General features: G+C 64.5%; 53 protein-coding genes and 3 riboswitches (2 of these 56 only partly in view). Of the genes, 35 read left to right on the forward strand and 18 right to left on the reverse strand.

Going from position 1 to position 56,820, the window contains the following annotated elements:
* Window positions 1-619: the 3' end of an FAD-dependent oxidoreductase gene (locus QYC26_RS04415; RefSeq protein ID WP_317514184.1), read on the forward strand. It extends 1,067 nt beyond the left edge of the window; 619 of the gene's 1,686 nt are visible here — the last part of the coding sequence; its start codon lies off the left edge, out of view; it ends in the stop codon at window positions 617-619.
* 122 nt (window positions 620-741) lie between these two features.
* Here the strand turns inward: QYC26_RS04415 and QYC26_RS04420 are convergent, their stop codons facing one another.
* From QYC26_RS04420 to QYC26_RS04430, 3 genes are read right to left on the reverse strand one after another with little or no spacing between them, the layout of a single operon-like run.
* Window positions 742-1,944 carry a thiolase family protein gene (locus QYC26_RS04420; RefSeq protein WP_317514995.1) on the reverse strand — a complete coding sequence of 401 codons (1,203 nt, stop codon included), beginning with the start codon at window positions 1,942-1,944 and terminating at the stop codon, window positions 742-744.
* A gap of 8 nt (window positions 1,945-1,952) precedes the next feature.
* Window positions 1,953-2,327, reverse strand: coding sequence for a nuclear transport factor 2 family protein (locus tag QYC26_RS04425; RefSeq protein ID WP_317514185.1), 375 nt, complete (start codon window positions 2,325-2,327; stop codon window positions 1,953-1,955).
* Between the two features lie 33 nt (window positions 2,328-2,360).
* Window positions 2,361-3,248 carry a VOC family protein gene (locus tag QYC26_RS04430; protein ID WP_317514186.1) on the reverse strand — a complete coding sequence of 296 codons (888 nt, stop codon included), beginning with the start codon at window positions 3,246-3,248 and terminating at the stop codon, window positions 2,361-2,363.
* 474 nt (window positions 3,249-3,722) lie between these two features.
* Here QYC26_RS04430 and QYC26_RS04435 point away from each other — a divergent pair, with 474 nt between their 5' ends.
* The 6 genes from QYC26_RS04435 to QYC26_RS04460 all read left to right on the forward strand — a co-directional run bounded on the left by QYC26_RS04435 (window position 3,723) and on the right by QYC26_RS04460 (window position 10,085).
* Window positions 3,723-4,925, forward strand: a complete 1,203-nt coding sequence (locus QYC26_RS04435; protein ID WP_317514187.1) for an acyl-CoA dehydrogenase family protein — start codon at window positions 3,723-3,725, stop codon at window positions 4,923-4,925.
* Window positions 4,926-4,943: 18 nt separating this feature from the next.
* Complete coding sequence (locus tag QYC26_RS04440) at window positions 4,944-5,759, forward strand: alpha/beta hydrolase (protein WP_317514188.1); 816 nt, start codon at window positions 4,944-4,946, stop codon at window positions 5,757-5,759.
* Window positions 5,752-6,534 carry a fumarylacetoacetate hydrolase family protein gene (locus tag QYC26_RS04445; RefSeq protein ID WP_317514189.1) on the forward strand — a complete coding sequence of 261 codons (783 nt, stop codon included), beginning with the start codon at window positions 5,752-5,754 and terminating at the stop codon, window positions 6,532-6,534. The genes QYC26_RS04440 and QYC26_RS04445 overlap by 8 nt, the downstream gene beginning before the upstream one ends.
* Before the next feature lie 11 nt (window positions 6,535-6,545).
* On the forward strand, window positions 6,546-7,490 hold the full coding sequence (locus QYC26_RS04450) for an acetaldehyde dehydrogenase (acetylating) (RefSeq protein WP_317514190.1): 945 nt from the start codon (window positions 6,546-6,548) through the stop codon (window positions 7,488-7,490).
* Window positions 7,490-8,527 (forward strand): 4-hydroxy-2-oxovalerate aldolase, encoded by a 1,038-nt coding sequence (gene dmpG, locus QYC26_RS04455; protein ID WP_317514191.1) that lies wholly within the window; start codon window positions 7,490-7,492, stop codon window positions 8,525-8,527. Before QYC26_RS04450 ends, dmpG begins: the two co-directional genes overlap by 1 nt.
* Before the next feature lie 88 nt (window positions 8,528-8,615).
* Complete coding sequence (locus QYC26_RS04460; RefSeq protein WP_317514192.1) at window positions 8,616-10,085, forward strand: FAD-dependent oxidoreductase; 1,470 nt, start codon at window positions 8,616-8,618, stop codon at window positions 10,083-10,085.
* A 61-nt stretch (window positions 10,086-10,146) separates the two neighbouring features.
* Here the strand turns inward: QYC26_RS04460 and QYC26_RS04465 are convergent, their stop codons facing one another.
* Window positions 10,147-11,250 (reverse strand): helix-turn-helix transcriptional regulator, encoded by a 1,104-nt coding sequence (locus tag QYC26_RS04465; RefSeq protein ID WP_317514193.1) that lies wholly within the window; start codon window positions 11,248-11,250, stop codon window positions 10,147-10,149.
* A 101-nt stretch (window positions 11,251-11,351) separates the two neighbouring features.
* On the opposite strand from QYC26_RS04465, the gene cysD reads away from it, so the two are divergent.
* The 13 genes from cysD to QYC26_RS04530 all read left to right on the forward strand — a co-directional run bounded on the left by cysD (window position 11,352) and on the right by QYC26_RS04530 (window position 25,181).
* A complete protein-coding gene (gene cysD, locus QYC26_RS04470) occupies window positions 11,352-12,284 on the forward strand; it encodes a sulfate adenylyltransferase subunit CysD (protein WP_317514996.1) in 933 nt (310 codons plus the stop codon).
* 103 nt (window positions 12,285-12,387) lie between these two features.
* Window positions 12,388-14,289 (forward strand): sulfate adenylyltransferase subunit CysN, encoded by a 1,902-nt coding sequence (gene cysN, locus QYC26_RS04475; protein WP_317514194.1) that lies wholly within the window; start codon window positions 12,388-12,390, stop codon window positions 14,287-14,289.
* A complete protein-coding gene (locus tag QYC26_RS04480; protein ID WP_317514195.1) occupies window positions 14,286-15,026 on the forward strand; it encodes a 3'(2'),5'-bisphosphate nucleotidase CysQ in 741 nt (246 codons plus the stop codon). The genes cysN and QYC26_RS04480 overlap by 4 nt, the downstream gene beginning before the upstream one ends.
* Window positions 15,027-15,173: 147 nt before the next feature.
* The gene (locus tag QYC26_RS04485; protein ID WP_317514196.1) at window positions 15,174-15,938 is read left to right on the forward strand and encodes a Crp/Fnr family transcriptional regulator; all 765 of its coding nucleotides are present in this window, start codon (window positions 15,174-15,176) and stop codon (window positions 15,936-15,938) included.
* 67 nt (window positions 15,939-16,005) lie between these two features.
* Window positions 16,006-17,637, forward strand: coding sequence for a cytochrome-c oxidase, cbb3-type subunit I (gene ccoN / locus QYC26_RS04490; protein ID WP_411197628.1), 1,632 nt, complete (start codon window positions 16,006-16,008; stop codon window positions 17,635-17,637).
* An 11-nt stretch (window positions 17,638-17,648) separates the two neighbouring features.
* On the forward strand, window positions 17,649-18,383 hold the full coding sequence (ccoO, locus tag QYC26_RS04495; protein WP_317514198.1) for a cytochrome-c oxidase, cbb3-type subunit II: 735 nt from the start codon (window positions 17,649-17,651) through the stop codon (window positions 18,381-18,383).
* Window positions 18,380-18,541: a cbb3-type cytochrome c oxidase subunit 3 gene (locus QYC26_RS04500; protein WP_317514199.1), complete on the forward strand. Its 162-nt coding sequence runs from the start codon at window positions 18,380-18,382 to the stop codon at window positions 18,539-18,541. The genes ccoO and QYC26_RS04500 overlap by 4 nt, the downstream gene beginning before the upstream one ends.
* Window positions 18,534-19,481: a cytochrome-c oxidase, cbb3-type subunit III gene (gene ccoP, locus QYC26_RS04505; RefSeq protein ID WP_317514200.1), complete on the forward strand. Its 948-nt coding sequence runs from the start codon at window positions 18,534-18,536 to the stop codon at window positions 19,479-19,481. Before QYC26_RS04500 ends, ccoP begins: the two co-directional genes overlap by 8 nt.
* Window positions 19,468-20,922 (forward strand): cytochrome c oxidase accessory protein CcoG, encoded by a 1,455-nt coding sequence (gene ccoG / locus QYC26_RS04510; protein WP_317514201.1) that lies wholly within the window; start codon window positions 19,468-19,470, stop codon window positions 20,920-20,922. Before ccoP ends, ccoG begins: the two co-directional genes overlap by 14 nt.
* Entirely contained in the window at window positions 20,919-21,389 is a 471-nt protein-coding gene (locus tag QYC26_RS04515; RefSeq protein ID WP_317514202.1) for a FixH family protein, read from the forward strand. Before ccoG ends, QYC26_RS04515 begins: the two co-directional genes overlap by 4 nt.
* Window positions 21,386-23,512, forward strand: a complete 2,127-nt coding sequence (locus tag QYC26_RS04520) for a heavy metal translocating P-type ATPase (protein WP_317514203.1) — start codon at window positions 21,386-21,388, stop codon at window positions 23,510-23,512. The genes QYC26_RS04515 and QYC26_RS04520 overlap by 4 nt, the downstream gene beginning before the upstream one ends.
* Window positions 23,509-23,682, forward strand: a complete 174-nt coding sequence (gene ccoS, locus QYC26_RS04525; protein WP_317514204.1) for a cbb3-type cytochrome oxidase assembly protein CcoS — start codon at window positions 23,509-23,511, stop codon at window positions 23,680-23,682. Before QYC26_RS04520 ends, ccoS begins: the two co-directional genes overlap by 4 nt.
* A gap of 68 nt (window positions 23,683-23,750) precedes the next feature.
* Window positions 23,751-25,181, forward strand: a complete 1,431-nt coding sequence (locus QYC26_RS04530) for an alginate export family protein (RefSeq protein ID WP_317514205.1) — start codon at window positions 23,751-23,753, stop codon at window positions 25,179-25,181.
* A gap of 75 nt (window positions 25,182-25,256) precedes the next feature.
* Here QYC26_RS04530 and QYC26_RS04535 read toward each other — a convergent pair whose 3' ends face one another.
* Window positions 25,257-25,913, reverse strand: coding sequence for an OmpW/AlkL family protein (locus QYC26_RS04535; RefSeq protein ID WP_317514206.1), 657 nt, complete (start codon window positions 25,911-25,913; stop codon window positions 25,257-25,259).
* A 121-nt stretch (window positions 25,914-26,034) separates the two neighbouring features.
* Here QYC26_RS04535 and hemN point away from each other — a divergent pair, with 121 nt between their 5' ends.
* Window positions 26,035-27,369: an oxygen-independent coproporphyrinogen III oxidase gene (hemN, locus tag QYC26_RS04540; RefSeq protein ID WP_317514207.1), complete on the forward strand. Its 1,335-nt coding sequence runs from the start codon at window positions 26,035-26,037 to the stop codon at window positions 27,367-27,369.
* A 103-nt stretch (window positions 27,370-27,472) separates the two neighbouring features.
* Window positions 27,473-27,595 carry a hypothetical protein gene (locus QYC26_RS04545; protein WP_317514208.1) on the forward strand — a complete coding sequence of 41 codons (123 nt, stop codon included), beginning with the start codon at window positions 27,473-27,475 and terminating at the stop codon, window positions 27,593-27,595.
* 3 nt (window positions 27,596-27,598) lie between these two features.
* Here the strand turns inward: QYC26_RS04545 and QYC26_RS04550 are convergent, their stop codons facing one another.
* The 3 genes from QYC26_RS04550 to QYC26_RS04560 are packed head-to-tail and all read right to left on the reverse strand — an operon-like array spanning window position 27,599 to window position 30,192.
* Window positions 27,599-28,222: a response regulator transcription factor gene (locus QYC26_RS04550; RefSeq protein ID WP_317514209.1), complete on the reverse strand. Its 624-nt coding sequence runs from the start codon at window positions 28,220-28,222 to the stop codon at window positions 27,599-27,601.
* Entirely contained in the window at window positions 28,219-29,349 is a 1,131-nt protein-coding gene (locus QYC26_RS04555; RefSeq protein WP_317514210.1) for a PAS domain S-box protein, read from the reverse strand. Before QYC26_RS04555 ends, QYC26_RS04550 begins: the two co-directional genes overlap by 4 nt.
* Before the next feature lie 30 nt (window positions 29,350-29,379).
* Entirely contained in the window at window positions 29,380-30,192 is an 813-nt protein-coding gene (locus tag QYC26_RS04560; protein ID WP_317514211.1) for a universal stress protein, read from the reverse strand.
* A gap of 239 nt (window positions 30,193-30,431) precedes the next feature.
* Between QYC26_RS04560 and QYC26_RS04565 the strand changes: the two genes are divergently transcribed.
* The 4 genes from QYC26_RS04565 (at window position 30,432) to QYC26_RS04580 (ending at window position 34,343) form a co-directional block, all read left to right on the forward strand.
* On the forward strand, window positions 30,432-30,791 hold the full coding sequence (locus QYC26_RS04565; RefSeq protein ID WP_317514212.1) for a hypothetical protein: 360 nt from the start codon (window positions 30,432-30,434) through the stop codon (window positions 30,789-30,791).
* Window positions 30,792-31,047: 256 nt separating this feature from the next.
* The gene (locus QYC26_RS04570; RefSeq protein WP_317514997.1) at window positions 31,048-31,311 is read left to right on the forward strand and encodes a hypothetical protein; all 264 of its coding nucleotides are present in this window, start codon (window positions 31,048-31,050) and stop codon (window positions 31,309-31,311) included.
* 8 nt (window positions 31,312-31,319) lie between these two features.
* On the forward strand, window positions 31,320-32,912 hold the full coding sequence (locus tag QYC26_RS04575; protein WP_317514213.1) for a murein L,D-transpeptidase: 1,593 nt from the start codon (window positions 31,320-31,322) through the stop codon (window positions 32,910-32,912).
* A gap of 126 nt (window positions 32,913-33,038) precedes the next feature.
* On the forward strand, window positions 33,039-34,343 hold the full coding sequence (locus tag QYC26_RS04580; RefSeq protein WP_317514214.1) for a UDP-glucose/GDP-mannose dehydrogenase family protein: 1,305 nt from the start codon (window positions 33,039-33,041) through the stop codon (window positions 34,341-34,343).
* A 3-nt stretch (window positions 34,344-34,346) separates the two neighbouring features.
* On the opposite strand, the gene QYC26_RS04585 is transcribed toward QYC26_RS04580, so the two are convergent.
* Together QYC26_RS04585 and putA are read right to left on the reverse strand one after the other, a co-directional pair.
* Window positions 34,347-35,087, reverse strand: coding sequence for an HPP family protein (locus QYC26_RS04585; RefSeq protein ID WP_317514215.1), 741 nt, complete (start codon window positions 35,085-35,087; stop codon window positions 34,347-34,349).
* A 114-nt stretch (window positions 35,088-35,201) separates the two neighbouring features.
* Complete coding sequence (putA, locus tag QYC26_RS04590; protein ID WP_317514216.1) at window positions 35,202-38,309, reverse strand: bifunctional proline dehydrogenase/L-glutamate gamma-semialdehyde dehydrogenase PutA; 3,108 nt, start codon at window positions 38,307-38,309, stop codon at window positions 35,202-35,204.
* Between the two features lie 107 nt (window positions 38,310-38,416).
* Between putA and QYC26_RS04595 the strand changes: the two genes are divergently transcribed.
* Entirely contained in the window at window positions 38,417-38,896 is a 480-nt protein-coding gene (locus QYC26_RS04595; protein ID WP_317514217.1) for an Lrp/AsnC ligand binding domain-containing protein, read from the forward strand.
* 24 nt (window positions 38,897-38,920) lie between these two features.
* Here QYC26_RS04595 and QYC26_RS04600 read toward each other — a convergent pair whose 3' ends face one another.
* Window positions 38,921-40,216 (reverse strand): O-acetylhomoserine aminocarboxypropyltransferase/cysteine synthase family protein, encoded by a 1,296-nt coding sequence (locus QYC26_RS04600; RefSeq protein ID WP_317514218.1) that lies wholly within the window; start codon window positions 40,214-40,216, stop codon window positions 38,921-38,923.
* 110 nt (window positions 40,217-40,326) lie between these two features.
* Window positions 40,327-40,549, forward strand: a riboswitch (cobalamin riboswitch).
* Window positions 40,550-40,650: 101 nt separating this feature from the next.
* Window positions 40,651-41,505 carry an ABC transporter substrate-binding protein gene (locus QYC26_RS04605; RefSeq protein ID WP_317514219.1) on the reverse strand — a complete coding sequence of 285 codons (855 nt, stop codon included), beginning with the start codon at window positions 41,503-41,505 and terminating at the stop codon, window positions 40,651-40,653.
* 80 nt (window positions 41,506-41,585) lie between these two features.
* Here QYC26_RS04605 and QYC26_RS04610 point away from each other — a divergent pair, with 80 nt between their 5' ends.
* From QYC26_RS04610 to QYC26_RS04620, 3 genes are all read left to right on the forward strand, one after another.
* Window positions 41,586-42,581: an iron ABC transporter permease gene (locus QYC26_RS04610; RefSeq protein WP_317514220.1), complete on the forward strand. Its 996-nt coding sequence runs from the start codon at window positions 41,586-41,588 to the stop codon at window positions 42,579-42,581.
* Window positions 42,575-43,354 carry an ABC transporter ATP-binding protein gene (locus QYC26_RS04615; RefSeq protein ID WP_317514221.1) on the forward strand — a complete coding sequence of 260 codons (780 nt, stop codon included), beginning with the start codon at window positions 42,575-42,577 and terminating at the stop codon, window positions 43,352-43,354. Before QYC26_RS04610 ends, QYC26_RS04615 begins: the two co-directional genes overlap by 7 nt.
* Before the next feature lie 20 nt (window positions 43,355-43,374).
* Window positions 43,375-43,563, forward strand: a riboswitch (cobalamin riboswitch).
* Between the two features lie 147 nt (window positions 43,564-43,710).
* Window positions 43,711-45,639, forward strand: a complete 1,929-nt coding sequence (locus QYC26_RS04620; RefSeq protein WP_317514222.1) for a TonB-dependent receptor plug domain-containing protein — start codon at window positions 43,711-43,713, stop codon at window positions 45,637-45,639.
* 70 nt (window positions 45,640-45,709) lie between these two features.
* Here QYC26_RS04620 and QYC26_RS04625 read toward each other — a convergent pair whose 3' ends face one another.
* The 4 genes from QYC26_RS04625 to QYC26_RS04640 form a co-directional block, all read right to left on the reverse strand.
* Window positions 45,710-46,132: a DUF983 domain-containing protein gene (locus QYC26_RS04625; protein ID WP_317514223.1), complete on the reverse strand. Its 423-nt coding sequence runs from the start codon at window positions 46,130-46,132 to the stop codon at window positions 45,710-45,712.
* 131 nt (window positions 46,133-46,263) lie between these two features.
* Window positions 46,264-47,781: an aldehyde dehydrogenase family protein gene (locus tag QYC26_RS04630; protein ID WP_317514224.1), complete on the reverse strand. Its 1,518-nt coding sequence runs from the start codon at window positions 47,779-47,781 to the stop codon at window positions 46,264-46,266.
* Between the two features lie 117 nt (window positions 47,782-47,898).
* The gene (locus tag QYC26_RS04635; protein ID WP_317514225.1) at window positions 47,899-48,657 is read right to left on the reverse strand and encodes an SDR family NAD(P)-dependent oxidoreductase; all 759 of its coding nucleotides are present in this window, start codon (window positions 48,655-48,657) and stop codon (window positions 47,899-47,901) included.
* Window positions 48,658-48,700: 43 nt separating this feature from the next.
* Window positions 48,701-49,501, reverse strand: coding sequence for an SDR family oxidoreductase (locus tag QYC26_RS04640; RefSeq protein ID WP_317514226.1), 801 nt, complete (start codon window positions 49,499-49,501; stop codon window positions 48,701-48,703).
* A gap of 166 nt (window positions 49,502-49,667) precedes the next feature.
* Between QYC26_RS04640 and QYC26_RS04645 the strand changes: the two genes are divergently transcribed.
* Entirely contained in the window at window positions 49,668-50,522 is an 855-nt protein-coding gene (locus QYC26_RS04645; RefSeq protein WP_317514227.1) for an SDR family NAD(P)-dependent oxidoreductase, read from the forward strand.
* Window positions 50,523-50,605: 83 nt separating this feature from the next.
* On the opposite strand, the gene QYC26_RS04650 is transcribed toward QYC26_RS04645, so the two are convergent.
* Window positions 50,606-52,093 (reverse strand): NAD(P)/FAD-dependent oxidoreductase, encoded by a 1,488-nt coding sequence (locus tag QYC26_RS04650; RefSeq protein WP_317514228.1) that lies wholly within the window; start codon window positions 52,091-52,093, stop codon window positions 50,606-50,608.
* 141 nt (window positions 52,094-52,234) lie between these two features.
* Here QYC26_RS04650 and QYC26_RS04655 point away from each other — a divergent pair, with 141 nt between their 5' ends.
* Complete coding sequence (locus QYC26_RS04655) at window positions 52,235-52,642, forward strand: hypothetical protein (RefSeq protein ID WP_317514229.1); 408 nt, start codon at window positions 52,235-52,237, stop codon at window positions 52,640-52,642.
* Between the two features lie 3 nt (window positions 52,643-52,645).
* On the opposite strand, the gene QYC26_RS04660 is transcribed toward QYC26_RS04655, so the two are convergent.
* Window positions 52,646-53,638, reverse strand: a complete 993-nt coding sequence (locus QYC26_RS04660) for an alpha/beta hydrolase fold domain-containing protein (protein ID WP_317514230.1) — start codon at window positions 53,636-53,638, stop codon at window positions 52,646-52,648.
* Window positions 53,639-53,800: 162 nt separating this feature from the next.
* Here QYC26_RS04660 and QYC26_RS04665 point away from each other — a divergent pair, with 162 nt between their 5' ends.
* From QYC26_RS04665 to cobN, 3 genes are all read left to right on the forward strand, one after another.
* Complete coding sequence (locus tag QYC26_RS04665) at window positions 53,801-54,136, forward strand: DMT family protein (protein ID WP_317514231.1); 336 nt, start codon at window positions 53,801-53,803, stop codon at window positions 54,134-54,136.
* A gap of 71 nt (window positions 54,137-54,207) precedes the next feature.
* Window positions 54,208-54,454: riboswitch (cobalamin riboswitch) on the forward strand.
* Between the two features lie 251 nt (window positions 54,455-54,705).
* Window positions 54,706-55,740: a cobalamin biosynthesis protein CobW gene (gene cobW, locus QYC26_RS04670; RefSeq protein WP_317514232.1), complete on the forward strand. Its 1,035-nt coding sequence runs from the start codon at window positions 54,706-54,708 to the stop codon at window positions 55,738-55,740.
* Window positions 55,740-56,820, forward strand: partial view of a cobaltochelatase subunit CobN gene (gene cobN / locus QYC26_RS04675; protein WP_317514233.1) — the 5' end (the start) only. The gene runs 2,651 nt beyond the window's last position; only the first 1,081 of its 3,732 coding nucleotides appear in the window; it begins with the start codon at window positions 55,740-55,742; its stop codon lies beyond the right edge, outside the window. The genes cobW and cobN overlap by 1 nt, the downstream gene beginning before the upstream one ends.

Here is a 56,820-nt window from a genome sequence, read left to right on the forward strand (position 1 = left end):
GGCCGCCTCTTATCACGTCGCGGGCGGCGAGATGCTGCGCTGTGACCAGCCCGATGCGGGGACGCGCCCGAGCTGGTTCGTATTCGACGCGCGCTATCGCGGAAAATATGCAGTGGGCCTGATGATGGCGGGCAAGCCTTCGGCCGACAGCCGCCTCCCCGCAGCGATGCGCGCGATCCTGAAAAAGGCGGACACGCTCGAAGGCCTCGCCAAGCAGATGAACGTCGATCCGGCACAGTTTGCAACGACCGTCGAGCGGTTCAACGCCAATGCCCGCAAGGGCGAGGACCCCGATTTCGGGCGCGGCTCCTCCTCCTATGATCGCCATTATGGTGATGCCTCGGTGTCCCCTAACCCGACGCTGGCGCCCATCGCGCACGGCCCATTCTATGCCATTCCGATCTATCCATGCGATCTGGGGACGAATGGCGGGCTGGTTACCGACAATGACGGCCGGGTTCTGGACGAAAACGGCCTGCCCGTGGATGGCCTCTATGCGATCGGCAATGTCTCCGCCGCCGCGATGGGCCGGACCTATCCGGGCGCCGGCGCGACGCTGGGCCCTGCGATGACCTTTGGCTGGCTTGCCGCCCGCCATGCGATGCGCGTGAACGCATAGCGGGTGAAGGTGCCGACGGGCGTAGGGAACGACCGCGGCACCAATTACGGCCTATAGGCAAGACACAAAAAAGGGGCGACCGCGAGGCCGCCCCTTTTCTTTACCCCCCAGTCAGAACTGGATCAGACGACTTCGAACAGACCCGCTGCGCCCATGCCGCCTGCGACGCACATCGAGACGACGACATACTTCACGCCGCGGCGCTTGCCTTCGATCAGCGCGTGGCCGACGAGACGCGAACCGGTCATGCCGAAGGGGTGACCGATGGCGATGCCGCCGCCGTTGACGTTGAGCTTGTCGGGGTCGATGCCGAGATGCTTCTGGCAATAGACCGCCTGGCTGGCAAAGGCTTCGTTGATTTCCCACAGGCCGATATCGTCAATCTTGAGGCCGTGACGATCTAGCAGCTTGGGGATGGCGAAGATCGGACCAATGCCCATTTCCTCTGCCTTGCAGCCGGCAACCTGGAAACCGCGATAGAGACCGAGGATGGGCAGGCCTTCCTTCTCGGCGGTTGCACGGTCCATCACGACCTGCGCCGAGGCGCCGTCCGACAACTGCGAGGCGTTGCCCGCCGTCACATGCTTGCCTTCCTTGATGACCATGCCGTCCTTGAACACCGGCTTGAGTGCGGCGAGCTTTTCCGCAGTGGTATCGCCGCGCACGCCCTCGTCACGATCGAGCGTAACTTCTTCCTTGCCGGTTTCGTTGCCTTCCTTGTCGAACAGCGCCTTGTTGACCGTGATCGGCACGATTTCGTCGGCGAACTTGCCGGCGGCCTGCGCCGCGCCTGCACGCTGCTGGCTGAGTGCGGAGAAGGCGTCCTGCTCCTCACGCGTCACGCCGTAGCGTTCGGCGACGATTTCGGCGGTTTCGATCATCAGCATGTAGGCGTGCGGATCGGCGGCCTTGATGAATTCCGAACGGTTGCGGAACTGGGGCGCGTGCTTGTTGATGGTCAGCGAGATGCTTTCCATGCCGCCTGCGACCGCAACGTCGATTTCGTTGCACATGATGCCGCGGGCCGCGAGCGCGAGCGCGTTGAGACCCGAGGAGCATTTGCGATCAAGCGTGAAGCCGCCGACGCTGTCGGGCAGCTTCGAACCGTGCACCGCCAGACGGCCCAGATTGTAGCTCTGGGTGTTCCAGTGGTTGCCGACGCCCAGATAGACATCATCGACACGTGCCGGGTCGATGCCCGCGCGGTCGAGCGCCGCGTTGACGACATGGGCAGCAAGAACCGGTGCCTCGGTGTCGTTGAACGCACCGCGATAGGCCTTGCCCACGCCGGTGCGCGCGGTCGAGATGATGGCGGCTTCACGCATGGTCATGATCAGTCAAATCCTTGCATATTCTGAGGGCTGAAATAGGCGCGCATTTCGACGACCTTGCCCTCTTCGTTGAACCGGAACGTGTCGATCACGTCGATTTTCTTTTCCCCGCCAAAGTTCAGCCGCACCGAAAAGGCGAATGCAGCAAAGTCAGCGGCGGTCCGCACCGGCCCTTCCAGCGTCAGCTTGGGGGTCGACTTCATCGAGCGCGTGTAGAACGCGCGGATGGCCTCGGTCCCCTTGTGCGCGGGCGTGCCCACGGGGTCTTCCACTGTGCCGTCAGCGGCGAACAGCGCAACCACCATCTCGGGGTCATTATGGTCGAACGCTTCAACATAGCGTTCGACGACGCGAACCATTTCGTCATGCGTGGGCATATTAGCTCTCCCCTATTATCGCCGTGTTGCCGATCAACCGAAATCCCAGCGATGGCCCCATTCGTCTTCCTTGACGCTGATCGTCGGCGTGAAGGTCTTCCAGTCGGGCTGGATGCCGCCGAAACCATATTCGATGTCGAAGCCCGAGGGCGTGCGCATGTAGAAGCTGACCATCTTGTCGTTCATGTGCTTGCCCAGGCTGGACGAGATATGGACGCCGGCTGCGATCGCACGGTCGAGCGCCTGGCCGACATCGTCGAGCGTCGGCACTTCGAGCATCATGTGGATAAGCCCCGACGGAACCGGGAATTCGCCGAGCGCGACGGTGTGGTGGCGCGGGTTATCGCAGTGGAGGAAGTACATGCCGATGCCCGGATCTTCGGGGCCGCCGCCCTGCAGATAGGCGCGCATGAAATCCGTATCGCCGAAGCCGAGCTGATCGATGTAGAAGGCGCGCGTTTCTTCGAGCTTGAGCGCCGGGAACACGACGTGGCCAAGGCCCATTTCACCGGTGACGAAGCCCGAAACGCCTGCGGGCGAGACAAAGGGATTGCCGTCGATCACGCGGCCCCAACCGATTTCGAGGCGATTGCCCGAAGGATCGACGCAGCGGACGAATTCGACGACGAGGCGATCCTTGGCCTCTTCCGCGCTGGCGGGTTCCAGCGCGACGCCGGCCTTGCGCAGCCCTTCAAGCCCGCGCTCATAGGCCGCCTTGTCCGGATAGACGAGGCCGGCGGCGTGGAACTGTTCCTTGTCCGACTTGCGAACGAGGAAGCGGAAGGGCCGCTCGTCCATACGCAGACGAATCCCTTCGGGATGATCCGAAGCCTGAAGACCGAGCACATTTTCCCCGTAGGAGCGCCACGCTTCCACATCCGCCGTGTCGAGTACGACATATGCGAGAGACCGAATCGCCATTTTGCAACATCCCCTATTTGAATTTCACTTGATTGCGTTGCCGCGACGCTACCGACGCCTCGGGATCAATTCAAGCGCTTTACGTATCAAAACAACCAATGCGCTACGCATATTGTAGCTTCAAACACCGGCCGCGCTACAGACCGCGAATCACCACGCCATCGAAATTCGAGCATTTCCCAAAGTCGTCCGGATATCTGCCAATCGCCGGGTGTTAGCGATGCCGTAACGCAATGAAACGGCACTTTGCGTAATTCAACAATCTTGTGGATACGCATCGCACAATTTCCTATGATTGCTCACAATCCCGGATCCGCGCGCGAAGACGCCTTGCAGGCGAATGCGACGAATGACGAGGGACCCTGCGGAAGTAGATTGACAGCTTGCGTAGCGAAAATTAGATTTTGATACGAAAACGGGAACATCATCGCCCCCAACCCGCCAAATGGCGTATGGCGATGCAGAGGAGAGCATATGGCAACCGCCCTGAATCAAACGGCCGAAGCGCCGACCGCAGAAGAACTGATCGAACGCGCCCGCGCGATGATCCCGACGCTTCGGCAGCGGGCTCGCCAGACGACGCTGAACGGTGACGTTCCGGCCGAAACCGTGGCCGAAATGAAGGAGGCAGGCTTTTTCCGCGTGCTTCAGCCGAAGCGCTATGGCGGCTATGAAATGCACCCGAATGTCTTTTTCGACATTCAGAAGCAGCTGGCCGAAGGCTGCATGTCCACCGGCTGGATCTACGGCGTGCTCGGCTGCCACCCCTATGAACTCGCGCTCTTCCCGCCACAGGCTGCGGAAGACGTGTGGGGCAGCGATCAGGACATGTTGATTTCGTCCACTTATCAGCCCGTCGGCAAGGTGGAAAAGGTCGAGGGCGGCTTCTACCTCTCGGGCCGCTGGGGCTTCTCCTCGGGTTCGACGCACTGCGGCTGGGTGCTGCTGGGCGCGATCAACTTCGACACCAATGGCGGTCCGCCGGACATGCGCACCTTCCTGCTGCCGCGCAGCGACTATAAGGTGATCCCGGGCACCTGGGACGTGTTCGGCCTGCAGGGCACCGGCAGCTTCGACATCGAGGTCGAGCGCGTGTTCGTTCCCGAGCACCGCACCCATCGCGCGGTCGATGGCTTCCTGTGCGAAAATCCCGGCCAGGCCGCGCATGATGCGCCGCTGTATCGCCTGCCCTGGGCACAGCTGTTCATCCGTTCGGTTTCGACCTCGTCCTTCGGTGGCGCCCGCGCCGCGATCAAGGCCGGCATCGAGATCATGAACAGCCGCGTCTCGTCCAACACCGGCAAGGCGTCGAAGGCCGATCCCGCGCTGCACGCAGCCCTGGCCCGCGCCATCGCCGAAATCAGCGAAATGGAACAGGCCCACCGCGCCGCGTTCAACGAACTGATGGACTATGCCGAGCGCAACGAAGCCGTTCCGATGGACCGCCGCGCGCTGTTCGCCTTCCAGTCTTCCAATGTGGTGCGCCGCATGGTCGACCTTGTCGACGATATCGTGAAGCTGCTGGGCGGCCGTGCCGTCTATATGTCGAGCGCGATCATCCAGCCCTGGCTCGATCTGAACGCCGCGCGCGCGCACGTTGCCAACGACCCCGCCAACCGCACCTCGGACGTGCTCGGCACCATGGCTGGCGAAGCGCCCAGCTTCACCTTCGTCTGATCCGGGGAAGCGAAACACATGAAGCAGGACATTCGTACCAAGGTCTATTCGGTCGAGGGTGGCTATGACATCATGATTGCGGAGGCCGGTTCCGGCCCCGCAGTCGTCTTCATCCACGGCAGCGGCCCGGGCGCGTCGGGCGTTTCGAACTTCAAGCAGAATATCGATGCGTTCGTCGAAGCCGGCTACCGCGTGATCCTGCCCGATCTGATTGGGTATGGTGCATCGTCGAAGCCCGAGGGCATCGACTATACGCTGCAGCTGTTCACCGACACGCTCTACGACGCGCTCAAGCAACACGGCGTGGACAAGGCCGTTCTGGTCGGCAACTCGCTGGGTGGCGGCATCGCCATCCAGATGGAACTGGATCACCCCGGCTATGCCGAAAAGCTGATCCTGATGGCACCGGGCTGCATCGAGGAACGCGAAGCCTATTTCGCGATGCCCGGCATTGCGAAGATGGTGGGCGACTTCACCAGCCCCGAATTCTCGGTCGAAGACCAGCGCAAGCTCGTCTCGAACCTCGTCTATGACGCAAGCGCGATCACCGACGAACTGGTCGCCGAGCGCTTCGCCGTCGCCAAGACCCAGCCCAAGGACGTGCTCGCCCGCATGCGCACGCCCAATCTGGCACCGCGCCTTGGCGAACTGAAGCCGCAGATTCTCGGGTTCTGGGGCCTGAACGACGAGTTCTGCCCGGCATCGGGCGCGCAGCACTTCCTGGCCGCCTGCCCCGACGCGCGTTTCATGACGTTCAACAAGGTTGGTCACTGGGTGCAGGTTGAACGCACCCCGGAATTCAACCGTTATTCGATTGCGTTCCTGCATGACTGATATCGCACAGCAATATGGCGCAGAGCTGTTTGCAGCACTGCGCGAGCGCCGGACGCTCACGCCGCTGATCGCGCGCAATCCTAACCTGACGGTTGACGATGCGTACAAGATCTCGCTCGACTTCCTCGCCCGCCGCCAGGCGGAGGGCGAGAAGGTCGTCGGCAAGAAGATCGGCGTCACCTCGAAAGCGGTGCAGGACATGCTGGGCGTGCACCAGCCCGATTTCGGGTTCCTGACCGACGCGATGTTCGTTCCGGGCGAGGATATCAGCGTCGAGGATTACGGCCTGATCCAGCCCCGCGCCGAAGCCGAGATCGCCTTCATCCTAAAGAGCGCGCTCAAGGGCCCCGGCGTGACCGAAGCGGACGTGATCGCGGCAACCGAAGCGATCGCGCCCTGTTTCGAGATCGTGGACAGCCGCATCGACGACTGGAAGATCGCGATCGTCGACACGGTGGCGGACAATGCCAGCTGCGGCGTTTACGTTCTGGGTGAGGCCCGCGCCAACCCCAACGATCACGACCTGCCCGCGCTGAAGGTAACGGTCACCAAGAATGGCGAGCCGCTGTCCGAAGGCTATGGCTCGGCCGTTCAGGGGTCGCCCGCGGCGGCTGTCGCATGGCTGGCCAACACGCTGGGCGCATATGGCGTCACGCTGGAAGCCGGAGACGTGATATTGTCGGGATCGCTGGTCCCGCTGGAGCCGGCCAAGGCCGGTGATGTATTCGAAATGGATCTGCACGGAATCGGGCGCTGCACCGCCCGCTTCGTTTAGGAGAAACTGACGTGGCGAAAGTGAAGGCCGCGATCATCGGCTCGGGCAATATCGGCACCGACCTGATGATCAAGATGATCAAATATCCCCAGAACATGGAACTGGTGGCCGTTGTCGGCATCGACGCCAATTCGGAAGGCCTGGCGATGGCGCGCGAGCGCGGCGTCCAGACGACGCATGAAGGCCTGGAAGGCCTGATGGCGCTGCCCGTCTATCCCGAAATCGGCATCGTGTTCGACGCCACCTCGGCCTATGCGCACAAGGTGCACGACGCGGCCCTGCGCGCCGACGGCAAGCAGGTTGTCGACCTGACGCCCGCCGCCATCGGCCCGTTCACCATCCCCCCCGTCAACATGATGGATCACCTCGATCAGCCCAACGTCAACATGGTGACGTGCGGCGGCCAGGCGACCATTCCGATGGTGGCAGCGGTAAGCCGCGTCGCCCCCGTCCACTACGCCGAGATCGTCGCATCGGTTTCGTCGCGTTCGGCAGGCCCGGGCACGCGCGCCAATATCGACGAGTTCACCCGCACCACCGCCAAGGCCATTGAAGTGGTCGGCGGCGCCAAGCGCGGCAAGGCGATCATCATCCTCAACCCCGCCGAACCGCCGATGATCATGCGCGACACCGTGTTCACGCTGTCCGACACCGTCGACGAAGCCAAGATCGAGGAATCGGTCGAAGCGATGGTGAAGGAAGTGCAGAAGTACGTCCCCGGCTATCGTCTGAAGCAGAAGGTTCAGTTCGAACGCTACGGCGACAACAACAAGCTGAAGATCCCCGGCCAGGGCGAATTCACCGGCATCAAGACCTCGATCTTCCTCGAAGTCGAAGGCGCTGGCGACTATCTGCCCAGCTATTCGGGCAATCTCGACATCATGACCGCTGCCGCCAAGGCAACCGGGGAGCTGCTTGCCGAGCGTATCGCCGCGCGCAAGCTGGAGACGGCATAATGAGCAAGTTCGATCCGACCACCGACAAGCTGTACATTCAGGACGTAACACTGCGCGATGGCATGCATGCCATCCGCCACATGTACGGCCTCGACCATGTCCGCAGCATCGCCAAGGCACTGGATGATGCCGGCGTCGACGCAATCGAAGTCGCGCATGGCGATGGTCTTTCAGGTGCAAGCTTCAACTATGGTTTCGGCGCCCACACCGATTGGGAGTGGATCGAAGCGGTAGCGGAAGTGCTGAACAAGTCGGTCCTCACCACGCTGATCCTGCCCGGTGTCGGCACCGTCGAGGAACTGAAGCGCGCCTATGACCTTGGCGTGCGTTCGGTTCGCGTCGCAACCCACTGCACCGAAGCCGACGTTTCGAAGCAGCATATCGGCATCGCCCGCGATCTCGGCATGGACGTGTCCGGCTTTCTCATGATGAGCCACATGATCGAGCCCGAGACGCTGGCCCAGCAGGCACTGCTGATGGAAAGCTATGGCGCCCAGTGCGTGTACGTCACCGACAGCGGTGGCGCGCTCGACATGGACGGCGTACGCGATCGCCTGCGTGCCTATGACAAGGTGCTCAAGCCCGAAACGCAGCGCGGCATCCACGCACACCACAACCTGTCGCTCGGCGCCGCCAACTCGATCGTCGCGGCACAGGAAGGCGCAGTTCGCATCGACGCAAGCCTCGCCGGCATGGGCGCAGGTGCAGGCAACGCCCCGCTTGAAGTGTTCATCGCTGCCGCCGACCGCAAGGGCTGGAACCATGGCTGCGACGTCAACGCGCTCATGGATGCGGCCGAAGACCTCGTCCGTCCGCTGCAGGACCGCCCGGTCCGCGTCGACCGCGAAACGCTCTCGCTCGGCTATGCCGGCGTCTATTCGAGCTTCCTGCGTCACGCCGAAAAGGCCGCTGCGGATTATGATCTCGACACACGCGCGATCCTCGTCGAACTCGGCCGCCGCCGGATGGTTGGCGGTCAGGAAGACATGATCGTCGACGTCGCGCTCGACATGCTCAAGGCGCGCGAAAGCGCCTGATCGCATCCTGATATGGGGAGGCCAAGGGGCAACAGCCCCCGGCCTCCCCTTTTCCTGTTTCATCGGTCTGGAGAGGGACTGAGCCCTGATGTCTGAAATTACGCCTATTCGTCCGCTTCCCGAAGCTGAAGTGCCGGGATGGGACATCGAAACCGATGTCGCCATCATCGGATTTGGCGCGGCAGGTGCCTGCGCCGCGATCGAAGCGGCTGCGGCCGGTGCCAGCGTCACGCTGTTTGAATCGGGCTCGGGCAGCGGCGGGGCATCTGCCCTGTCGGGCGGTGAAATCTATATCGGCGGCAATGGCGGCAGCGATGCCCAGCAGGCCGCGGGCTTCACCGACAGCACCGAAGATTTCGAAAAATACATGATGATGGCCGGCGGTCCCGATGCGGATGCCGCCAAGGTCAGCCTTTATGCGCGCGAAAGCCTCAACCACTATCAGTGGCTGAAGGATCAGGGCGTTCCCTATAAGGGCAGCTTCGTTCCTGGCAAGGTGATCGAACCCGCCGAAGACGACACGCTTTTGTGGTCGGGCAGCGAAGCGGCATGGCCCTTCTCGCAGGAAGCCAAGCCGGCACCGCGCGGCCATACCATCCAGTTCATGGGTTGGGGCGGCGGCCGCAAGCTTGTCGACATCCTCGAAGGCCGCGCTCGCGCGCTGGGCGTCGACGTTCGTACCGATGCGCGCGCGCTCAGCCTGATCGCCGACGCTTCGGGCCGCGTGATCGGTCTGGTTGTCCGGATCGACAACAAGCCGCAATATGTGCGGGCGCGCAAAGGCGTGGTCCTTGCGACTGGCGGTTTCTGCATGAATCAGGAAATGCTGCGGCGCTATGCGCCCGAAACGCTGCGTCTGAACGACCCGCTCGGCGAGAACGATAACGGTTCGGGCATCCTTATGGGCATGGGTGCCGGCGGCGACGCGATCCATATGGACGAATTCTTCACGACCTGCCCGTGGATCATGCCGGCTTCGCTGGTGAAGGGGATCTTCGTCAACGAACGTGGCCAGCGGTTCATCAACGAAGACGCCTATCATGGCCGCGTCAGCCGGACTCTCCTCGATCAGCCGGGCGACAAGGCCTATCTGCTTGTGGATAACGAGATCTTCGATCGGCCACTCGATCTTGCGCGGATCGAGATCGCGGCCGTTGGCGAGACCTGGGAAGAAGTTGAACAGGAACTCGGCATGTCCGAAGGCACGCTCAGCCACACCGTTCACCATTTCAACAAGCACGCGGCAGAGGGCAAGGATCCGATCTGCAACAAGGATGCGGAATGGCTAAAGGTGCTCGATCAGGCACCGTTCGCGGCGCTCGAGCTCAATGCCAGCACCAGCTATTTCTCGTTCTTCACGCTGGGCGGTCTCAACACCGCGCCGACGGGCGAAGTGCTCGATCGCGGCGGTCAGCCCGTGCCCGGCCTTTATGCCGCGGGCCGCACGACGTCTGGCCTGCCGCGCTGGGGCCATGGTTACAGCTCGGGACTCAGCCTTGCGGACTGCACCTTCTTTGGCCGCATGGCCGGGCGCACCGTCGGCAGCGCCGCCGCCTGATACCGTATCACCGAGGCAACTGGGGGGGCCCTGTCGGAGCAATCCGGCAGGGCCTTTGCCGTTATACGAGGATGGCGACACTCGTCAGGATGATACGAACGAGGTCCGCCTGCCCCCGCGCGCCCGTCTTGCTGTAGACGATCTTGGAGTAATTGCGCGCCGTCGCCTCGGTGAGCCCGATTTCGGCGGCCGCCTCGGCGATCGATTGCCCGCGCGAGATGCCAAGCGCCAGACGCGCTTCCCCCTGGCTCAGCCCGAAGAGGCTCATCAGTTGTTCAATACGGCTGTCACTGGTTTCGCGGTCTCCGTGGATATAGGCAGTCGCAATCGGCTTTCTTTCCCCCGACACGCCGGACTGGCGGATGGGGACGAGCAGGATGTCGATCCATGGATCCTCCGACAAACGGATGGCCCTGGCACGCGCGGCGGCATCACTTGCGAAGGATTTCAGCGCATCGCGCAAAACCTTGTCCGCCTGGCGCGACGCGGGCATCAATTGCCCAGCGGACACCTGGCGCAGCACCGAGCTATGGCGCAGCAAATGCTCGGCATGCGGATCCATCTCGATGATATGGCCGTGTGCGTCGAGCGTGAGCCATCCGAAATTGAGCCGACGCACCGCCTCCCCGGCAATCCCGGCCTTTACCTGCCAGCGGTCGATCGTCGCAAAGATGCGGAGCGCGACGGTGATGTGCTGGGCAAGCTGACCGATGAAGTTGGTCTGCCCGCCGGTGAAATCAGCGCCCTCTTTCCAGATCGTCAGCCAGCAGCGATAACCGCCCGGTTCCTCGATCTTCATCACGCGCAGCCAGTTGCGCTTGCCCGGCAGCACGAACTCGCGAAGATATTTCTCATGTTCCGGATTGGCCGGGGCGACGAATTCGGCGAGCGAGTAAACTCGTCCCGGGCGAAGCACGTCATAGGGGATCGGATCGAGCCGATAGAGGCGTTCATTGTAGCGCTGGCGGAGCTCAAGCGACTCAGGCGCACCTGCGTACAACTCGGTCGATTCGTTGAGCGGAGCATCGGCATGGCGGAAATATAGCGCGCAGGTGACCGCACCGAGCCGGCGGCGCAAACGTTCCAGAAATGTCGACCAGAGCGGGCTTTCCAGCGGCCCCGCATAGAGGCTTGCGAGGATGTCCTGTTCGTCGATGCGCAGCATTTTCGGCTCTTTCGAAGTATTCATCCCAAATGGGAGGTGCCTTGAATCACGACCGCTTTAAGCCGGTTTCGACAGAACACAAAGGCGGAGAGTAGCTGGTGTTGACGAGTGAAGTAGCGGCACAGGCCGCAAGCCGGTCGCTGACCCATTTGGAGCGGCTGGAAGCGGAAAGCATCCAGATCATGCGGGAGGTTGTGGCGGAGGCCGAGCGTCCGGTGATGCTGTATTCGGTGGGCAAGGATTCGGCGGTGATGCTGCATCTGGCGCGCAAGGCGTTTTACCCGTCGCCGCCGCCCTTTCCGCTGCTGCACGTCGACACGACGTGGAAGTTCAAGGACATGTATGCGCTTCGCGACCGGATGGCGGCGGAGAGCGGGATGGATCTGCTCGTCTACCAGAACCCCGAGGCGCTGGCGCGCGGGATCAACCCGTTCGACCATGGCCCGCTCCACACCGATATGTGGAAGACCGAGGGGCTGAAGCAGGCGCTCGACCATTATGGCTTCGACGTCGCCTTTGGCGGCGCGCGCCGCGACGAGGAAAAGAGCCGCGCCAAGGAACGTGTCTTCTCGTTCCGTTCGGCCAACCACCGCTGGGACCCCAAGAACCAGCGCCCCGAGCTGTGGCGGCTGTACAATGCCAAGAAGACCAAGGGCGAAAGCATCCGCGTCTTCCCGATCTCGAACTGGACCGAGCTCGACATCTGGCAGTATATCCACCTCAACAACATCCCGATCGTGCCGCTCTATTTCTCGGCGCCGCGCCCCACCGTCGAGCGCGACGGCATGCTGCTGATGGTCGATGACGAACGTTTTCCGCTGAAAGACGGCGAAGAGCCGGTGATGCGCTCGATCCGCTTCCGCACGCTCGGCTGCTACCCGCTGACCGGCGCGGTCGAAAGCACCGCGGCGACGCTGCCTGAGGTGATCCAGGAGATGCTGCTGACGACGACCTCGGAGCGCCAGGGCCGCGTGATCGACAAGGATGGCGGCGACGCCAGCATGGAGAAGAAGAAGCAGGAGGGGTATTTCTGAGCCGCGCCTGACGCGTGCCGGAACCCCTGTCCTTTCGCTCTTTTTCGTCTCTGCGCCGCCCCCGGGGCGGCCGCCCGACCCGTTCGGGACCAAGGAGTTTCCAATGACCGACAAAAGCTATCAGGCCGACGCCCTCATCGCCGAGGATATCGACGCCTATCTCGCCCAGCACCAGACCAAGTCGCTGCTGCGCTTCATCACCTGCGGCTCGGTGGACGACGGCAAGTCGACGCTGATCGGCCGCCTGCTCTATGACAGCAAGATGATCTTCGAGGATCAGCTGGCCGCCCTCGAAGCCGACAGCAAGCGCGTCGGCACGCAGGGCCAGGAGATCGACTTCGCGCTGCTCGTCGACGGCCTCGCCGCCGAACGCGAACAGGGCATCACGATCGACGTCGCCTACCGCTTCTTCGCGACCGAGAAGCGCAAGTTCATCGTCGCCGACACCCCCGGCCACGAACAATATACCCGCAACATGGTGACCGGCGCCTCGACCGCCGACCTCGCGGTGATCCTGATCGACGCGCGCAAGGGCGTGCTGACCCAGACCAAGCGCCACAGCTATCTGGCGCATCTGATCGGCATCCGGAACATCGTGCTCGCGGTCAACAAGATGGACCTGGTCGATTACGACCCCGCGGTATTCGACGCGATCGTCAAGGATTACCGCGAGTTCGCGACCGAGATCGGGATCACCGATTTCGTCGCCATGCCGATCTCGGGCTTCAAGGGCGACAACATCACCGCGCCCTCGGACAACACCCCCTGGTATCAGGGCCCGACGCTGATGGGCCATCTCGAGACGGTCGAGGTCGATGCGACGCGCGACCAGCAGCAGCCCTTTGCGCTCCCCGTCCAGTGGGTGAACCGCCCCAATCTCGACTTTCGCGGCTTTTCGGGGCTGATCGCGACCGGCACCGTCAAGCCGGGCGACAAGATCCGCGTCATCCCCTCGGGCAAGACCTCGACCGTGGCGCGGATCGTCACGCTCGACGGCGATCTCGACGAGGCGGTTGCCGGCCAGTCGGTGACGGTGACGCTGACCGACGAGATCGACTGCTCGCGCGGCGACGTGATCGCGACCGCCGACAACCCGCCGCAGAGCGCCGACCAGTTCGAGGCGACGATCGTCTGGATGTCGGACGAGGAAATGCTGCCCGGGCGCGGCTACTGGCTCAAGCTCGGCACCCAGATGGTGACCGCGCAGGTGCAGGCGCCCAAATATCAGGTCAACGTCAACACGCTCGAGCATCTCGCCGCCAAGACGCTCGACCTCAACGCGATCGGCATCGCCAATCTGTCGACCGACAAGCCCGTCGTCTTTGCGCCCTATGCGCAGAACCGCGATCTGGGCGGGTTCATCCTGATCGACAAGATCACCAACGCGACCGTGGCGGCGGGCATGCTCCACTTCTCGCTGCGCCGCGCCGACAATGTCCACTGGCAGGCGATCGACATCACGCGCGAAGACCATGCCAAGCTGAAGAACCAGAAGCCCGCAGTGGTGTGGTTCACCGGGCTGTCGGGTGCGGGCAAGTCGACGATCGCCAACCTCGTCCAGAAGCGGCTCCACCGGATGAACCGCCACAGCTATCTGCTCGACGGCGACAATGTCCGCCACGGGCTCAACAAGGATCTCGGCTTCACCGATGCCGACCGCGTCGAGAATATCCGCCGCGTCGGCGAGGTCGCCAAGCTGATGGCCGATGCCGGGCTGATCGTGCTCAGCGCGTTCATCTCGCCCTTCCGCTCCGAGCGCCGCCTCGTGCGCGAGATGATCGAAGCCGGCGAGTTCATCGAGGTCCATATCGACACCCCGCTCGCCGAGGCCGAGGCGCGCGACGTCAAGGGGCTGTACAAAAAGGCGCGTTCCGGTGAACTCAAGAACTTCACCGGCATCGACAGCCCCTATGAAGCCCCCGAAAACCCCGAAATCCGCATCGACACCACTAACCTTACCCCCGAACAGGCCGCAGAACTGATCGTTGAAAGGATCCTTGGATGAGCGTTACCGTATCCGATCATGAACTGGCCCGCCAGATCGCAGAGGCAGCAGGAGAAATCCTGCTGACCCTCCAGAAATCGGGGCTGTTCGAGGGCAAGGCTTTGGGCAAGGCAGGCGATCAGGTTGCCAACGCCTTCATCATCGAGGCACTGAAGGCCCAGCGTCCTGACGATGCGATCCTGTCCGAAGAGGAAAAGGACAATCTGGATCGCTGCCAGGCATCGCGCGTCTGGGTGGTCGATCCGCTCGACGGTACGCGTGAATATTCCGAAAAGCGCACCGACTGGGCGGTGCACATCGCGCTGGCGATCGACGGCGAACCCGCCGTCGGCGCCGTCGCGCTGCCGGGACTGGGCCTTGTGCTCGGCGCCGATGCGCCCAGCACGCTGCAGCCTGCGGCAGACCCGCTGCGCATGCTGGTGAGCCGTACGCGCCCGGCAGCGGAAGCCGTATCGGTGGCCGAAGCACTGGGCGCCGAACTGGTGCCGATGGGGTCTGCCGGTGCCAAGGCGATGGCGGTGGTGCGCGGCGAGGCCGACATCTACCTCCACACCGGCGGTCAATATGAGTGGGACAATTGCGCGCCTGCCGCCGTCGCGCTTGCCGCCGGGCTGCATGTCAGCCGCATCGACGGTTCGCCGCTGGTTTACAATTGCGAAGACCCGTATCTTCCCGACCTGCTGATCTGCCACAAGCATCACGCGCCGCAGATTCTGGAGATGATCGGCAACGCCTGATCCTTTAGTGACGGGTGCCTCGGCGCCCGTCACACCCGCTTCTCAGGACTATCCCCTATATATCTGAACCCCTTCCCAGAGGCATGGCCCGATAAAGGGTAGAAGCGGCGCCGTAATGGCTCCGCAATCCCGCAATGCGGTGAGCCAATGTACTTCGAGGGGGCAATCAAGGCGCAGGAACGCGCCGAGGCGAAACAAGAGGCTTTGTGCGGAGCGACCAGCCGCTGCACCAACTGCCCCGCCCGCGCCGATGCGATCTGCGCCGGCCTCGCGCCCGAAGCGCTTGATGACCTCCATCAGCTGAGCCGCCACCGCGTCTTGCGCAAGGGCCAGACGCTGGTGTGGCAGGGCGACCGTACCGACATCGCCGCCACCGTCATTTCCGGCATGCTCAAACTGTCGGCAGCGACCGCCGATGGCCGCGAACAGATATTGGGCCTTGTCGCCCCCGGCGGTTTCGTCGGCCGGATCGACGAAGCTCGCGCGCGTTATGACATCGTCGCGCTGGCCGATACCGAGCTTTGCCAATTCTCTGGCCCGGGACTGGCGCTGTTCGCAAGCCGCCACCCCGAAATCGCGTCCGCGCTTCTGGGCAAGACGATGCAGGAACTGGACCGTTCTCGCCACTGGCAGCTGATGCTGGGTCAGGCGAGCGCGGCCGAGCGTGTGGCGACGATGCTGCTCGATTTCGCCGGTGCCGATCTGGAAGCCGGTGGCTGCTACCCCTTTCCGCTGAGCCGCGGCCAGATGGCCGAGCTGGCCGGGCTGACGATCGAGACGGTGAGCCGCCAGATCAGCCAGTTGAAGCGCAACGGGGTAATCAGCGTACTTTCGCGCACCAGCTTTTCCGTTCGCGATCCGCACGCGCTGATGGCGCTGGCCGGGCTGAGCCCCGTCGCGGCGACCCATTGAAAAACAGAAACGTCCCAACAAGGAAACGCAGACAATGCACAGCTTGCTGATGAGGACCGGGGGGTGGATGGCCGTCGTGCTGTTCGCGATCGTCGGTATAGCATTATCGGCCGATACCGGCTTTGCCGTGCACATGACGATCGTGGCGCTGGCCGCGATCGTTGCCATGTGGATCGGCATGAGCCGCGCCGATTATTCGGCCATGGCGCGCGGCATATTGAAGATGCCCGCCAATGAAGGCGAATATGACGACGACCCCACGCGCTGGGGCGTTCTGGCCACGGTTTTCTGGTGCGTGGTGGGCCTGCTGGCGGGCGTGTTCATCGCCCTGCAGCTGGCCTTCCCCGCGCTGAACTTCTCATCTGAGTTCACCACCTTCGGGCGCTTGCGTCCCTTGCACACCTCGGCCGTGATCTTCGCCTTTGGTGGCAACATCCTGATCGCGTCGAGCTATTACGTCGTGCAGCGTACGAGCCGGGCACGCCTGGCCTTTCCCATGCTCGCCCGCTTCGTCTTCTGGGGCTACCAGATGTTCATCGTGCTGGCGGCCACCGGCTATGTCCTCGGCATCACCGAGGCGCGCGAATATGCCGAGCCCGAATGGTATGTCGACCTGTGGCTGACGATCGTCTGGGTGGCGTATCTGGTGGTGTTCGTCGGCACGCTGCTGAAGCGCAAGGAACCGCATATCTATGTGGCCAACTGGTTCTATCTGAGCTTCATCATCACGATCGCGATGCTCCACATCGTGAACAACCTGACGATGCCGGTCAGCCTGTTCGGATCGAAGAGCTATTCGGCCTTTGCCGGCGTTCAGGACGCGCTGACCCAGTGGTGGTACGGCCATAATGCAGTGGCGTTCTTCCTGACCACGCCGTTCCTGGCCATGATGTATTATTTCGTGCCGAAACAGGCCGAACGCCCGGTCTACAGCTACCGGCTGTCGATCATCCACTTCTGGTCGCTGATCTTCCTCTATATCTGGGCGGGTCCGCACCACCTGCATTATACCGCGCTGCCCGATTGGGCGCAGACGCTGGGCATGGTGTTCTCGGTCATCCTGTGGATGCCCAGCTGGGGCGGCATGATCAACGGCCTGATGACGCTGAACGGCGCATGGGACAAGATCCGCACCGACCCGATCATCCGCCTGATGGTGATGGCGATGGCGTTCTACGGCATGGCGACCTTCGAGGGCCCGATGCTGTCGATCAAGGCGGTCAACTCGCTGAGCCACTATACCGAATGGACCGTCGGCCACGTCCATGCCGGCGCACTGGGCTGGAATGGCATGATCAGCTTTGCCGCCGTCTATTTCCTCGTGCCGCGCCTGTGGGGCCGTGAGCGCCTCTATTCGCTGCGCATGGTGAACTGGCACTTCTGGCTCGCGACGCTGGGCATCGTCCTCTACGCCGCCTCGATGTGGGTGGCCGGGATCACCCAGGGCCTGATGTGGCGCGAATATGGGCAGGACGGTTACCTCGTCTACGCCTTCTCCGAAGTCGTGGCCGCCATGTTCCCCTATTACGTCATCCGTTCGGTGGGCGGTGCGCTCTACCTGGCTGGTGCGATCGTGATGGTGTGGAACGTCTGGCAGACGATCCGTGGTCAGCAGCGCGCCGAGCGCCCGATGAGCCAGCCGGCCTATGATGCCGCGAAGGACCGTCCGCTCGCGCCCGCAGCGCAGCCCGCCGAATAAGGAAGATCGACATGGCGACCAAATTTTTCGACCACAAGCGGATCGAACGCAATGTCACCCTGCTCGGCGCGTTGTCGCTGGTGGCGGTGGCGATCGGCGGGATCGTCGAGATCGCGCCCTTGTTCTGGATCGACAGCACGATCGAGAAGGTGGAAGGGGTCCGCCCCTACACCCCGCTCGAGCTGGCCGGGCGCAACATCTATATGCGCGAAGGCTGCTATAGCTGCCACAGCCAGATGATCCGTCCGTTCCGCGACGAGGTGGAGCGTTACGGCCATTATAGCCTTGCCGCCGAAAGCGTCTACGACCACCCCTTCCAATGGGGATCGAAGCGCACGGGCCCCGATCTGGCCCGCGTGGGTGGGCGCTACTCGGATGAATGGCATGTCCAGCATCTGAAGGATCCACGCGCCGTGGTGCCGGAATCGATCATGCCCGGCTATGCGTTCCTTGCCGACAAGGAGCTGAAGCCCGAGGGCATGGCCGGGCATCTGACGGCGCTCAGCCGGGTGGGTGTTCCCTATACCAAGGAAGCGATCGACGCGGCGGACGCCGATATGCGCGCACAGGGCGACCCGGATTTTGATTCCGACGGCTTCGACCAACGTTATCCCAAGGCGCAGAGACGCGATTTCGACGGCAATCCCGGCAAGCTGACCGAGATGGACGCGCTGGTCGCCTATCTGCAGATGCTCGGCACGCTCGTCGACTTCGAGGCGGCCTCGGCGCAGGAGGAACCCCGATGAGCTATAATGAGCTGCGCCATCTGGCGGACAGCTGGGGGCTCGTTTTCCTGGCCGCCGCCTTCCTCACCTTTATCGGCTGGACCTTTCGCAAGGGCGCGCATGTCCATCACGACCGCGCGGCGAACATGATCTTCGACGAGGACCAAGACAATGGCTGAGAAACGTATCGATCCGGCGACCGGCACCGAAACGGTCGGCCATGAATGGGACGGGATCGAGGAACTGAACACCCCCATGCCGCGCTGGTGGCTGTGGACGCTTTACGCCACCATCGTCTGGGGCGTTGCCTATACGGTGGCCTATCCGGCCTGGCCGATGCTGTCGAACGCGACGTCGGGGATGCTTGGCTGGTCGAGCCGCGGCCAGCTGGAAAAGGTGATGGACGAACAGGCGCTGGCCCGCGCGCCGATCACCAAGGCGATCGACGACACGCCGATCGAGCAGCTCGACCAGAACCCGCAGCTGCTGCACGCAGCGGTGGAAGGCGGGCGCGCCGCGTTCAAGGTCCACTGCGTCCAGTGCCACGGCTCGGGCGCGGCGGGATCGAAGGGCTATCCCAATCTGAACGACGACGATTGGTTGTGGGGCGGCGATATCAAGACGATCCACTATTCGATCGAACATGGCATCCGGAACCCCGATCATGACGCGACCCGTTTCTCGCAAATGCCCGCCTTTGGCCGCGACGGCATTTTGAAGGGCAACGAGATCGCCGATGTGACCGCGCATGTCCGCGCCATTTCGGGCCAGCAAAAGGCGAACGCCGCCGCCGCACGCGGCGCCAGGCTGTTCGCCGACAACTGCGCCGTCTGCCACGGCACCGACGGCAAGGGCGACCGCAAGCTGGGCGCACCCAACCTGACCGATGCCATCTGGCTGTATGGCGGGGATTCGGCGAGCATCGCGGCAACCATTGCCAACAGCCGCAACGGCGTGATGCCGCGTTGGGGCGAAAAACTCGATCCGGTGACGGTGAAGATGCTGGCGGCCTATGTCCACTCGCTCGGCGGTGGCGAGGCCCTGCCGGCTGCGAATGCGGTAGCAACCGATAATGCGACCGGCCCGGTCGCAATGGCAGGCAGCGATGAGCGCCCCTGAGCCCGAAGCCGTGACCTCGCTTTATGAGAAGCGGAAGGCCGTCTACCCCAAGGCGGTGGACGGCCCCTTCCGTCGCCTCAAATGGGCGATCATGGCGATCACCCTCGCCATCTATTACATCACGCCCTGGCTGCGCTGGGACCGTGGCTCCTATGCCCCCGATCAGGCGGTGCTGATCGACCTTGCGAACCGCCGTTTCTACATGTTCGCGATCGAGATCTGGCCGCATGAATTCTATTTCGTCGCGGGCCTGCTTGTCATGGCCGGGATCGGGCTGTTCCTCGTCACCTCCGCAGTGGGACGCGCCTGGTGCGGCTATGCGTGCCCGCAGACGGTGTGGACCGACCTGTTCCAACATGTCGAACGCTTTGTCGACGGCGACCGCAACGCGCAGGTCAGGCTGGCCAATGCGCCATGGGGGCCGGCGAAGATCGCCCGGCGCCTTTCCAAATGGGCGATCTGGCTGCTGATTGCCTTTGCGACCGGCGGGGCCTGGATATTCTATTTTGCCGACGCACCGACACTGGTGCGCGATTTCGTGACCGGCAACGCCGCCCCCGTCGCCTATATGACGGTGGGTGTGCTGACGCTGACCACCTTTATCTTCGGTGGCTTCATGCGCGAGCAGGTGTGCGTTTACATGTGCCCCTGGCCCCGCATTCAGGGCGCGATGCTCGACGAAAACTCGCTGGTCGTGACCTATAAGGACTGGCGCGGCGAACCGCGTGGCCGCGGGTTGAAGAAGCAGGATACGCCCGACCTGAAAACCGGCGACTGCATCGACTGCGTCCAGTGCGTGGCGGTGTGCCCGACCGGCATCGACATTCGCGAAGGCGCGCAGATCGGCTGCATCACCTGCGCCCTGTGTATCGACGCCTGCGACAAGGTGATGGCGCAGATCGGCCGACCGCGCGGGCTGATTGATTACTGCACCTCGATCGATGCCGAGCGCGAGAAAAAGGGCGCGGAACCCCGCCCGATGGTGAAGGCGCTGCTCCGCCCCCGCACAATCATCTATTTCTCAGTCTGGGCGGCAATCGGCCTTGCCATGCTGTTTGCGCTGGGCGCGCGCACGCGCGTCGACATCAGCGCGCTGCAGGATCGAAACCCCACCTATGTGCAACTGTCTGACGGTGCGATCCGCAACAGCTACACGATCAAGATCCGCAACATGGAAGCGCGCCCGCGCCCGATGGAGATCGGGATCGACGGGCTGGAGGATGCGCGCATCTGGTCTGAAACCGGCAGCCGCGAAGCCGCCACCCGGACCGTGCAGGTGGAGGCGCCCGCCGACAGCGTGACCAAGGTCCGTCTATTCGTGGTCGCCCCGCGCGACGGCGATCAGCGTACCCCCTTCAACTTCACCGTCCGTCCGCTCGACAAGGAAGGCGGGCACGACAGCGACGACAGCCAGTTCGAACGACCGGAGGCAAATCGATGAGCGAACAGCGTTCCGAAGCGCGTTTCACCGGACGCCATATGGCGATCATCATGGTTGCCTTTTTCGGCGTCGTGATCGCCGTCAACCTCGTGATGGCACGCCATGCCGTCAGCACCTTTGGCGGAACGGTTGTGGATAACAGCTATGTCGCCAGCCAGAAGTTCAACGGCTGGCTGGAACAGGCGCGTGCGCAGGATGCGCTGGGCTGGAAGGCCGATTTCGCGCTCGACCCCGCGCGCTATGCGGTGGTGACGCTCAGCGCCGCCGATGCGCCGATGCCCGGCGCAAGGCTGAAAGGCACCGCGCTCCATCCGCTGGGCCGGGCCGACAGCATTGCCCTGTCCTTCCGCAATCTCGGCAATGGGCGCTATCGTTCGAACGAGACGCTGCCCGAGGGCCGCTGGAAGATCCACCTGAGCATTGCGAACGGCGCGGACAGCGCGCGGTTGGTGGAGGATGTGCAGTGACCGCCGCGGCACTGGCCCCCGGCCATGTCGAGACCAGCTTTTCGGTGCCCTCGTTGCGCTGCGCCGGATGCATCGCGAAGCTGGAGGATGGCCTGCCGCGCGAAACCGGGATCGACAAGGCGCGCGTCAATTTCACCGCCAAGCGCGTCGCGATCACGCATGACAGCGCGCTCGACATTCCCGGGCTGGTCGCCGCGATGGGCAAGCTGGGGTTCGAGGCGCAGCCGCTGAACGGCGAGAGCGCGCGTCCCGAAGATGAGGAAAGCCGGTCGCTGTTGAGGGCACTGGGCGTTGCGGGCTTCGCCTCGATGAACGTGATGCTGCTTTCGGTATCGGTATGGTCGGGCGCGGACGGCGCGACGCGCGACATGTTCCATTGGCTGTCCGCGATGATCGCGCTGCCGACCCTTGCCTATTCGGGCCGCCCCTTCTTCAAATCGGCGTGGTCGGCGCTGCGTCATGGCCGCACCAACATGGACGTGCCGGTTTCGATCGGCGTGATCATCGCCAGCGCGCTAAGCCTGTTCGAAACGATCAACAGCGGCCCCCATGCCTATTTCGACGGCGTGGTGATGCTGATCTTCTTCCTGCTGGTCGGCCGCTGGCTCGACAGCGTGATGCGCGACCGGGCCCGCGACGGCGTGACCGCGCTTCTGAAGCACACCGCCCCCGGCGCGCTGGTACTGAAAAAGGATGGTTCGACCGAATGGCGCGAGACGCAGACCCTGGCGCCCAACATGAAGATGATCGTGGCGGCGGGCGAAAGGCTGGCGGCGGACGGCGAAATCGTCGAGGGCACGAGCAGTTTCGACCGTGCGCTGCTGACTGGTGAGAGTGCGCCGCAGCGCGCCGCGCCCGGCGACAAGGTGCATGCCGGGACGCTGAACATCGACGCGCCGGTGACCGTGAAGGTTACGGCGGCGGGCGAGAATACCGCGATCGCCGACATTGCGCGGATGATGGAAGCCGCAGGCCAATCGCGATCGCGCTATGTGCGCGTGGCCGACCGTGCCGCGCGCTATTATGCGCCCTTTGTCCATCTGCTTGCCATATTGAGCTTTGCGGGCTGGATGATCGCGGGTGCCGGCTGGCACCACGCGCTGCTGATCGCAGTGGCGGTGCTGATCATCACCTGCCCGTGCGCGCTTGGGCTTGCGGTGCCAGCATCGCAGATCGTTGCATCGGGCGCGCTGATGCGTGCCGGGGTTCTGGTGAAGGACGGATCGGCGCTGGAACGGCTGGCCGAGGCAGACCGGGCGCTGTTCGACAAGACGGGCACGCTGACGCTGGGCCGCCCCGAGCCGCAGAATCTGGACGAGCTTTCGACCGAGCAGAAATCGATCGCGCTGGCGCTGGCCCGCGCCAGCCGCCACCCATTGAGCCAGGCGCTGCGCCGCGCGCTGGAGGCAGAGAATGTGACGGCCGCAGAGGTAAGTGCCATCGCCGAGACCGCCGGCATGGGGATGAGCGGAATGGTGGGCGGCATGCCCGTTGCGCTGGGACGCGGCGAGGCAGTGCCGAGCGACGACACGGCGCTGTCCTGCCGCCTGTCGGTAGGGGAAGACCAGTTCGTGCTCATCCGTTTCAAGGATCACCTTCGTCCCGGCGCCGAGGCGCTGGGCAAGGAACTGGGCGCACTGGGCATTGCGGCATCGATCCTGTCGGGCGACCGTGCGAGCGCGGTGGCGCCCGTTGCGCGCGCGATCGGGTTCACCGCGCAGACGGGGATGCTGCCCGAGGACAAGCTGGCGGCGATTCACCGCCTGTCGAACGCTGGCGCGCATGTGCTGATGGTGGGCGACGGATTGAACGACGGCCCCGCGCTGGCCGCCGGCCATGTATCCATGGCGCCCGCATCAGCAAGCGATGCCGGCCAGAACGCAGCCGACCTGGTGTGGATGGGGGACAGCATTGCCCCCGTCCCCACCGCGATCCGCGCCGCGCGCGCGACGATGCGCATCGTCCGCCAGAATTTCGTTCTGGCGATCGGGTACAACATCGTTGCCGTCCCGCTGGCGATTTTCGGCTATGTCACCCCATTGGTGGCGGCACTTGCGATGTCGGGATCGTCGATCATCGTTGTCGGCAATGCGTTGCGTTTGAGGAAGGCTGCACGGCCATGAGCGGACTTGTCATTCTGATCCCGATTGCCCTTCTTCTCGGCGGATGCGGACTGGGCGCGTTCCTGTGGGCGATCCGCACCCGCCAGTTCGAAGATCTTGACGGCGCGGCTTTGCGCATCCTGATCGAGGAGGATCGGCCCGAAAGTGCGACGAAAGATGCATCTAACTAGAGCAAATCCAGCCGCGCAGCCGGTTTCCATCATATAATCAGGCATTGGACCTATGGAGATCAGACCAGATGACAAGCCGGAGCGGGCGATGTGATGTCCGCGTAGACAAGGGGCGGCTGCGCAAGATTTCGCGCAGGCTGATATGGGGCGTAGCAGTGTGCGCGGCAACATGGGGCGGCACGGCCCATGCGGACAGCAATCCGTTGCTTGAGGCGGTAGGGGCGCCCGAGGGGCTGACATTGAAGGCTGGCATCCGTTCGCGGATCGAGGGCATTGACGGCCAGTTCCGCCCCAATAGCGCGACCGACGATTTCATGTGGTCGATCAAAACCAACCTGTTCGCCGAATATGATGCCGGTCCGGTGCGGATCGGCGGCGAGCTTTGGGATGGCCGCGCCTATGGCCAGAAAAAGAATTCCTCGGCGGGAACGACCGAGGTCAACGCCATGGAACTGGTGCAGGCCTATGTCGGGCTTGATCTGGACGATTTGCCCGGCGGATCGAAGGCGACCGCCAAGGCGGGGCGCTTCACGCTCGATATCGGCTCGCGCCGCCTGATCGCACGCCAAGCGTTCCGCAACACCACCAATGCCTATACCGGTGCTTATGTCGACTGGACGGGCAAGGCCGGCGATCGGCTGATCCTGCTCTGGTCGATGCCGCATCAGCGCCTGCCCGACGATGCCGATGGCATTCGCGAAGACGGCGTGGAATGGGACCGGGAATCGACCGACCTGCAATTGTTCGGCGGTCATTTCACCAAGGCCGGTGTGTTCGGCAAGGGCACGCTGGAGCTGTACGGATATCGGCTGTTCGAGCGCGATTCAGATGCGCAGCACACGCGCAATCGCCGCCTGTTCACGCCCGGCGTCCGCCTTTCGCGCAAGCCCGCGAACGGCGCCTTCGATTATGATCTGGAGGCAGCCTATCAGTTCGGCAAGACCCGGGGCAGCGCGGCCGCAAGCGACCTGACCGACCTCGATGTCTCCGCCTATTTCGTTCATGCCGAAATCGGCAAGACCTTTGGCGGCGCATGGAAACCGCGCCTCTCGGTACATTTCGACGAGGCGAGCGGCGATGGCCCCAAGGCCGGCCGCTATAACCGTTTTGATACGCTGTACGGCGCGCGTCGGTTCGAATTTGGGCCGACGGGTCTTAACGGCCCGGTGGGGCGCGCCAACCTGATGTCGCCGGGCGTGCGGCTGGATGTGAAGCCGGACAAGCGCACCGATGCTTCGGTGATGTACCGGGCATTATGGTTGGCGGATGCGAGCGACAGCTTCTCCTCCACCGGCGTGCGCGACCGCACGGGTAATTCGGGGCGCTTCGCCGGTCACCAGCTGGAAGCGCGCGTGCGTCATTGGATCATCCCCGACCTGCTGCGCGTGGATACGGGGGCCGCCTATCTGGCCAAGCGGCGTTTCCTGCACGATGCACCCAATGCGCCCGATACGGGTGACACCAAATACGCCTATCTGGATTTCTCACTCGAGATCTGATCCCGCGCATAAAAAAACGGGGTGGACCGAGGTCCACCCCGTAGGCGGGAGATGCTCTTGAGGGAGCGTAAACCTTTAGAGGCGGACCCCAACACCGACGCCGACGACGATCGGATCAAGGCTGACCTTCACCTTTTGCTGGCCGATGGCCGTGGTGTTGATCCGCGCGGTAGTATCGATGTCGATGTATTTGACGTCGAAATTGAGGAAGAGCTTCTTGTTCAGATCGACATCGACGCCGGCCTGCGCTGCCCAGCCGAAGCTGTCCTTGAGCGCGACCGAGCTATCGCCAACGGCTGCTTCCAGCCCTGAAGATGCCTTGTCCGAATAAAAGGCGGTGTAATTGACGCCGACGCCGACATAAGGACGCACCTTGCCGTTCGGCAGCGGGTGATACTGGACGGTGAGCGTAGGCGGCAGCACCCAGGTGGATGCGAGCTTGCCGATCCCTCCGGTCGTGCCGCTGCGGCCCGAGACATTATGTTTGGTGGTCGCCGCGATCAGTTCGAAACCGATATGGTCAGTCGCCATGTAGGTGATGTCGACTTCGGGCATCACGCTGTTGTCGACCTTGACCTTTTCACCCGGAAACGCGGGCAGGATGGAGCCGGAGCTTTCGGTCGGCGCGACCATGATGCCGCGAACGCGCAGCAACACATCGCCTGCTTCGGCATGCGCCGGGGCCGCAACAAATCCCGCGCCGGTAAGCAACAGGGCAACGAGCTTTTTCATGGCCGGAAACTCCCTTTTCATTCGCCACTTCATGAATCGGGTTGTGCCGGAACGCGCGCAGAGCCGCCTTGATGCGAAACAATTTTGTTATTGACCGAGATCAAGGAAATGGACGGCGCCTGTGGATAAGTTCACGGGCATGTGGACCTATCATCCCGATCTGCTCGCGACGCCCGTTCCGCGCTATACCAGCTATCCCACCGCCGCCGAATTCACCGACGGCCCGGGCAACACCGAAATGGCCGAGGCGCTGGATCTTATCACGCCGGGCACGCCGACCTCGCTTTATGTCCATATCCCCTTTTGCGAGAAGATCTGCTGGTACTGCGGATGCAATACCAGCGCGGCTAATCGTGAAAGCCGGGTGACGGCCTATCTTGATGCGCTGCACGACGAGATCGCACTGGTTGCCGGACGGCTGAACGGCCGCGCGCAGATCGGGCGGATCGCCTTTGGCGGCGGCAGCCCGAACGCGCTTGCGCCGGCGGACTTCCTGATGCTGGTTGAAACGCTGCGCCACCGGTTCGACGCGGCGAATGCCGAGATTTCGGTCGAGATCGATCCGCGCAGCTTTACCCGCGAATGGGCGGGCGTGCTGGGGGCACTGGGCACCGGGCGGGTGAGCCTGGGCGTGCAGACCTTCAGCGAACCGGTGCAGCGCGCCATCGGCCGCGTGCAGCCGACCGCGATGATCCGCCAGACAGTGGACTGGCTGCGTCTGGCAGGCGTGTCGTCGATCAATTTCGACCTGATGTACGGGCTTCCCGGCCAGTCGATCGACGATCTGTTCGAGACGCTGGCGATCGCGCGCACCATGGCCCCCGAACGCATCGCGCTGTTCGGCTATGCCCATGTGCCGCAGTTGATCGCGCGTCAGCAGCGGATCGATGCAAGCGCCCTGCCCGATGCAACGCTGCGCTTTGACCAGATGGCGCTGGGGCATGAATATCTTCTCGACGCCGGATACCGCGCCATCGGCTTCGACCACTTCGCCGTGGCCGACGATCCGCTTGCGACCGCGCTCGACACGGGACGATTGCGGCGCAATTTCCAGGGCTTTACCGATGACGATGCGGCGAACCTGATCGGGTTCGGCGCAACCTCGATCAGCAGCTTTGCCGACCGCATCCTGCAATCCGAGAAGAATTCGGGGCGCTACCGGATGCTCGTGAGCAGTGGGCGCCTGCCGCAGAACCGCGGGATCATGCGCACCGCCGACGACCGGCGGCGCGGCGCCGTGATCGAGGCGCTTCTATGCTATGGCCGCGCCGATACGGCGGCGATTGGCGCTATGCCCGCAAAGCTCGACCGCTTCATCGAACGCGGGCTGGTGCGCCGCACGGGCACGGCGATCGAGCTGGCCGAGGATGCCCTGCCCTATGCGCGCGCCATTGCCGCCTGCTTCGACGCGCACCGCCAGGCGCCGGGCGTGCGCCAGTTCAGCAATGCCGTGTAGCCACGCAGCATATGCGGCGCTGGCGGCCATATGCTTCGCCGCCATTCCAGCGGAGGCGCTGCCACCGCAGCTAATGGTAGTGTCGCTGTGCACCGCAGAGGGCGTGCGCGACGTAGCCGTGCCCGATCAGGGCGATGGCAAGGACGCGCCGCGCCGGGGCAAGGACTGCACACTCGCCTGCCACGCGGTAACCGACCGACGCAAAGGCACGCGTGAGGAGGCATAATGATCAGTCCGCCGGCGTATCCACATCCGCTGCGGCGAAGGCGAGGCGCAGCGCTTCGGACAAGCTGCGCACTTCAAGCTTGGCCATGAGGTTGGCACGGTGGATTTCGACGGTGCGCGGCGAAATCCCAAGATCAAAGGCGATCGTCTTGTTGGGCAACCCTTCGACCAGCCCGTCGAGCACCTCGCGCTCGCGCGGGGTGAGTATCTTGAGCCGGGTGGCGGCTTCCTCGGCATTGGTGCGGCGCTGACCGCTGCGATCGAGCCGGGCCTGCGCCTGATCGAGCGCGGCCATCAGCACCGCCTTTTCAAACGGCTTTTCAATAAAATCGATGGCCCCCGCCTTCATCGCGCGGACCGCGATGTTGACGTCGCCATGCCCCGTCATGATCACGACCGGCATCGCGACACCGCGTTCGATCAGCGCCTGCTGAACCTCGAGCCCGTCCATCCCCGGCATGCGGATATCAAGCAACACGCAGCCCAGCGGAAGATCGCGGACATCCTTCAGAAACTCGACGCCCGACGCGAAGCTTTCAACCTTGAAACCCGATGTGCGCAGCATGAAGCCCGCCGAGCGGCGGATCGCTTCCTCATCATCGACCAGATAAACCAGTTTTTCCGTCATTCGACCGCCTCGCTGGATGTCGTCGTTATCAGCGTGAAATGAAAGGCCGTGCCGCCCAATGTGGATGGCTCTGCCCAGATGCGCCCGCCCTGTGCCTCGATGATCGTGCGACAGATGGACAGGCCGAGCCCCATACCGTCGTCCTTGGTGCTGAGAAAGGGCTCGAAAAGCCGCGAGGCGACCTCGGGATCGAGGCCCACGCCGCTATCGCCCACCGTGACATGGACGAGATTGCCCGGCACCGCGCGTGAGATGATTTCCAGCTGTTGCACGGGGCAGTTTTCCATCGCCTCGACCGCGTTGCGGATAAGGTTGAGGAAGACCTGCTGCACCTGAATGCGATCGACAAGCACGCTGTCTGCCTCCGGATCAAGGACGACGCGCACCTCGATGCCGCGTTCGCCCGCACCGACAAGCGCCAGAACATTCGCCTCGGTCACCAGCTTGCGCAGACTTTCGATCTGTTTTTCGGTATCGCCGCGCGCGATAAAATCGCGCAGGCGGCGCACGATCTGCCCGGCGCGGACCGACTGGCCCGCCGCTTCATCGAGCGCCTCGCGGATGATCTCGATCGTGGAAGCGTCGGGATTGTCGAGCAGATCGCGTGCCGCCTCCATATAGTTGGCGATGGCGGTGAGCGGCTGGTTGAGTTCATGCGCGAGCGCGGAGGCGAGCGACCCCATCGCACTGACGCGTGAGACATGCGCCAGTTCGCCCTGAAGATCCTGAAGCCGCCGTTCGGCCTTCTGGCGTTCGGTCAGATCGCGGATGAAACCGGTGAAGACGCGGCCATCGGGGGTGACGGCCTCCCCCACAGAAAGTTCGATCGGGAAGGTCGATCCGTCGCGCCGCCGCGCGGTGGTAACACGGCCGATGCCGATGATGCGGCGCTGGCCGGTATCGAGATAGCGTTCGAGATAGGAATCATGCCGCTCGCGATCGGGCGACGGCATGAGCATGCTGACATTTTCGCCCGCAACCTCTTCCTCGGCGAAACCGAACATGTCCTCAGCCGCGCTGCTGAAGGAGAGGATGGTGCCACGGCCGTCGATGACGACCATGGCATCGGGCACTGTCGACAAGATCGAGCGCAGATGCGCTTCGCTGAAAGATCCAAGATTGGGCACCCGCATCTTCTAGCGGGAAACGCAATCAACTCAATGCGACATGAACAACGGAATCCGCGCATCTCCAAGCAGATCGCGCGTGACGCCGCCCAGGATCATCTCACGCAGCCGCGAATGGCCATAGGCCCCCATGACAAGATAGGAGGCGCCAATTTCATCCGCGGTGCGCGCAAGCGTTGCGCCAACGCCCTTGTCGCCGGGCGCCACGGTACGGATTTCGGGCTCAAGCCCATGACGCGCCAGATAGCTCGCCGCCGCCGTCGATGGAAAATCGCGCGTTTCCTGCGTGATCTCGACAAGATGGACATCGGACGCAAGCTTGAGGAGCGGCACCGCGAAGCGCAGGGCGTGCGCGGCCTCATAGGATCCGTTCCACGCAACCATCGCGGGACCAGCCACATCGAGCGGCTTAACCTGTGCGGGGATCGAAAACACCGGTGCGCGCGAATGGAGCGCGACATCGGGCACCACCGGAATGGGCTCTGCCACCGGATCATCACCGCGCGCGGGCTGGCTGAGGATGACGACATCGGCAAGCCGCGCCTGGCTGATCAATGTCTGCGCGACATTGCCGTCGAACTGAAGCCAGTCCCACGACACGCCTTCCGATGCGAGGCGCGCCTCGATCCGGGCGCGCTCGGCCGTTTCCTGTTCGCGCAAATTGGCCAGAACCTCCTTCACCGCATACATGCCGCCAAAGGGATCGGTACCCACGAAATATTCAAGCGGGGTGATCTGGACGCAGGAAATATGACCGCTGGTGGCGCGTGCCAGATCGAGCGCGAATTCGAGACGCGCGGCCTGACCGATATCATCATGCACGTGAAGCAGGATCGTCTTCATCTGGGACTCCTAGCCTGTAACGCCGACCAGCTTACCGCCCTGAATGGTCGGCCGGATTACGCAGTGTTACGGAGGCGTTCCCTTTTGGGATGCGCCCATCCCCCAGCCAAAATGGCTCCCTGACCAAGATTTTGCATTCCACGGCGCACAAATGCAAATCCGTTTATTACCAGCGCATTGGGTATACTCCGTATCAATGCGTATTTTGGCTATGGAGGACATCTGCGCATCTGGAGCGCATGACTTGGAAAACCGTCCGCCTCGAACTGGCCCGCACAAAGGATTTCCCCAACGGCTCCGCCGGCCGGGCCTATCTCATGCGTTTGCCGCTCGACGGACATGGGGTGATCGACGAAACCGAGTTCACCGCCAATCCGCAATTCGCGACCGTGCGCCGCTATTGGCCGAACGAGGCCGATCGTGCGGGGTATCTGATCCGCCGAAAAAAGGGCTGGGCCTTTTCCTATGCGATTGGCGACGAGGACGATGAGGACATTTTCCACCTCGAAAGCCATCCGATCGCACTGGGCGAATATCTGACCATCACCGAAACCGACCGGACACGGCTTCCTTTTCGCGTGATGCGCTGCGACGGCTGACGCGCCCTACCCTATCCTTTTTCGTCAAAGGCGACATGAGACCTTATCCGGTGTCGCATAGAATGCGTCCGTATTCAGCGAGTTGAGCGATACGCCGCAGGTGCAGACTGTCGCACCGCATTGGCATTTTGTCGCAACCGATCCGAAACCATTTTTCAAATGGTATCCACAGGCGGAACGAATGCAGGAAATCGTCGTTTCCCAAAGATGTGCGCGTGGATTGCGGAGTTACCCGCGCTCTCTCTGGGAGGTAATGATGAAGATCAGATATCTGGCTCTCCTATTGGCCGGACCCGTTGGGCTGGCCGCTTGTTCGTCGACAGAGAAAGAACCGCCCGCACCGCCGCCGCCGCTGGGCGCCGGGGCGATTGCCGGTACGGTGGCCGCCGACCGCGACGGTGATGGCGTGGTCGATGGCTATTACACCTCGGACGGCATGTACCACGCCTTCCAGGCGCCGCCATGTCCGCCGCCTCCCCCGCCCCCGCCGCCGCCCAGCAAGGCCGGTGAACGAGGCTGATACGATCGGTGAAACACGCATTACCGGGGTTTTCCGGCGTAGTGATGACGCTGGCGGCGCTGTGCGCGTCGCCGGCGTTCGCCGCTACTGAGCCGGTTGCGGGGGATGCCATCAGCGCATCCCCCGCCACCCCCATTGCCGTTGCGATCCGATCGAGCGTCAGCGGCAAGCTGAAGGATTTCTACCGCCCGCGCGGTTATTGGCCGCTCTGGGCTCAGGACGGCGCGATCGGAGAAGAAGCCGACCGGCTGATCGACCTGATCGAAACCGCCGACACCGAGGGACTGAACCCTTCGGATTACGACCCCAAGGTGCTGCGCAAGCTGATCGAGAAAGCGCGCGAGGAACCGACGCCCGCCAATATCGCCAAGGCGGAGTTACGGCTGTCGCGCGCCTTTGCGTCCTATGTTTCGGACACGCGCGGACCGCCGGGCGTCAAGATGGTCTATCTCGACCAGGAACTGGTGCCCGAGCCGCCGAGCCAGATCGCGGTGCTGCGCGCCGCCGGGGTCGCGCCTTCCTTTTTGCGTTACATGACCGAGATGGGCTGGGCGAGCCCGGTCTATGCCAAGCTGCGCGACGCGCTGGTGGCATATCAGGCCGATTGGGGCGGCCTGCCATCGGTGCATATTGCGGCTGGCCCCACGCTGCGCAGCGGATCGAAGGGGGATCGCGTGCGCCTGATGCGGATGCGGCTTGGCCTTGCCCCGGGAGACAGGTTCGACAAGGAGGCCGCCGCGCGGCTGCGCGCCTTTCAGACGATGCATGGGATGAAGGCGGACGGGATTGCGGGCAAGGGCACGATCGCCGCGCTCAACCGCACCCCGGCGCATTATGAGCGGCTGATCCGCCTCAACCTCGAACGCGCGCGCGTCATCCCCTCTCCCCGCCGCCGTCACATATTGGTGGATGCCGCCGCGGCGCGGCTGTGGCTGTATGAGGATGGTGAGGCGAAGGATACGATGCGCGTGGTGGTTGGCCAGCCGACGCAGCCGACGCCAATGCTGGCGGGAATGATGCGCTATGTCGTCGTCAATCCTTATTGGAATGTGCCGCCCGATCTTGTCCAGCGGCGGATCGCGCCGCGCGTGCTGAAGGGCGAGGCCAGCCTGAGCGGGCTGCGTTATGAGGCGCTGTCCGACTGGACGCACGATGCACATGTGCTGAACCAGTCGGAAATCGACTGGCAATCGGTGGCGGCGGGCGGGCAGACGCTGCGGCTGCGCCAGTTGCCCGGCGGCAACAATGCGATGGGGCGCGTGAAATTCATGTTCCCCAATGATCTGGGCATTTATCTCCACGACACGCCCGACAAGGCGCTGTTCAAGGAGGACGACCGCCGTTTCAGTTCGGGCTGCGTGCGCGTCGAGGATGCGGGGCGGCTGGCGGAGTGGTTGTTTCGCAAGCCGCTGGAGCCGAAAACCGGCGATCCTGAGGAGCAGATCTATCTGCCTGAGCCGGTGCCGGTATACATCACCTATCTGACCGCTTCGCCGACGGACAAGGGCATCGCGTTTCGCGAAGACGCCTATGGCCGCGACGGCGACGAGGAAGCCCGGCTGGCTGGCCATCCCGTCGCGAAAAAAAGGCCGGTCGGCTGAGCGGGGCTGGCGCTTCGCCCATGGGGATTCCTATCCGGAAGGCACGCTTGGCGGCTCACGCAGGAGACGCTAAACGCCTCGAAATACGCTCGGCGCAGCCAAGCTGCGGCGCATATTGGAGTAATTATGCAGATAACGATGATCGGTTCGGGCTATGTGGGTCTGGTATCGGGAGCATGCTTCGCCGATTTCGGCCACGACGTGATCTGCGTGGACAAGGACGCCAGCAAGATCGACGCGCTGAAAGCCGGCCGCATGCCGATCTATGAGCCCGGGCTCGACCAGCTCGTCGCGTCCAACGTCAAGGCGGGCCGCCTGTCGTTCACGACCGAACTGACCGATGCGGTTGCCGATGCCGATGTCGTCTTCATCGCGGTGGGCACCCCCTCGCGCCGTGGCGACGGCCATGCCGACCTGTCCTATGTCCATGCCGCCGCCGCCGAAGTGGCCAAGGCAATGAACGGCTATACCGTCGTCGTCACCAAATCGACCGTGCCGGTGGGCACCGGCGACGAAGTGGAACGGATCATCCGCGAAGCCAATCCGAGCGCCGATTTCGCGGTGGTTTCCAACCCCGAATTCCTGCGCGAAGGCGCCGCCATCGGCGACTTCAAGCGCCCCGACCGGATCGTGGTGGGCACCGAGGACGAGCGCGCGATCAAGGTGATGCAGGAAGTGTACCGCCCGCTGTTCCTGAACCAGTCGCCCCTGCTCTTCATGTCGCGCCGGACGGCCGAGCTGACCAAATATGCGGCGAACGCATTCCTTGCGACCAAGATCACCTTCATCAACGAAATCGCCGACCTGTGCGAAAAGGTGGGCGCGGACGTGCAGGAAGTGTCGCGCGGGATCGGGCTCGACAACCGCATCGGTAACAAGTTCCTCCATGCCGGCCCCGGCTATGGCGGCTCGTGCTTCCCCAAGGACACGCTGGCGCTGCTGAAGACCGCGCAGGACAACAACGTGCCGCAGCGCATCGTCGAATCGGTGGTGGCGGTGAACGATGCCCGCAAGCGCGCAATGGGCCGCAAGGTGATCGAGGCGCTGGGCGGCGACGCGCGCAAGAAGACCGTCGCGGTGCTGGGCCTGACCTTCAAGCCCAATACCGACGATATGCGCGACAGCCCCGCGATCGACGTGATCCGCGTGCTGCAGGATCACGGCGCCGTCATCCGCGCGACCGATCCCGAAGGGATGGAACAGGCCAAGCTGGTGATCGACGGCGACGTCAACTGGTGTGACGGCGCCTATGAGGCGGTGGAAGGCGCCGATGCGCTGGTGATCGTGACCGAATGGGACGCGTACCGCGCGCTCGACCTGGGCCGGGTGAAGGACCTGATGAAGGCGCCGGTGATGATCGACCTGCGCAACATCTATCCGCGCGCCGATGCCGAAGGCGCGGGCTTCGCCTATTCGGCGGTGGGCCGCTGAGCCTTAGATCCGGATTTCCGCGCTCGTTTCCGCCAGTTCGGCATCGAAACGGGCGCGGGCATTCGCCTCTACCTGAAGCAACAGCGCGTCGATATCGTCGCGGCTGATATCAAGGCTCTCGCCAAATCCGGCGAGGGCCTTTTCCACATCCTGCGGCATGAAATGCGGATGCGGCAGCGGATCGGGCACGGGGGCCGTCGGAATCGGCACGACGACCGGACGGTGCGGATAGCTGTGGCCCGAGAAACGGTGGAAGACGACCGCACCGAGCGCCATCAGCAGCGCATTTACCCCGATCGGAAAGACGGCGAAGCTCCAGCCCGCTCCCGCCACCGCCGGGCCGCCAAGCACCGCCGTGATCGCGGCCGCGCCGCCGGGCGGATGGAGACAGCGCAGCGCAGACATGACGCCGATCGCCAGCCCCGCCGCAACGCCCGCCGCGATCATCGGATCGGGGATGAGCCGTGCCACCGCGATGCCGACAAGCGCCGAAATGGTGTTCCCGCCGATGACCGGCCAGGGCTGGGCGAGCGGGCTAGCGGGCACCGCAAAGAGAAGGACGGCGGAAGCGCCCATGGGGGCGACGAGCAAGGGCACATGGATGCCAGGCCCCGCGAACCAGCGACAGATGAGCCCGGTGGCCGCGATCGCGCAGACAGCGCCGATACAGCCCCAGAGGCGATCGCGAGCGGTGGTGCCGGGAAGAAGCGGGCGGCATCGTGAGAACAGGGCAGTAACGGTCATCGGCACAGGCTGCGTATCCGTGGAACTGGCAGCCCCCTAGCATGCCCGGCGGTGCGGATATACCCGCCAAACGAATGGGCCGGACAAGGGACATCCCCCCGCCCGGCCCGCCGATCAGAGGTTCATGAGCGCCGGATCGCCGCCCTGCGCGGTGATGTTGACCGACAGCGCGCGTTCGGTGGCGTAACGCAGCAGCGCGTGGGGCCCGCCCGCCTTGGGGCCCGTGCCCGAAAGCCCTTCGCCGCCAAAGGGCTGGACGCCGACGACCGCGCCGATGATCGAGCGGTTGACGTACATATTGCCCGCCGGGACGAGCGCCCGCACCTCGCGCGCGAAGCGTTCGATGCGGCTATGGACGCCGAGCGTGAGGCCATAGCCGCGCGCGGCAAGCCGACGGGCAACCTCGGGCAGTTCGGCATTCTGGTAGCGGTAGATGTGGAGGACGGGGCCGAACACCTCACGCTCGAGGAAATCGGGCGAAGGCACCTCGGCAATGACGGGGCCGAAAAAGCTGCCGCGACCTGCCAGCGGGCCGACATCGCGGCGGCCCAGAACCTTCGCCTCGCGTTCGAGCCGGTCGAGATGCGCGGTGAGCGCAGCGTGCGCCTCTTCATCGATGACCGGGCCGATATCGGTGGCCGGATCGGCCGGATCGCCGATCACCTGCGCCGCAAGCGCGCCGACGAGCGTTTCGATGACCTGATCGGCGCTGTCGGCGGGAAGGAAGAGCATGCGCAGCGCCGAACAGCGCTGACCGGCCGAGCCGAAGGCGGACAGAATGACATCGTCGACCACCTGTTCCTTGAGCGCGGTGGTATCGACGAACATGCCGTTGAGCCCGCCGGTTTCCGCGATGAAGGGGATGATCGGCCCGCGCCGTTCGGCGAGCGTACGGTTGATCGCCCAGGCGGTTTCCGTGCCGCCGGTAAAGGCCACGCCGTCAATGCCCGGATGGCGGGTGAGCGCGGCGCCGACGACCGCCCCGTCGCCCGGAAGAAGCGCCAGCACATCGGGATCGAGCCCCGCCCGGTGGAAGAGGCGGACGGCCTCTGCCGCGATGAGCGGGGTCTGTTCGGCGGGCTTGGCGATGACCGCATTGCCCGCCGCGAGCGCGGCCGCGATCTGGCCGGTGAAGATGGCGAGCGGGAAGTTCCAGGGCGAGATGCAGACGAACACACCGCGCCCGCGCAGTTCGAGCTGGTTGGTTTCGCCGACCGGGCCCTCGAGCGTCTGGAGACCGCCGAACTGTTCTTCGGCAAGGCGCGCATAATAGCGGCAGAAATCAACCGCCTCGCGCACTTCGGCGACACCGTCGTTGAGCGTCTTGCCCGCCTCGGCCGAGAGGAGCGCGATCAGCCGGTCCATATCGGCTTCAAGCGCATCCCCCATGGCGCGCAGCACCGCGGCGCGGCCACGGCCAGTGAGCGCATCCCAGCCGGGCTGCGCGGCGCGCGCGGCGGCAATAGCGGCATCGACGTCCTTCTGGCTGGACTCAACAACATCGCCCACGGCGACCGAACGGTCCGAGGGGCTGGTGACCGCGACCGCAGGCCCCGCGCGCAGCGTGCCCCCGACAATCGGACCCGAGGCATAGCGTTCGGTCCGCGCCAGCGATGCCGCGCGGTCGGCGGCAAGGCGTTCGTCGAAGATCGAATAATCGCGGCCCAGCGGGTTCTGGCGCGCCGCGCCGTAGATGTGCGCGGGCAAATGGATGCGCGGGTGCGGGCCGGGCTGCGCCTCGACCAGCGCGATCGGATCGCGCACGACATCTTCGGCGGGGACGCGTTCGTCGAGCAGCGCATGGACGAAGGAGCTGTTCGCGCCGTTTTCAAGCAGGCGGCGGACCAGATAGGGGAGCAGTTCCTCATGCCCGCCCACGGGCGCATAGGCGCGCAGGATGATGCCGCCGTAACGCGTGTCAGCGGCGGCGTAGAGCGCCTCCCCCATGCCGTGCAGACGCTGATGCTCGATCGTGATGCCCGCCTTCGCCGCGAGGCGGCGGACGGCGGCGAGTGTGTGCGCATTGTGCGAGGCGAATTGCGGATAGAGATCGGGTGCGGCCGAGATCAGCGCCTGCGCGCAAACCAGATAGCTGAGATCGGTGGCGGGCTTGGTGGTGTAGACCGGATAGCCGGGGCGCCCGGCAACCTGCGCCTTCTTGATCTCGCTGTCCCAATAGGCGCCCTTGACCAGCCGCACCATGATGCGGCGGCCGGATTCGCGCGCAAGCTTGGCGAGCGCGGCGATGACGAAGGGCGCGCGCTTCTGATAAGCCTGAACGACGACGCCGAGCCCCTGCCAGTCGCCCAGCTGCGGTTCGTATGCGAGCCGTTCGATGAGCTTGAGCGAAAGGACGAGGCGATCGGCCTCCTCGGCATCGATCGCGAAGTTGAGATCATGACGCGCGGCAATCAGCGCGAGGCGAACCATGCGGGGATAGAGATCGTCCCAGACGCTGGCTTCCTGCACCGCATCGTAACGCGGGCAAAGGGCCGAAAGCTTGACCGAGACGCCGTGGCCATGTTCGGGGCCGGCACCGGCGGCGTCCTTGCCCACCGCCTGGATCGCATCGGCATAGATGCGTTCATAGCGATCGGCATCGGCGGCGGTGCGCGCACCTTCGCCGAGCATGTCGAACGAACAGAGCGTCTTTTCCTTGCGCGCGCGGTTGAGCGCGGCCTCGATCGTGCGGCCGAGGACGAACTGTTCGCCCATCATCTTGACCGCAGCGCCCACCGCCTGCCGGATAACGGGTTCACCGACGCGCGCGGTGAGCCGTTTCAGCGTACCGGTGAAATCGCGGCGGGTGTCTTCATCGACATCGACGAGACGGCCGGTGAGCATCAGCCCCCAGGTGGAGGCGTTGACGAACAGGCTGTCGGACTTGCCGATATGGCTGGCCCAATCGGCCGAGGAAATCTTTTCGGCGATCAACCGATCACGGGTTTCGGCATCGGGGGTGCGCAGCAGCGCCTCTGCCAGGCACATCAGGGCAAGCCCTTCGTTGGTGCCAAGGGCGAATTGCTGGAGGAAGCTTTCAACGACACCCTGTTTGCGTGCCGAGGCCCGCGCGGCGTGGACCAGCGCGAGCGCTTCATCGCCGATGGCGGCGCGGTCGTCACGGTCGAGCTTGTTGGCGGCGAGCAGACCGCGGATCACGGCGGCTTCATCGCCGGATTTCGCGTCGTCAATCGCATCCCAGGACGATTTGGTGTCGAGCATATTCAGAAAACTCCGGGGCGGCACAATGCCGGCATTTCCACGGTATATTTTTTTGTTTATTGAATGTGCTTCGTTTATTTTGGCTCAAAGCCGAAGGAAAATCGAAATTGAGCGACAAATCCGAAAAATCATCACTGGACGCAACGGACCGCCGATTGCTGCGTGTGTTGCAGGAAGACGGGCGGATCACGAACCAGGAGCTTGCCCGACGTTGCGGATTATCGCCAGCGGCTTGTTTCGACCGGGTGAAGCGGCTGCGCGAACGCGACGTGATTCTGGGATTCACCGCGCAGCTCAACCCCGCCAAGCTTGATCGCGCGATGCTGATCTATGTCGAGATCCTGCTCGACCGGACGACCGACGACGTGTTCACCGCCTTTGCCGCGCATGTGCGCGAGGTCCCCGACGTGCTGGAATGCCACATGGTGGCGGGGGGCTTTGATTATCTGCTGAAGGTGCGCGTGGCCGACATGACCGCCTACCGCGCGTTTCTGGGCAACGCGATCGCGACCATGCCGGGGGTGCGCGAAACGCGGACCTATGCGGTGCTGGAAGAAGTGAAGCGGACGACCGCCCTTCCCGTCTGACACGAAAAGGGCGGCCGATCGGCCTTATTGCGCGGCGTCGAGCGCCTGGGCGAGATCCGCGAGGATATCGTCGATATGCTCAAGCCCGACCGAGAGACGGACATAGCCGGGCGAGACGCCGGTCGATGCCTGTTCGTCGGCGGAAAGCTGCGAATGGGTGGTCGATGCCGGATGGATGGCAAGGCTGCGCGCATCGCCGATATTGGCGACGTGATAGAAGAGCTGGAGCGCGTCGATGAACTTGCGCCCGGCCTCCATGCCGCCGGCCAGTTCGAAACCGAGCAGGCCGCCCATGCCGCCCTTCAGATAGCGATCGGCGCGTTCGCGCTGCACCCCCGTCTGCAGCGAGGGGTGGATGACGCGGGTGACATCGCTGCGAGCGCTGAGGAAGCGGGCAACCGCCTCGGCATTCGATGCATGACGCGGCATGCGCAGCGGCAGCGTTTCCAGACCCTGCAGGATCTGGAACGCGTTGAACGGCGAGAGCGCGGCACCAAGATCGCGCAGCAGGATGACGCGCGCGCGCAGGATATAGGCGATGGGGCCGAGCGGCTTTGCCGCCTCGCTCCACACCGCGCCGTGATAGCTGGGATCGGGGGTGTTTAGCATCGGCTGGCGATCGGGGTGCGCCCCCCAGTCGAAATTGCCGCCATCGACGATGAGACCGCCGATCGAAGTGCCGTGCCCACCGATGAACTTGGTGGTCGAATAGACGGTGATCGCGGCGCCGTGATCGAAGGGACGGCAGAGCAGCGGCGCTGAGGTGTTGTCCATGATCAGCGGGATACCGAAGCGACGGCCGATTGCGGCGACCTCGGCGATCGGAAAGACGCTGAGCTTTGGATTGGGGAGCGTTTCGGCGTAATAGGCGCGGGTACGATCATCGGTGGCGCGGGCAAAGGCTTCGGGATCGGCGGGATCGACGAAGCGCACCTCGATCCCAAGATCGCGGAAGGTGTTGGCGAAGAGGTTCCAGGTGCCGCCGTAAAGATCAGTGGAACTGACGATATTGTCGCCCGAGCGCGCCAGATTCTGGATGGCGAAGGCCGAGGCCGCCTGCCCCGAGGCTACCGCAAGCGCCGCGGCGCCCCCCTCGATCGCGGTCATCCGATCTTCGAGGATCGCGGTCGTCGGGTTGCCCAGACGGGTGTAGATATTGCCCAGTTCCTTGAGCGAGAAGAGGTTGGCCGCATGTTCGGCGTCGCGGAACTGATAGGAGGTCGTCTGGTAGATCGGCGGTGCCACCGCACCCGTCGACGGATCGGCGCGCCAGCCGGCATGGAGCGCAAGCGTTTCAGGATGCAAATTTCGATCAGCCACAAGCCTCTCCTGGGCAATAAATGAATAATGATCAGCCCTTAGGCGAAATCACGCCAGGGGATCAACGCATCAACCACGCCCATTATACGCAATCGCGCTTGGCGCGGCGCGTGCCATGTCATAGAGCGGGCGCGAACAGCGCCGGTACCGGGAACGCAGTGAGGGCGGCACGCCGCCCGATTCTGAGGCTAGCCCTGTAACTGTAAGCGGCGAGCGCGGCATGCATGCGAAGGCGAAAAACCTTCGCGCCCACTGGATCCTCCACGATCCGGGAAGGGGCAGCCGGGCGACGACCCGCGAGCCAGGAGACCGACCGGCGCCTGTCGCTCTTGCCCGGCCCAGGGAATGGTCGCGGCACGGTATTCCGTCTGGGCGACGCCGATCTGGAGACGCCAATGCGGGAATGCCGGGCAGCCGATACTGCTCACTTTATTTCAGGAAGCGGCGGCCGCCGCGATCTGCCGACGCAGATTTTCCACCGCCAGCGGATAGGAAGGCCCACCGCACACGGTGAGCGCTTCAGACAGGCTGAGCCGGGGAATGACGCGCAGCGCCGGGTGATGGAGCATTTCGGTGCCCTGATCGGCGACCTGCGCGGTTTCGGCATCGACCAGCAGGAAATCGGGCCGTGCGGCAACCATTTCCTCGAGCGAGAGCTGGGCGAGCATCGGCTTGTTCAGCCGCCGGGCGAGATTGTCGGCGCCGGCGCGCGTCAGGATATCGTCGACGAGCGTGCCCGTGCCGGTGAGGAAACCACGCCGCTGATAATAAGCGACGACCGGGCGGGCCGTACCCGCCTGCACCGCCCCCACTACGCCGAGGCGGCGGACGAGATCTTCGCCGCGTGCCTGCTGGCCGAGCGCGGCGGCGACGCTGCGCGCCTGCGCGATCATTTCGGCTTGCGAATTGGCGAGCCCGAATTCGACAAAGGCAACCGGATGGTTGCGAAAAAGCGCCTCGACCCCCGCGCGCTGATAGTCGCTGCCGATGATGAGATCGGGCTGAAGCGCCAGAAGCTCCTCCGCGCTGCCTGCCGACACCGGATAAGCAGCCGCCGCGCGCGCATGGAAGGACATTTTGGGATCGCGTGCATATTCGGAGAGCGCAGCGATCTGACGGCGATCGGCAAGTTCGATCAGATATTGATCGGCGCACATGTTGAGCGACACGACGCGCAAAGGATACGCCGGCGCGGTGACGCCCACGGGCTGCGCCGCGCGCTCGGCCGACGGCCCCAGCCCGATCAGGGCGAGCAGCGAGGCGAACAGCGCGGCGAGAGACTGAAACACGAAACGCGGCCTTTCCGGAATAAGCGCGCGCCCGGCATGGCGCGGATCGTCGCCGGATTCAACCTTGGGGAGCCCCGTCGATGGGCGCGGTGAGCCGACCGATGCTGATCGGGGTGCTGGCGCTCATCACGCTGATCGCCGCCATGGGGTCGCTCGCCATCGGCCCTGCCCCGCTGAGCCTGACGCGGATGGCCGACACGTTACGCGGCGCGGACGACCCGATTGCGCGCACGATATTGTTCGAACTGCGTGTGCCGCGCACGATCCTCGCGCTGCTCGTCGGCGCGGTACTCGGCACGGCGGGCGCCGCGCTGCAGGGTTATCTGCGCAATCCGCTGGCCGAACCATCGGTGCTGGGCGCATCGACCGCCGCCTCGCTGGGCGCGGTGATCGCGCTGTATTTCGGCTTTGCGATGATCAGCCCGATCCTGTTGCCGGGCTTTGCCGTGGCGGGCGCGATGATCGGGCTGGTGCCGCTCTTCCTGCTGGCGGCGCGATCCGAAAGCCCGTTGACGCTGATCCTGGCCGGGATCGCGATCAGCACGCTGGCGACCGCGGGGGTGAGCCTTGCGCTCAACCTGTCCCCCAACCCCTTTGCCGCGATGGAGATCACCAACTGGCTGATGGGTGCGCTGGAGGACCGATCGTTCCAGCATGTCTGGATTGCGCTGCCCTGCATCAGCATCGGCATGGCGCTGCTGCTGTGGAACGGCCGCGCGCTCGACGCGCTGACGCTGGGCGAGGACGGCGCGCGCGCGCTGGGCGTCGACCTGAAGCGGACGCGGTTGCGCCTGCTGGCAGGGGTTGCCGTCGGCGTGGGCGGCGCGGTCGCGGTGTCGGGCGCGATCGGTTTTATCGGGCTGATCGTGCCGCACCTTATCCGCCCGCTCACCGACCGCAGCCCGAGCGCGGTGCTGTGGCCATCGGCGCTGGGCGGCGCGGCGCTGTTGACGCTGGCCGACATCATGGTGCGGCTGATCCCGACATCGAGCCAGTTGAAGCTGGGCGTGGTGACCGCCTTTCTGGGGGTTCCGATCTTCCTGTTCCACCTGATCAAGGAGAGGCGGCTATGGTGATGCTAGAGATCGAGGGGCTGGCCGTCGAACTGGGTGGCCGCGCGGTGCTGCACGGGATCGACGCGCGGTTCGAAAGCGGCGCGATGATCGGGATCATCGGCCCCAATGGCGCGGGCAAATCGACGCTGGCGCGCGCGGTGCTGAACCTGGTGCGCCCGCGCGCCGGCCAAGTGACGATCGACGGGCGGCGGATCGACACGATGCCGCGCGAGACGCTGGCGCGGACGATCGCCTATCTGCCGCAGGGCCAGACGCTGCACTGGCCGCTGACCGTCGAGCGGATGGTGGGGCTGGGCCGCCTGCCGCATCTGGCGCCCTTTTCGAAGCCGCGCGCCGAAGATCTTGCCGCGATCGACCGCGCGATGGAACGCGCCGATGTCACCGCGCTTGCCAACCGCGTGGCGACCGAGCTTTCGGGCGGCGAGCGCGCCCGCGCGATGCTGGCGCGCGCGCTGGCGGTGGAGGCGCCCGTGCTGATCGCCGACGAGCCGCTGAGCGCGCTCGACCCCGGCCATCAATTGCAGGTGATGGACCTGCTGGCAGCGCAGGCGCATGGCGGCGCGCTGGTGATCGCGGTGCTGCACGACCTGACACTGGCGGCGCGGTACTGCGACCGGCTGGTGCTGATCAACGCGGGGCGGATCGCCGCCGACGGCACGCCCGAACAGGTGCTGACCGATGCGCTGTTGCGACAGGTTTACGGCGTCGAAGCGTGGACCGGTGATGTCGCCGGGCACCGGCTGATCGTGCCGATGGCGCTGAGCCATGCTTGACCCCCGCCCCGACCCCGCCTATCCGCCGCCGCGCGACAGGTTCCCCGGCACCGGGGATGAAAAGGGAACGGGGTGAAGATCCCCGGCTGCCCCTGCAACTGTAAGCGGCGAGCCGACGCATCACGGGCCATTGGGACTGTTCCCGAGAAGGCGATGCATTCGGCCATGACCCGCGAGCCAGGAGACCTGCCCGTCGCGGTCGTCCTTCGCCGGGCCAGGGTGCGCTGGGCGAGCGGGTCATTCCCCGAGCGACGACATCGTGGCCGTGCGCTGGCACGGGCGCGGTCGTGCGTCGCCAGAGGCCCGATTCCGCCTGCTCCAGCCATGGCAACCAAGGGTTTATTGGGGTTTGCCATATGACGAAACGCATTTTGATGATTTCCGCCGCCGCGCTCGCGATACCATCCGCGCCGGCGCTTGCCGCGCCCGACGCGACGACGCTTTCGCCCGAAACGATCATCGTCACCGCAACGCGCACGCCGCTGTCGCTCGACCGGATCGCCGCATCGATCACCGTGCTCGACAAGCAGGCGATCGACCGCACGCAGGACATGGGCGTGACCGAATTGCTCGTCCGCACGCCCGGCATCTCGATGACGCGCAATGGCGGTTACGGCACATCGACCTCGCTGCGCATCCGCGGGGCGGAGACCGACCAGACCGTCGTCGTGATCGACGGGGTGAAGATCAACGACCCCTCCTCCCCCGGCGGCGGTTATAATTTCGGCAATATGCTGGTGGGCGATATCGACCGGATCGAGGTGCTGCGCGGGCCGCAATCGATCCTGTGGGGGAGCCAGGCAATTGGCGGCGTCGTCAACATCGTGACGGCAGCCCCCGAAGGGCCGCTGGGGGCGACGATCGACCTGGAGGCCGGATCGCGAGAGACGCTGAACGCGCGCGCAGGGATTGGCGGCACGACCGGGCCGGTGCGCTGGCGCGTTGGCGGCCATGCCTTCACCACCGACGGCATCTCCGTATTGAAGGACGGCAAGGAAGCCGACGGCTTTCGCAATGTCGGGCTCAACGGCCGCGTCGAAGTGGCGCTGGCGGATAATGTGAGCGCGGACCTGCGCGCCTATTGGTCGCGCGGGCGCGCCGACCTCGACGGGTTCGATCCGGTCAGCTTCCTTCCCGCCGACACCGCCGAATATGGCATTACCGACGAGTTTTCCGGCTATGCGGGCCTCAACGTCGCGCTGTTCAACGGCAAGCTCAAGAACCGGATCGGCTATGGCCGAACCGAGATCGACCGCGACAATTTCGATCCCGCGCTGGGCGGTGCCAAGACGTTCGAGGCCGAAGGCCGCAACGAACGCTTCGAATATCAGGGGACACTCGACATCGCGCAGGGCTGGTTCGCGACCTTTGGCGCGGAGCATGAGAAATCGCGCTTCCAGTCCGCTTCCCCGCCCTGGTCGAACGACGGCGGCAAGGCCGATATCACCAGTTTCTACGGCCAGCTTTCGGGCGAGGTGCTGAAGGGCCTCGTACTGAGCGGCGGCGTGCGCCATGACGATCACAGCAGCTTTGGTGGCAAGACGCTGTTCTCGGCGGGGGCGGCATGGTCGCTTGAAACCGGCACGATCCTGCGCGCCAGCTATGGCGAAGGCTTCAAGGCGCCGACCTTGTACCAGTTGCTTTCCGAATATGGGAATGCGGAGCTTGCCCCCGAACAGGCCAAGGGCTGGGAAGCGGGCGTGGAACAGCATCTGCTAGGCGATCGGCTGGTGCTGGGCGCGACCTGGTTCGAACGCAGCGCGCGCGACGAGATCGGCTATATGTCGTGCTTTGGCGTGAGCGGCGATCCGCTGTGCGTGGTGCCCGGCACGACGACCCCGCGTTTCGGCTATTACGCCAATATCGGCCGCACCAAGGCGCGCGGTGTCGAACTGGCGGCCGCCGCCAAGATCGCCGAACGGCTCGATTTCACCGGCAACTATACCTGGGTGGAGGCCGAGAACCGCACCGACGGCGCAACCTATGGCAAGTGGCTCAACCGCCGCCCGCGCCAGACCGCCAATGCGGCGATTACCTATTCCTGGCCGTTCGGGCTGGAAACGGGCGCGGCGCTGCGCTGGGCGGGCAAGTCCTATGACGATGTCCTGAACCAGGTGAAGCTCGACGATTACACGCTGGTCGACCTGCGCGCCGAAGTGACCGTGGCACCGCAGATGCGGCTGTTCGCCCGCGTCGAGAACCTGTTCGACGAACGGTATGAGACCGCCGCCAATTACGGAACGCTGGGGCGGAGCATCTATGCGGGCATCCGCGCCCGCTTCTAAAGGCATGATATCGGGGGCGGCGGTGCCAATGCATCGTCGCCCCGGCTCACTCCGGCGGCAAAGAGACCGACTAAGCTGGCGGCTGGCCGCCCTTATCCGCATCGGGTTTGATCAGCCTTGCCTCGCGCGCCTTGTAGAAGAACTGGCTGCAGACGAGCCAGCCCTTGAGCGGGCGGAGCGGCAGCGTGCAGGTGACCAGCAGGAAGGGCAGCGAGGTCACCAGGTGCACCCAGAAGGGCGGCGCCACAAAGATTTCGAGCAGCAGCGCGAAGGTGACAGCAGGGACGCAGCCGAAGCAGATGACGAAAAAGGCCGGACCATCGGCGGGATCGGCGAAAGCATAGCTGAGGCCGCAATGGTCGCACTTGTCGCGCAGCTTCAGAAAGCCGTCGAACAACGCCCCTTCCCCACAGCGCGGGCAGCGCCCGCGGATACCGGTGCGGACGGGATCGAGCCGCGGCCACTGGGTTGAATCGGGATTGGGATCGGTCATGGCGTTTTGCATCAGCTGAAAAGGGAAGGTCTGTGCCGGAGCATGGGTCCGGATGGGACGGATCGTCAAGCCGAACCGCCCCATCGGACAATTTGTCCAACCCATTGATCCTCGGCCCTTAACCCGGAAAATCAACCGATATCGAACTTCACCCCCTGCGCGAGCGGCAGATCGTTCGAATAATTGATCGTGTTGGTCGCGCGGCGCATATAGGCCTTCCACGTATCCGACCCCGAGGCGCGGCCCCCGCCGGTGGCCTTTTCACCGCCGAACGCGCCGCCGATTTCGGCGCCACTGGTGCCGATATTGACATTGGCGATGCCGCAATCGCTGCCCAGCGCCGACTGGAAAAGCTCCGCCTCGCGCAGATCGCGCGTGAACACTGCCGAGGACAGGCCCTGCGGCACGCCGTTCTGAAGCGCAATCGCCTGATCGAAATCGCTGTAGGAGATAACATAGAGGATGGGGGCGAAGGTTTCCGCGCGCACGATCTCGGTCTGCCCCGGCATTTCGACGAGCGCGGGACGGACATAGAAACAGCCATCGGGCCCGGCTGCGCGTTCGCCGCCCCAGACCGTGCCGCCCTGTTCGCGCGCCGCCGCCAGCGCTGCCTGCATCGCTGTGAACGCCGCCTCGTCGATAAGCGGGCCGACATGGTTTGCCTCGTCGAGCGGATCGCCGGTGACGAGCGAACCAAGCGCCGATTTAAGCCGCGCGACAAGATCGTCACGGATGCTGTCATGGACGATCAGGCGGCGCAGCGTGGTGCAGCGTTGCCCCGCCGTGCCCGCCGCCGAAAAGACGATGCCGCGCAGCGCGAGATCGAGATCGGCCGAGGGCGTGACGATCGCCGCGTTGTTGCCGCCGAGTTCAAGGATCGCGCGGCCGAAACGCCCCGCGACGCGCACCGCGACATCGCGGCCCATGCGCGTGCTGCCGGTGGCGCTGAGCACGGGGATGCGCGCATCCTCCGCCAGCAGGACGCCGAGATCGGCGCCGCCGATCAGCAGCTGCACCAGATGATCGGGCGCCTGACCGAATTCGGCCGCCGCGCGTTCGAAGAGCAGCGTGCAGGCGAGTGCTGTAAGCGGGGTCTTTTCAGACGGCTTCCACACCGCCGAATTGCCGCAGACGAGCGCGACCATCGTGCCCCAGGCCCAGACGGCGGCGGGAAAATTGAACGCGGTGATCTGGCCGAACACGCCCATGGGGTGCCAGGTTTCGAGCAGTTTGTGGCCGGGACGTTCGGTCGCGATCGACAGGCCGTGGAGCTGGCGCGAAAGCCCGGTGGCGAATTCGCATATGTCGATGACTTCCTGAACCTCGCCGCGCGCCTCGGTCAGGATCTTGCCGCATTCCATGCTGAGGAGGCGCGCGAGCGGTTCCTTGTAGGTGCGCAGCAGATCGCCGTAGAGACGCACAAGCTGGCCGCGCACCGGCGCGGGCACCGCGCGCCAGGCAAGAAACGCCGCCTGTGCCCGGGCGATCACGGCGTCGGCCTCAGCCATATCGGTGAGCGGAAGCCGGGCCAGTTCCTCCCCCGTGCCGGGCGAGACAGTGGGAAGCCCCGCGCCTGCGGGCGGCGCGTAGCGAAGGTTCATCTGTTCGAAAAGCGCAGCCACCGGCGCGCTGATGCGGTTTGCGGACATCGTGATTCCTGCAGGAAAGATTGTGTTGGCAACCATATTACCGGCAGCCAAAGCAGGAATACAACCGACCGCATCGGCGACGCGTACGCGGGCCACCCCCGCGCACGCGCCGGACGATCAGATCGCCGTCTGGCCGCCGTCCACGGTCAGGATCGTGCCGGTGGCGTTCACCGCGCCGGCGAGGAAGATGATGGCATCGGCCATTTCGGAAGGTTCCGACCCGCGCTGGGTGAGCGGGAAGAGCTTGTAAATCAGATCCATATCGGTGTCGGGACCGAAATCGCCGCCTTTCGACGTCATCGGCGTGATGACATGGCCGGGGCAGATCGCGTTCACGCGGACGCCCTTGCGCGAATATTCGGCGGCCATCGCCTTGGTAAGCCCGATGACGCCCGACTTGGACGCGCTGTACGCCGCGCCATAAGGCACGCCAACGAGCCCTGCGGTCGACGCGACGTTGACGATGCAGCCCTGGGTTTCGAGCAGGTGCGGCAGCGCGCGCTTGCTGAGGAAGAAGGGGCCGTTGAGATTGACCGAGAGCACCTTGAGCCAGGTTTCATCGGCAAAATTTTCGGTCGGGCCGTTAGCGAGGATGCCCGCGATGTTGCACAGGATATCGAGCTTGCCGAGCAGGCGAACGGCTTCGTTCACCAGATTGGTGCAGGAATCGGCATCCGACGCGTCGCAGACGACCGCGTGGACGGTGCGCCCATGCTGCGCGCTGAGCTTGGCAGCGGCTTCCGTGAGCCCCGCCTGATTGACGTCGGCGATGACGACATCGGCGCCCTTGGCCGCGAACTGATCCGCCGTTGCATAGCCGATGCCCGACGCGCCGCCGGTGACAAGTACGGCCTTACCCTTGAATTCCATGGTCATCCTCATTCGTTAACTGGATTGCGATTGATCGGTGGACGGGCGGTCAGCCCTTATCCTCGTCGGGCAGCTGGGGTGCCCAGGCGACGCCATTGATGTGCGAGCCGCCATCGACGAACAGCGTGTTGCCGGTCATGTAGCGGCAATCGTCGCTGGCGAGGAAGGCGACGACGGGGGCGATATCGTCGAGCGGATCGCCGACCCAGCCCATCGGATTCTGCCCCGCGACCAGCGCGGCCGCCTGCGGATTGGCCTGCTCGAAGCGCGCATAGGCCGCGCTTTTCGCGCCGGGGCAGACGATATTGGCGCAGATGCCGAACGGCGCCCATTCGCGCGCGGCGGTGCGAGTGAGCGCACGGAGCGCTTCCTTCCCGACATTATATTCGGCGGTATAGAGATGCGCGTTAACGCCGTTCAGCGAACACATGCTGACGATGCGGCCCCAACCACGTTCCTTCATCGACGGGAAGGCCCGCAGCATGGCCCAGTGCGCGGCGCTGACGCTCATCGTGAAGCCGCGCAGGAAATCCGCGTCGGTCTTGTCCTTCAGCCGCTTGGTCGTGCCGCCGCCCCAGGCGTTGTTCACGAGAATATCGGCGCTGCCGAACCGGGTGAGCGCGGAATCGACCATCGCCTCGACCTGATCGCGCTGGCTGACATCGGCGCGGCAGGGTTCGGCCTCGCCGCCCTGTGCGCGGATATGATCGGCCACGGCCTGTGCATTTTCGAAGTTGATATCGGCCACCAGCACACGGGCGCCTTCTTCGGCCAGACGGATGGCCACGCCCCGGCCGATCCCATCGCCAGCGCCGGTAACGACGGCGGCGCGCCCCTTGATTCCACGCATGGGCCTCTCCCCTCTATTTTGCGCGCAGGCTAGGCCCATCGACGTGGATGGCAAGAGGTTTGCGCAGTCAAAATCAAAAAAGGAAATGCGTTTGATAAAATCATGGCTAGTATCTTAGCGGAATGCGTTAGGGCGACACCAAAGCCCCCGAGGAGAGGATGATAGCATGAGGGATATCATAGCCGTTGTGACCGGCGCCAGCCGCGGCGCCGGCAAGGGAATTGCCGTTGCGCTGGGCGCTGCGGGCGCGCGGGTATATGTGACCGGCCGTTCGGTGGACGACACCGCCCTGCCCCTGCCCGGCACCGTCGGCGCGACCGCCGAGGCCGTGACGGCAGCAGGCGGCGAAGGCATTGCAGTGGCCGTGGACCACGGCGACGACGCCTCGGTGGCCGCGCTGTTCGAGCGGATCGAGAAGGAATGCGGCCGGATCGACATCCTTGTCCATTCGGCGACCGCGCTGTCGGACGATCTGGTGAAATCGGGCCCGTTCTGGGAAAAGTCCGACGATATGGTCGATATCCTCGATGTCGGCCTGCGTTCGGCCTATCAGGCGACGCGGATCGCGGCACCGCTGCTGCTCAAATCGAAGGCCGGGCTTGTCGTCGCGATCTCTTCGCCGGGCGCGCAGTGCTATATGCACGGCCCCGCTTATGGCGCGCAAAAGGCCGGGCTCGACAAGATGATGTTCGACATGGCGCGCGATTTCCGTCCGTTCGATGTGGCGTGCGTTTCGATCTGGCCGGGCCCGATGCGGACCGAACGCCTCGAAATCAGCGCGCGCGAACGCCCCGATGTGTACGGCGCGATGTTCGAAAATGCCGAGACCACCGAATTACAGGGCCATGTGATCGCGGCCGTCGCACAATCGGACAAGCGCATGGAGATGTCGGGCAACGCCTATTACACCGCCGATCTGGCGATGGAGTTCGGGATCACCGAGGCCGACGGCCGTCAGCCGCCCTCGTTTGCCACCATGCTGGGCGAACCGCACCGGTTCCACCCCGCTGTGATCGAATAGAACACGTCTGAAACCCCAAAGAAAAACGGGCCGGTCGTTTGATGCGACCGGCCCGTTTTCATTTCGGCATTACGCGCTCACGATCAGGCGTGGAGCAGATAATCCTCAAGCTTGGGGGCATCCATCGCCTCGGAAAAGGCTTCGTAGCTCCACGGCCAGCTGGCGGGAACGCCTTCTGCATCGAGATACCAGCTGGTGCAGCCCGAACCGAAGATCGTGCGCTTGGCCGCGTCGATCCGGCGCGCTTCATAGTCATCCATCGCCGCCTGGCTCGGCTCGACCGCGCGGTGCGTGCCGCTGCGCAGCTGATCGATCAGTTGATCGACATAGCCCCATTGGCGCTCGGCGATATCGATGAGCGAGAAGTTGCCGACCGGACCGGTGGGGCCATTGAGCATGAAGAAGTTCGGGAAGCCGGGAATGCTGACCGCGAGATAGGCGGTCGGACGACGGCTCCATGCATCGTCGAGCGACGCGCCCGCGCGGCCCGTGACGGTGGCCGGGCGGATGAAGCGATCGGCATGGAAGCCGGTGGCGAGCACGAGGATGTCGAGTTCGTGGAAGCTGCCATCCTTCATGCGGACGCCGTTCGGCTCGACCCGTTCGATGCCGCCGGTTTCGACGAAGACCGAGGGATGCTGGACCGCGTCGTAATAGCTCCACGAATAGATGAGCCGCTTGCACGCCGCGCGGTAATTGGGGCGCAGCTTTTCGCGCAGTTCGGGATCGCGGATGCTGTCTTCCAGATTGCGCAGGACGACCGCTTCGATTTCCTTCATTTCGGGGCCGTCGACATCGGTGACCGCCTTGGTGAAGCGGCGGATGCCCGACCAGTAATCGTCGCCATAACGGATATCGTCGATCTTCTGGACATCGTCGCGGAAGGCCTGACGATCCTCGTCGCTATATTCGAAATAGGGGACGGGCATGATCCATTGCGGCGAGCGCTGGAAATGGACGACGCGTTCGGAATGCCCCGAAAGCGCGGTGACGATCTGGATACCGGTCGATCCGCAGCCGATGACGCCGACGCGCTTGCCCGCGGTTTCGACGCTGTCGTCCCAGCGCGCGCTGTGGAGGCAGGTGCCTTCAAAGCTGTCGAGCCCGGCGATATCGGGATATTTGGGGTGATGGAGCACGCCCGAGGCGGCGATCACGACATCGACGACATGCTTTGAGCCGTCGACGATCGTCACTTCCCACTGGTGGGTGGCATCGTCATAGACGCAGCCGACGACTTCGCTGTTGTAGCGGATGTGCGGGACCACACCATATTGTTCGGCGACGCCGTTGAAATAGCCACGGATTTCGGGGCCGGTGGCGTAAAAGGCGCTCCATTCGGGATTGGGCGCAAAGCTGTATGTATAGGCATGCGCCGGCACGTCGCAGGTGAGGCCGGGATAGTGATTGTCGCGCCAGGTGCCGCCAAGGCCATCACCCTTTTCAAAGATGACGAAATCGGTTTCGCCACGTTCCTTGAGACGGATACCCGCGAGGATACCGGCCATGCCCGCACCGATCACCGCGTAGCGCAGCTTCTTGCCGTTTTCCGTTGCCGCCATTGCAGTCATTTCCACTCCGTTCCTGCTGCCGCTCCCACCGGAGCGGTTGATGGTGACAGACTAGGCCGCGACTCACCCCGGCGCTTCATCCATCCGGATTAGATCGTTGCGAAAGGCGACAGCGACGACCGCGCATGATATCCAGCCGCGATGAGCAAGAGGTTTGCATGGACGGCCGCAGCGGCGATGGCCCTTATTACGCCGCCCCAAATTGCATGGGCGCAGGATGCCCCCGGCGCCGTGCCCCCGGACGCGGAGGCCGGCGTGGCGGGCCATTATTATCTGACCGGGATGATGGAAACCGGATCGGAACTGCTGTTGCAGCCCGACGGCGTTTTCAAATGGTATCTGGTCGTCGGCGCGCTCGACCTGCTGGCCGAGGGGCGCTGGACCGCCAAGGGCGAAGTGGTGACGCTGATCGTCGAGCAGCAACAGACCAACAACCCGGAAACACCAGTGCCATTCGAGCAGCTGGTGCTGACGCGCGATGCCGAGGACGGTGCGCTCGTCCCCGGCGAACCGCTGCGCGGCCGGTATGTGAAGGCGCGCGCGGACTGAGCCTCAGCCGCCCCAGTGCGCGGCCACGAACCGGCTGACTTCGGCGGCCAGCTCCATATCCTCGGGCGCGCCCATGAAGCCGCCATGGGGCATCCCTTCGAAAATATGGAGTTCGGCCGGCACGCCCGCGCGGCGGAGCGCACGGTGCATGCGCACCGTGTTGGAGAGGAAGAGATCGCGCGTTCCTGCCTGCAGGAAGCTGGGCGGAAACCCCTTGGAGAAATCGCCGAACAGCGGCGAGAGATAGGGGTGCTCCAGCGGATGGCCCGCCGCATAGAGCCGGTTCAGCGGCAGGAGCGGCTTGGGCAGGATAACGTCGAAGGTGCGATTGGTTTCGAACGTATCGCCGGATTCGGTGAGATCGAGTTCGGGGGTGAGCAGCACGAGCGCGGCAGGCAGCGGCAGCCCCTCGTCCCGCGCGCGCAGCGCAGTGGCAGCCGCAAGATTGCCACCCGCCGACGCGCCGCCGATGATGATGTTTTCAGGGGCATAACGATCGAGCAGCGCGCGGTAGGCGGCGAGGCAATCGTCGAGCGCGGCGGGATAGGGATGTTCGGGCGGCATCCGGTAATCGACGGCATAACAGCGCACGCCGTGCTGGTCCGCGCGCATCTGCGCGCCGAGCAGGCAGGATTCGCCGGCGCCGTAAACGAGGCCGCCGCCATGGATATCGAGATAGGCACGGTCGTCCGCCCCGGCGCCTTCGGGCGTGGCCGCATAGACCGTGGCGCCGCCCAGCGAGATCGTCTCTACGCTTGCGCGCAGATAGGGCCGCGCGGGGGCCATCATGTCGAGGATCACCCCGTCGACCCGCGCCTTCATCGCCGCCCAGCCGACAAGATCGTCGGGTGCTGGCACATCATCGACAAGGTTCAGTGTCTTGCCATCGGGATTGACGCGCGCCGCGAGGCTGGCCTGCGCCTCGGCACTGATCGACTGCGGGAAGGGAACCAGCCTTGCCTCCACCCGCACGCCGCGCATTTCCTGATCCGCCATCCTGCCCTCTCCTGAAAACTTATCCACAGCCACGCTAGGCGGACGATAGCGGATGGCAAGACCCGCAAATGGCGATGAGCGCACCGGACAAAAAATGCGCTGTCCCGTCAGACGTGCCGATGGCTTCTGGCGCTCGGGCCGGTGGATGGGCATAGGGCGACCATGCCGACGATCGCCCTTCTCATCGCATCCAACCTGTTCATGACGATTGCCTGGTACTGGCATCTGAAAGGCGGGATGAACAAGGCCCTGCCGCTGGTGATCGCCATCAGTTGGGGCATCGCGCTGTTCGAATATTGCCTTGCCGTGCCCGCCAACCGCATCGGTTATTCGAGCGGGTGGAGCGCGGGGCAGTTGAAGGTAGCGCAGGAAGCGATCGCGCTGATCATATTTGGCGGGTTCATGGTGACGGTGCTGGGTGAACCGATCAGCTGGCGGCATCTGGCGGCCTTTGCCTGCATCATGGCGGCGGTGGGTTTTCTTTTCATCGGCAAATGATCCGCCGATGCGCGGCTTGGCTTGATCGCCGAATTGGCATAGAGCCGCAGGCGGAGGCCGGGCCCGCCCGTCCCCCAACAGATCGCGCCGGTGCCCGAAAGGGCTTAATTTGGGAACGCGGTGCGGATGGCCAGGGCCATCCAAATCCGAGGCTGTCCCTGCAACTGTAAGCGGCGAGCGCGATGCAAAAGGCCGGCCTTCCGACACGAAGGCGCGGCAGCCACTGGGCCGGACGCTAAACCATGCGAGGCCTGGGAAGGCTGTGCATCAAGCGATGACCCGCGAGCCAGGAGACCTGCCAGCGCACCGGTCGCTCTTGCCCTGACCCAGGGGATGGTCATGGCACGGTCAACTCTCCGTCTGAGCGACGAAGCCATGCGGCTGGGGTCGCATCGGTGCCGGCAACGGGCGCGTGCGCCCGCCCGTCGTCGCGCGCCGACCGCTGGCGCGTGGGCATATCCGCCCGCGCACCGCCGGATGCCCCGCCGCCCCTGACGTTGCTCTGGCGCGGAGACGAAGATGAAGACGAACACCGCATTGCCCTGCCCCCGCATTCCGGGAGCACAAGGATGAGCAAGATCCCCGCAACCGTGATCACCGGGTTTCTGGGCGCCGGAAAGACCACGCTGATCCGCCATCTGCTGCAAAATGCCGGCGGCCGCCGGCTTGCCATCGTGATCAACGAATTCGGCGATGTCGGCGTGGATGCCGATCTGGTGAAGGGATGCAACGACGCCGCCTGCCCCGAGGAAGATATTCTGGAGCTGGCCAATGGCTGCATCTGCTGCACCGTGGCGGACGATTTCCTGCCGACGATGCAGAAGCTGCTCGACCGCCCCGAACCGCCCGAGCACATCATCATCGAGACATCGGGGCTGGCGCTGCCCAAGCCGCTGATCAAGGCGTTTCAATGGCCCGACATCCGCACCCGCGCGACCGTCGACGGCGTGATTGCGCTCATCGACGCCGATGCGGTGGCCGCGGGCCGGTTTGCGAGCGACGAGGAAGCGCTGGCCGCCGCGCGCGCGGCCGACCCGACGCTGGACCATGACAGCCCGCTTGAGGAACTGTTCGAGGACCAGCTGGCCTGTGCCGATCTCGTCATTTTGAACAAGTCCGATCTCGTGGCGCCCGAACGGCTGGCCGAGATCGACGCCAAGATCGCGGCCGAAACGCGCACCGGCGTGAAACGCGTCCATGCAGCGCACGGCGCGGTGGACCCGGCGGTGCTGCTGGGGCTGTTTGCCGGCGCCGAGGATGATCTCGACGCCCGCCCCTCGCACCATGACAGCGAGCCCGATCACGACCACGACGATTTCGACAGCTTTGTCGTGACGGGGGGTGCGGTAACCGATCTCGACGCCTTGCTGAACGCGATTTCGGCGCAGATCGAGACCCATGACATTTTGCGCGTGAAGGGCATGGTGGCGCTGGCGGACAAGCCCGCGCGGCTGGTGGTGCAGGCAGTGGGCCCGCGCATCCAGCATCATTTCGACCGTCGCTGGACCGAGGATGAGCCACGCGTGACGCAGTTGGTGGTGATCGGCCAGCAGCCGCTGGCGCGCGCGGCGATTGCCGAGGCGCTTGCGAAGGCGATCGGCTGATGCACCTGCTGTCGGCAACGCCGGGAACCATCGCGAATGGCGAGGAGGCGATCGACCTTGGCCAATCGCCCGGCGACATCGTGATCCTGACCGTTGCCGACAGCGAGCTGGCCTGTTTCGCACGCGCCGCCGAGGCGCTGGGCGATGACGCCCCGAGCATCCGGCTGGCCAATTTGTTGCAGCTGAAGCATCCCTATTCGGTCGACCTTTATGTCGAGCAGGTGATCGCGCAGGCGAAATTCGTGTGCGTCGTGCTGCTCGGCGGCAAGACCTATTGGCCGTACGGGATCGACGAGATCGCACGGACGGCACGCGACAAGGGGATTGCGCTGGCCGCATTGTCCGACGGGCAGGAACAGGACCCCGAACTGGCGCGCGCGTCGACGCTGCCCGCCGAAACGTGCGAGAAGCTGCGCGATTATCTGCGCCAGGGCGGGAGCGCCAATGCGCTGTCCTTCCTGCGCGCCGCCACCAGGCTGATCGGGCAAGATGCGGGCCCGCCCGACGATCCGGTGCCGGTGGCCGATGCCGGGCTGTATCTGAAAGGCCGCGAGCGCCCGGTGCTGGGCGATGTGCGGGCACGCTGGATCGCAGGCCAGCCGACCGCGCTGATCGTGTTCTACCGCGCGCTGATGATCGCCGGGACGCTGGATGCCGTCGATGCGATGGTGGCGGCGTTCGAGGCCGAGGGGCTGAACGTCGTTGCCGTCCATGTCCGCGCACTGCGCGATCCCTATGCGATGGACTGGCTGGCTGCGCTGATCGACGAGACCGCGCCCGACGTGATCGTCAACACGACCTGCTTTGCCGCATCGTCGGGCGGCGAGGCACGGATTGCATCGGTGCTGGAGCGCGCCGACTGCCCGATCCTGCAGGCGGTGTTCGCCGGTGTGGAGGAGGAAAGCTGGCGCGACAGCGCACGCGGGCTGGGCCCCCGCGATCTGGCGATGAACATCGCGCTGCCCGAGGTGGACGGCCGGATATTCAGCCGCGCGGTGGCGTTCAAGGCGGCCGAACGTTTCGACACGCGCACCGAATGCGGGATCGTGGTGCCGCGCGTGCTGCCCGACCGGATCGCCT

The sequence above is a fragment of the Sphingomonas sp. C3-2 genome, assembly GCF_033025475.1.
GTDB lineage: Bacteria > Pseudomonadota > Alphaproteobacteria > Sphingomonadales > Sphingomonadaceae > Sphingobium_A.

Coding starts and splice junctions, on each gene's coding strand:
- QYC26_RS04420 (WP_317514995.1), bottom strand. CDS start 1,944: ATGCGTGAAGCCGCCATCATCTCGACCGCGCGCACCGGCGTGGGCAAG.
- QYC26_RS04425 (WP_317514185.1), bottom strand. CDS start 2,327: ATGCCCACGCATGACGAAATGGTTCGCGTCGTCGAACGCTATGTTGAA.
- QYC26_RS04430 (WP_317514186.1), bottom strand. CDS start 3,248: ATGGCGATTCGGTCTCTCGCATATGTCGTACTCGACACGGCGGATGTG.
- QYC26_RS04435 (WP_317514187.1), top strand. CDS start 3,723: ATGGCAACCGCCCTGAATCAAACGGCCGAAGCGCCGACCGCAGAAGAA.
- QYC26_RS04440 (WP_317514188.1), top strand. CDS start 4,944: ATGAAGCAGGACATTCGTACCAAGGTCTATTCGGTCGAGGGTGGCTAT.
- QYC26_RS04445 (WP_317514189.1), top strand. CDS start 5,752: ATGACTGATATCGCACAGCAATATGGCGCAGAGCTGTTTGCAGCACTG.
- dmpG (WP_317514191.1), top strand. CDS start 7,490: ATGAGCAAGTTCGATCCGACCACCGACAAGCTGTACATTCAGGACGTA.
- QYC26_RS04460 (WP_317514192.1), top strand. CDS start 8,616: ATGTCTGAAATTACGCCTATTCGTCCGCTTCCCGAAGCTGAAGTGCCG.
- QYC26_RS04465 (WP_317514193.1), bottom strand. CDS start 11,250: ATGCTGCGCATCGACGAACAGGACATCCTCGCAAGCCTCTATGCGGGG.
- cysN (WP_317514194.1), top strand. CDS start 12,388: ATGACCGACAAAAGCTATCAGGCCGACGCCCTCATCGCCGAGGATATC.
- QYC26_RS04480 (WP_317514195.1), top strand. CDS start 14,286: ATGAGCGTTACCGTATCCGATCATGAACTGGCCCGCCAGATCGCAGAG.
- QYC26_RS04485 (WP_317514196.1), top strand. CDS start 15,174: ATGTACTTCGAGGGGGCAATCAAGGCGCAGGAACGCGCCGAGGCGAAA.
- ccoN (WP_411197628.1), top strand. CDS start 16,006: ATGGCCGTCGTGCTGTTCGCGATCGTCGGTATAGCATTATCGGCCGAT.
- ccoO (WP_317514198.1), top strand. CDS start 17,649: ATGGCGACCAAATTTTTCGACCACAAGCGGATCGAACGCAATGTCACC.
- QYC26_RS04500 (WP_317514199.1), top strand. CDS start 18,380: ATGAGCTATAATGAGCTGCGCCATCTGGCGGACAGCTGGGGGCTCGTT.
- ccoP (WP_317514200.1), top strand. CDS start 18,534: ATGGCTGAGAAACGTATCGATCCGGCGACCGGCACCGAAACGGTCGGC.
- ccoG (WP_317514201.1), top strand. CDS start 19,468: ATGAGCGCCCCTGAGCCCGAAGCCGTGACCTCGCTTTATGAGAAGCGG.
- QYC26_RS04515 (WP_317514202.1), top strand. CDS start 20,919: ATGAGCGAACAGCGTTCCGAAGCGCGTTTCACCGGACGCCATATGGCG.
- ccoS (WP_317514204.1), top strand. CDS start 23,509: ATGAGCGGACTTGTCATTCTGATCCCGATTGCCCTTCTTCTCGGCGGA.
- QYC26_RS04530 (WP_317514205.1), top strand. CDS start 23,751: ATGACAAGCCGGAGCGGGCGATGTGATGTCCGCGTAGACAAGGGGCGG.
- QYC26_RS04535 (WP_317514206.1), bottom strand. CDS start 25,913: ATGAAAAAGCTCGTTGCCCTGTTGCTTACCGGCGCGGGATTTGTTGCG.
- QYC26_RS04550 (WP_317514209.1), bottom strand. CDS start 28,222: ATGACGGAAAAACTGGTTTATCTGGTCGATGATGAGGAAGCGATCCGC.
- QYC26_RS04560 (WP_317514211.1), bottom strand. CDS start 30,192: ATGAAGACGATCCTGCTTCACGTGCATGATGATATCGGTCAGGCCGCG.
- QYC26_RS04565 (WP_317514212.1), top strand. CDS start 30,432: ATGACTTGGAAAACCGTCCGCCTCGAACTGGCCCGCACAAAGGATTTC.
- QYC26_RS04570 (WP_317514997.1), top strand. CDS start 31,048: ATGAAGATCAGATATCTGGCTCTCCTATTGGCCGGACCCGTTGGGCTG.
- QYC26_RS04580 (WP_317514214.1), top strand. CDS start 33,039: ATGCAGATAACGATGATCGGTTCGGGCTATGTGGGTCTGGTATCGGGA.
- QYC26_RS04585 (WP_317514215.1), bottom strand. CDS start 35,087: ATGACCGTTACTGCCCTGTTCTCACGATGCCGCCCGCTTCTTCCCGGC.
- putA (WP_317514216.1), bottom strand. CDS start 38,309: ATGCTCGACACCAAATCGTCCTGGGATGCGATTGACGACGCGAAATCC.
- QYC26_RS04610 (WP_317514220.1), top strand. CDS start 41,586: ATGGGCGCGGTGAGCCGACCGATGCTGATCGGGGTGCTGGCGCTCATC.
- QYC26_RS04615 (WP_317514221.1), top strand. CDS start 42,575: ATGGTGATGCTAGAGATCGAGGGGCTGGCCGTCGAACTGGGTGGCCGC.
- QYC26_RS04620 (WP_317514222.1), top strand. CDS start 43,711: ATGACGAAACGCATTTTGATGATTTCCGCCGCCGCGCTCGCGATACCA.
- QYC26_RS04625 (WP_317514223.1), bottom strand. CDS start 46,132: ATGACCGATCCCAATCCCGATTCAACCCAGTGGCCGCGGCTCGATCCC.
- QYC26_RS04630 (WP_317514224.1), bottom strand. CDS start 47,781: ATGTCCGCAAACCGCATCAGCGCGCCGGTGGCTGCGCTTTTCGAACAG.
- QYC26_RS04635 (WP_317514225.1), bottom strand. CDS start 48,657: ATGACCATGGAATTCAAGGGTAAGGCCGTACTTGTCACCGGCGGCGCG.
- QYC26_RS04640 (WP_317514226.1), bottom strand. CDS start 49,501: ATGCGTGGAATCAAGGGGCGCGCCGCCGTCGTTACCGGCGCTGGCGAT.
- QYC26_RS04645 (WP_317514227.1), top strand. CDS start 49,668: ATGAGGGATATCATAGCCGTTGTGACCGGCGCCAGCCGCGGCGCCGGC.
- QYC26_RS04650 (WP_317514228.1), bottom strand. CDS start 52,093: ATGACTGCAATGGCGGCAACGGAAAACGGCAAGAAGCTGCGCTACGCG.
- QYC26_RS04655 (WP_317514229.1), top strand. CDS start 52,235: ATGAGCAAGAGGTTTGCATGGACGGCCGCAGCGGCGATGGCCCTTATT.
- QYC26_RS04660 (WP_317514230.1), bottom strand. CDS start 53,638: ATGGCGGATCAGGAAATGCGCGGCGTGCGGGTGGAGGCAAGGCTGGTT.
- QYC26_RS04665 (WP_317514231.1), top strand. CDS start 53,801: ATGCCGACGATCGCCCTTCTCATCGCATCCAACCTGTTCATGACGATT.
- cobW (WP_317514232.1), top strand. CDS start 54,706: ATGAGCAAGATCCCCGCAACCGTGATCACCGGGTTTCTGGGCGCCGGA.